The sequence below is a fragment of the Gilliamella sp. B14448G11 genome (assembly GCF_016101765.1).
Lineage (GTDB): Bacteria > Pseudomonadota > Gammaproteobacteria > Enterobacterales > Orbaceae > Gilliamella > Gilliamella apicola_N.
The window spans coordinates 170860-228530 of sequence record NZ_JACFPX010000003.1; the positions used below are offsets into that span (position 1 = coordinate 170860).

The following is a 57671-nucleotide window of genomic DNA, read 5'->3' on the forward strand; positions in this document are numbered from 1 at the left end:
TATTGTCAAACGTCTGATCCTGATATATATGCTATTGGCGAATGTGCATGTTGGCAAGGTAAAGTCTTTGGCTTAGTCGCTCCAGGGTATAAAATGGCGCAAATTGCTGTTGTGCATTTACTTGGCGGCAATATTCCATTTGATGGTGCTGATATGAGTGCTAAGCTGAAACTGATGGGCGTTGATGTAGGTAGTATTGGCGATGCCAAAGCCAAAACGGTCGGTAGCCGTAGTTATATATATTTAGATGAAAATATACCTGTTTACAAAAAATTAGTTGTTTCTAATGATAATAAAAAATTATTGGGTGCGGTATTAGTAGGAGATACTAAAGATTACAGCAATTTATTACAGTTAATGCTCAATAATATGGATCTACCAGAACACCCTGATACATTGATTTTGCCTGAACATGCCGGTTCTAAGCCAACAATGGGTGTGGAGGCATTGCCAGATTCTGCACAAATCTGCTCCTGTTTTGATGTTACTAAAGAAAAAATCATCAATGCCATTCATGCTGGTTGCCATACTGTAGCTGCCATTAAAGCTCAAACCAAAGCCGGTACAGGCTGTGGGGGGTGTATACCGCTAGTTACACAAATTTTAAATACAGAACTAGCAAAACAAGGTATAGAAGTCAGTCACGCCCTTTGCCAGCATTTTAAATATTCTCGCCAAGAATTATATCATTTGATTCGGATTGAAGGATTGAAAACATTTAAGCAGGTGATAGATAAACATGGTATTGGTTATGGTTGTGAAATATGCAAACCAACAATTGCTTCGTTATTAGCTTCATGTTGGAATGATTATATTTTGCGACAAGATCTAATCCCTCTGCAAGATAGTAATGATATCTTCCTTGGTAATATTCAAAAAAATGGAACTTATTCGGTTATTCCACGTAGTGCAGGTGGTGAAATTACCCCTGAAGGATTGATCGCCATAGGGAAAATAGCTCAAAAATATCACCTTTACTCTAAAATTACTGGTTCACAGCGTATTGGCCTTTTTGGTGCACAAAAAGATGATTTACCAGCTATTTGGAAAGAGTTAATTGATGCAGGGTTTGAAAGTGGCCATGCTTATGCTAAAGCATTACGAATGGCTAAAACTTGTGTAGGTAGCACATGGTGTCGTTTTGGGGTTGGTGATAGTGTTGGTTTTGGCGTTGAGTTAGAAAACCGTTATAAAGGTATTCGTGCACCTCATAAATTTAAATTAGGCGTATCAGGTTGCACTCGCGAATGTGCTGAGGCACAAGGTAAAGATATTGGGGTAATTGCTACCGAAAAAGGATGGAATTTATATGTCTGTGGTAATGGTGGAATGAAGCCTCGTCATGCTGATTTATTGGCAGCTGATTTAGATAAAGATACCTTAATTCAATATCTCGATCGTTTTATTATGTTCTATATTCGTACCGCAGATAAATTACAACGTACGTCTGTTTGGCTTGAAAATATGGAAGGGGGTATTGATTACTTACGCAGTGTGATTATTGATAACAAACTTGGTATTAATGATGAACTAGAAACAGAAATGACTCGCTTACGAAGTTTATTTGTATGTGAATGGAAGCAGACAATTGAACATCCTGAAAATCAACATCGATTTGCTCACTTCATCAATAGTAATAAACGCGATGAAAATGTCCAGTTTATTTCTGAGCGTAATCAACATCGCCCAGCGAGTTTACATGAACGCTATGCAATATCAGAGGAGCAATAATATGAGTGATTGGATAACTGTTTGTAAAATAGAAGATATTCTGCCAGAGACAGGTGTTTGTGCGTTAGTTGGGAAAGTGCATGTAGCGATCTTTCGTCCTTACCACTCCAACGAACTTTACGCGATAAGTAACATTGATCCTTTTGCTGATGCTAGTGTGTTGTCTCGTGGCATTATTGGTCAGCATAATGATGAATTATGGGTCGCTAGCCCACTTAAAAAACAGCGTTTTCGTTTAAAAGATGGTTATTGTTACGATGATGAGAATAATTCTGTCCCTCATTATGAAGTAAAAGTGAATGATGATGGCTCTGTACAAGTAAAAGCGGATTAAAAATTTGAAAGGATAACTTTGTTATGTATACCGATACTATCAATAAATGTGCCACTAATGCGGCACGCATTGTTCAATTTGCAAAATCTAATACATTAGGATTTTGGTTAAGTTCAGCTATGGCTGGTGCATATGTTGGGCTTGGTATTATTCTTATTTTTACACTTGGTAATTTAATTGATCCGGCTTTAAGACCATTATTAATGGGGGCAACGTTTGGGATTGCTTTAACATTAGTTGTGATTGCCGGTTCCGAGTTATTTACGGGACATACCATGTTTTTAACCTTTGGTGTGAAATGTAAAAGTATTACTCATAAACAAATGTGGTTTGTATTACCACAAACTTGGTTAGGAAATTTGCTAGGTTCAATTTTTGTTGCAATAATTTACTTTTATGCTGCAACTCCGTTACTATCAACTGATACTAGTTTAGTGCATAGCGCTGCGTTAGCTAAAACATCAGCGTCCGCTAGTGCGTTATTTTTTCGTGGTATATTATGTAACTGGTTAGTATGTTTAGCTATTTGGATGGCTAATCGTGTTGAAGGTTCAGCGAAATTTATTGCTATCTGGTGGTGTTTACTGGCTTTTATTGCCTGTGGTTATGAACATTCGGTTGCCAATATGACACTTTTTTCTTTGTCTTGGTTTGGTAACCATAGTGATAATTATACATTAGCTGGCATAGGTCATAATTTATTATGGGTTTCATTAGGTAATATTGTTTCTGGGGCTATTTTTATGGGGTTAGGATATTGGTATGCAACGCCTAAATCAGAACGCCCTTAGCGCCAATTACATAGTTAAAGTGCAGGAATGAAAGTGTTATGGATTATTTTCCTCTATTTTGTAAACTACAAAATCGCCGTTGTTTATTAGTTGGGGGGGGTGAAATTGCTGAACGTAAGGCTCGTTTGTTGCTTGAAGCTGGGGCTAGTATCACTGTTAATGCCGTCACTTTTAGCCAACAATTTTTGGTTTGGCAAGATCAAAAACAATTAACGTTAGTCCAAGATGAATTTAAAGCGGAATTACTAGATGATAAATGGCTTGTTATTGCTGCGACTGATAGTGATAAAACTAACCAACTAGTAAGTATTGAAGCTGAAAAGCGACGTATTTTTTGTAATGTAGTTGATTCTCCAAAAGATGCTAGTTTTATTATGCCTTCAATTATCGACCGTTCACCAATTATGGTAGCGGTTTCCTCCGCGGGGCATGCTCCCGTTTTAGCACGATTATTACGTGAAAAATTAGAGGCTATTTTACCGCAACATTTAGGTAAATTAGCGAGATATGCCGGTTATTTACGTAATAAAGTTAAACTAAGTTATAAAACATTGACAGAACGTCGTCGATTTTGGGAAAAGCTCTTTAATCATGATAGATTAGCACAAGCTATTGCAAATAATGATTCAGAACGCGTTGAATTATTGACTAATGAGTTATTTGATATGTCACTTGATGATCGCGGAGAAGTTGTTTTAGTTGGTGCTGGACCAGGCGATGCGGGTTTACTCACATTAAAAGGACTACAACAAATTCAACAAGCTGATATTATTGTTTATGATCGATTAGTATCAGATGAAATTATGAATCTTGTTCGTCGCGATGCTCAGCGTATTTTTGTTGGTAAACGAGTAGGATATCATTGTGTTTCACAAGAACAAATTAATCAAATCTTGTTAGAACAGGCTCAAAAAGGATTACGTGTAGTACGCTTAAAAGGAGGCGATCCTTTTATTTTTGGTCGTGGTGGAGAGGAACTAGAAACATTATTTAACGCTAATATCCCTTTCTCAGTAGTGCCCGGTATAACAGCTGCTTCTGGTTGTTCTGCATACAGTGGTATACCATTAACACATCGTGATTATGCTCATAGTGTACGTTTGGTTACAGGACATTTAAAAAATGGTAATCATTTGGATTGGCAAAGCTTAGCAGCAGAAAAACAAACGTTAGTTTTTTATATGGGGCTTTCTCAAGCGGAAAATATCAGTAATCAATTGATTAAACATGGTATGAATGCTCAAACACCCATTGCTATTATCGAGGAGGGAACAAGTACTAAGCAAAGAGTCATTACCGGTTTGTTGGACAATTTAGCAAATCTGGCTTTGCAAGCGCATAGTCCGAGCTTAGTTCTTATTGGCCCAGTGGTTGCACTGCGTGAAAAATTAAATTGGTTTTCTAATCATTAATATTAACAGGCAAGTAAATGTCAATTTTTAGTCAGATACTTGTCTGTTATTTATAGCATATCTTGTTTTTATAAACTTTAAAGAATTCATTTTCAATAGTTGTTATTCTTTATAAAATAGATAAAAACTATTTGTCTTTCATTGCTAGATCTATTCTTTACTTTGTAAATACCACACGGTCATTTCCATTCGAGATTTGAAGTTAAGTTTTTTAAATATGCTTTTGATATGAACTTTTACCGTGCTTTCAACAATATCTAAATCTTTAGCTATTAATTTATTGGATAGCCCTTGCACTAATAGATCAAATATTTCATGTTCTCTAGGAGTGAGAAGATTGACATCATGGATCGGTTTTGTTGTCGGTTCATCACCGTGACGCATATAATTGAGAATAATATGCGAAATTGCATCATCCATTATTACCTTACCAATTGAGATATCTTGCAATGCTTTGATAAAGTCTTCTGGTTCCATATCTTTTAACAGATAACCATCAGCCCCCATTTTAAGCGCCGTAATAATATCTTCTTTTGCATTCGATACGGTAAACATAATAATACGACTAGAGATATTTTTTTCACGTAAAGCTCGAAGAATATCTAACCCATTGACATCGTGTATATTAATATCAAGTAAAATAATATCTGGATCGAGCTCTTCAGCTAGTTTAATTCCTTCTATTCCTGAACCTGTTTCACCCACTATTTCAAAATGATTGACAGTATGAATTAATTGCTTTACGCCATTTCTTAACATAGGATGATCGTCAATAAGTAATATTGAACTTTTAATTTGTTCCATTGGTTACTCTTCTATTATTTTTAGTGGAGTAGATTCCATCGCTTTAAATGTTACCACAATTTGTGTTCCTTTATTGGGTTTACTATCAATGACTAGATTACCATTTAATATCTCAATTCTATCTCGCATGATAATAAGTCCATAATGGTGATCTTGTTTAATTTTACTTTGAAAACCTATTCCATTGTCTTTTATATTCAATGTAATAATTTGATTATTATCCATTTCTAATTTTATTATTACACTGGAGGCTTTTGCATGTTTATATACGTTATTTAGTGCCTCACGAATAAATTGCAATAAATGAAAGGCATATTTACTATTGATAATATTTAAAGGTAATTGATATTTAAGCTGAATATTGAATTTTAATTTGATATTAAACTCTTCTACTAATTCAACTAAGCTTGCATAAAATCCTGTTTGATTTAGGCGTAAACGAAAAGAAGTGATTAACTCTCTTAGTTGCGAGTAAGTAACATTGACTTCTTTGCGCATAGTAGTGAGTAAATCAACGCTGGTTGGTGAATTCAAATCAGACTGCATCTGTAAGCAACTGAGGTAAATTTTTAAACAAGATAGTGATTGGGCTATCGAATCATGTAATTCACGCGCCATTGCCGAACGCTCTTTCATTAATAAATATTGTTTTTGGTGTTCAATTTGCCTATCAAGCATAATTGCTGTGGTCATTTGTTCAATTAATCCAGTAATTAGATTCTCTTGTTCAATGCTGAGTGTGACATCAGCGGGTTGAATAGCAAATAAAATTCCATATTTTTCGCCATTTTCTTGAAGATACCAAAGGCGTTGCTCCCCATTTTTTTGATCAATTTTTGAGGGAGTTAAACAGGCATTACATTTGGGATTAAGACAATAGGGTAATTTTTGTTGGTTATCATAACCAATCTGTTGATAATGTTCTGGATTATCTGATTCATAAAAACGAATTTGAAATTGCGAGAGTGGCACCAATTCTTCTAATTCTCGTAATATTTTAAGAAAACGCTCACATAATGGTTCTGAAGTATGTAGTTGCTTAGTTGCATAATATTGAAAAGAAATAATTTGATTGGTCTTTTGTAATTCAGATGTTTTTTCGGCAACGCGATGTTCAAGTAATAAATATTGTGATTCTATTTGTTCTGACATTTTATTAAAAGCTAACCCAAGTAAATCAAATTCATTCTTTTTTTTCCGAATGTTAAAACGTTTATTGAAGTTATGCTTTGAGATCGCTTCTGCCATATCAATCAGTTTTTGCCATGGAACTAAAATATAGCGACGTAAATAGGAGATTTGGATAATCAAAGAAAGTATGATAATGACAATAAATAGTAGTTGTAACTGAAAAATATAATGGATCTGTTTTTCTGTTTTCTGATCAATTTTGTGTACTAAGTTACTAGTGAGATCAACATAATTATCTATATCATTTTTTACTTCATCACTTTTTTTTGCTTGTTGTATTTTTGGTGCTATATTGCTTATCCACTCATTTTGCAATTGATTAAATTCATTGGTTAAGCCGTAATGTTCAAATAATTGCAAACATTGTTTGGAAGATGATAACTCTTTAAAAATATTAAGATGATTATAATCATTTTGGGATAGTGGAATAATTGTCAAAAGTTGATAACTTTTCATTCTGAGTAACCCTAACTGATTAATCATATAAGCACTGCCTTTGGTATCATTGGCGATTCTAATTGATAATGATAATGCTACTAATGCAATACCTCCTAAAATGAACATAAGTAGTGTTAAACGGCTAGTAATAGAGGCATTGTAGCGAACTTTTCTTCCCGACATATTGAAACTCTATAGGATTATAAATATTTTAAATAAATAATAATTTATAACTATTGTAGCGTGAAAGCAGTATATCTCTGATCTTTTTTGTAACTTTTTGCGATCTTTTAGTAAACAGCGCTTGCAACAAGCATAAATTTTGCGTAAAATTCACGCCCTATAAGATTAATCATACAGACATATATGTTCAATCAAGTAATCGTCTGTTTTTTATTGCGGAGTTAAGTATGTACGCAGTTTTCCAAAGTGGTGGCAAGCAACACCGAGTTAGCGAAGGACAAGTCGTTCGCTTGGAAAAAATTGAAGTCGAAACAGGTGCAGAAGTTGTTTTCGATAAAGTTTTAATGGTAGCAAATGGTGAAGACATCAAAGTTGGTGCTCCGTTTGTTGAAGGTGCAACAATTAAAGCAGAAATTGTTGAGCACGGTCGTGGTGACAAAGTGAAGATTGTTAAATTCCGTCGTCGTAAACACTATCGTAAACAACAAGGTCACCGTCAGTGGTTTACTGATGTGAAGATCACTGCAATCGCTTAATAGGAGTATCGAACAATGGCACATAAGAAGGCGGGTGGTTCATCACGTAATGGTCGTGATTCCCAGAGTAAACGTTTAGGTGTTAAACGTTATGGTTCTCAAGAAGTTCTTGCAGGTAATATTCTAGTTCGTCAACGTGGAACTCAATTCCACCCAGGCACTAACGTAGGTTGTGGTCGTGATCATACTCTATTTGCCTTAATTGATGGACAAGTAAAATTTGAAGTTAAAGGACCTAAAAACCGTCGTTATGTTAGTGTAATTGCTAACAGTTAATTAAAAACGGTTTGGACGTTATAGAAGCCTCACAGTTATTGTGGGGCTTTTTTCATTTCTTGAAATTCACATAAATTAATTGCAATATGATAAAGCAGCAAAATGTAAAATTAGGTTTTGCATTAGCCATGTTAACTGCGGTGATGTGGGGCGTAGTGCCGATTGCAATGAAATATGCGTTAGTGGTTATTGACCCGCTAACTTTAGCATGGTCGCGACTTTCTATTTCCGCAATTGGTATTACCATTTGGCTTGCATATAAAAAACAATTTCCAAATTTAGCAATTTTTAAAAAACGTCGTCGTTTTATTTTGTTGATGGTTGCAGGATTTGGATTATTAGGCAATTTTGCATTATTTGCTACTGCAGTTCAGTATCTTAGTGCCACAACAGCTCAAGTTGTTGGGCAAATGGGTATTGTAATATTTATGATTTCAAGTGCTTTTATTTTTAAAGAAAGGTTAAGGTCAACGCAAATCATTGGTATAACAATATTGTTGATTGGATTAGGACTATTTTTTAATAAAAATATTGTTGATCTTTTTGCTAATATGTCTACATATGGCATTGGTGTATGGCTTGCTTTACTTGCTTCGGTTTCATGGGCATGTTATGCGCTGGCTCAAAAAGTTTTATTGCAAAAATTACGTGCGGAACAGCTACTTTGGTTAATTTACCTTATTTGTGCTGTATTTTTATGGCCTTTTGCATCACCTAGCATGATAGCTAATGCGGATGGTACCCAATTGTTTGCCATCATATTTTGTGGTTTAAATACCATTATTGCTTATGGTGCATTAGTGATGGCTATGGAATGCTGGCAAGCAGCACAAGTTAGTGCTATAACAACTTTAACGCCTTTATTTGCACTAATATTTTCCGATTTGTTTGCGTTAATTTGGCCAGAAAAATTTGCTATGCAATATTTAAATATTTTAGGTTATATTGGTGCAGTATCTGTTGTTGCAGGCGCTATGTTTGCGACTATTGGACACCATATTTGGCATCCAAGAAAAGGTTGGCTAATTAACCGGAAAAAAGGGGAAGAGTAATGAAATTTGTTGATGAAGCTTCAATCCGAGTAGAAGCCGGCGATGGTGGGAATGGTTGTGTAGGTTTTCGTCGAGAAAAATATATACCTAAAGGCGGACCTGATGGTGGAGACGGTGGCGATGGTGGTGATGTATTTTTTATTGCTGATGAAAATTTAAACACATTAGTTGATTTTCAATTTGAAAAAAATTATCGCGCAGAACGTGGACAAAATGGTCAAGGTTCAGATTGTACAGGTAAACGTGGTAAAGATATTACCGTTAAAGTACCCGTTGGAACACGTATTACCGACAAATACACAGGCGAAATTATCGGTGATTTAACACATCACCAGCAAAAAGTATTAGTTGCCAAGGGCGGATTCCATGGTTTGGGTAATGCTCGTTTTAAATCATCGGTAAACCGTGCCCCAAGACAAAAAACCGATGGTACTCCAGGTGAAAAGCGTGATGTGCTTTTAGAATTATTGTTACTTGCAGATGTGGGTATGTTAGGTCTACCGAATGCAGGTAAATCAACCTTTATTCGTTCTGTTTCTGCTGCTAAACCAAAAGTTGCTGATTATCCATTTACAACTTTAGTTCCAAGTTTGGGTGTAGTAAGAATGGATAATGAACAAAGCTTTGTTGTTGCTGACATTCCTGGTTTAATTGAAGGTGCTTCGGATGGAGCAGGTCTTGGTATCCGTTTTTTAAAACATCTTGAACGTTGTCGTGTATTAGTTCATTTAGTTGATATAGCGCCTATTGATGGAACTGATCCTATTGAAAATGCAAAAGTAATTATTCAAGAATTACATCAGTATAGTGAAAAATTAGCTAATAAACCACGTTGGTTAGTATTTAATAAAATGGATGTGTTGGGTGCCGAAGAGAGCGCTAAGCGTGCAGCAGAAATTGCCAAAGCACTTGATTGGCAAGACAAATATTATTTAATTTCAGCTGTTAATCATGAGGGTGTAAAAGCTTTGTGTTGGGATTTGATGGAATACATGAATGCTCATCCGCGTGAAGCTGAACAAGAAGAATCATCACCTGAAAAAGTAGAATTTATGTGGGATGATTATCACCAACAAGCAATGGATGAAGCTTTTGACGATGATGATTTTGATGATTGGGACGAAAGTGATGAAGAGGGTGTTGAGTTCATCTATCAAAAATAAATAAGTCTCTATTCTATATTCTACTGAACTTAACTACTTTATTAAATTATCTATTACAAGTAGAGGCTACCGCCTCTACTTGTTTCTTGTGTTTTTTTATTTGGTTAGATATTGATCTAATTCGTAAAACAATTCATGAAAAATTTATTTTAAAAAAGTCAAAAAAAACGCTTGCTTTTAATAATGAGAATCATTATCATCAATTCGTACTTTGTTAGAACGTCGAAAGACTTCTAAGAAGTATGACATTGCTCACATTGCTTCCAATGTTTGCCAGCTTGGTTTACCTAGGCTGGCTTTTTTATTTTCATGCTATTTAGAGTATTGAGACGTAAAAATTTAACCTCAATCATATTGACAATAAGTGTTTATATTCAAGTAGTAACTTATTTTTAATCATTTTTATGTTACTCATATATTATATGAAAGTGATTAATGGTAGTAATAAATGATAGTAAAAACTCATAGTAAAAACTTCCATTTGGTATCGATGCTAAATCTCTATACAATTTTCGTTACTCATTGGTAATATACTTATACTGCTACAAATTATTACAAATCCTGTATTAGTTATAGAAATTTGGCGAGACTATCACATTTACATTTATATGTTTCAATTAGTTATCATTAATTATTAGCTGATTGATCATTGATATCAAATAAAATGAGTAATGCTGCATTGCCCCCAAATTCTTTCGGTGCTTGATGAAAGCAAATAATTTGTGGATGCTGAGCAAGCCACATTGGTGTTTGTTTTTTTAATATGTTTTTTCCATGTCCATACATAATGCATGCACATGGTGTTTTTTCTCGCAAACACGCAGCAATAAGCGCGGCTATCTCTTTTTTTGCTTCTCGTTGTGTCAATCCATGTAAATCTAAAAAAAATTCAGGTTCATAAAAACCGCGTCGTAATTTTTTGACTTCGTTAGGATCTGCATTTTCTCTACTATAACGAATAGGATCTTCTTGTAATAGTGGTTGATAATCATCTGAAAAATAAAACTCAGTATTAACTTTTTCATGTTGCTGTTTTTGGGTTTCTATTACTTTTTGTGAGCGTTTTTGTGGTTTGTGGAGCACAGTATCTTGCTTTATCTTTTTGGTATCTCCAAGGCTATTTTTAAATAAATTGATATCATCGTGGGTTAATTTGAATTTATTTAGCATTATTTTTTCACTCAGGGTAAATTTTATCTTTAAATTCGCATAGATCTTCGATTACGCATGAACCACATCTGGGTTTTCTGGCAATACAAGTATAACGACCGTGTAAAATTAACCAGTGGTGGCAATTAATTTTATATTTTTCTGGAACAACCTTTAGTAATTTTTCTTCAACAGCCTCAACTGTTTTACCTGGAGCAAAACCCGTTCTATTACTGACACGAAAGATATGGGTATCAACCGCAATTGTTGGCCAACCAAAAGCGGTATTTAGTACCACATTTGCTGTTTTTCGACCAACACCAGGCAATGCAATAAGTGAATCAAAATTTTCTGGTACTTGTCCTTGATACTTATCCACTAATATTTTACATGTTTTTATGATGTTTTCGGCTTTGCTATTATAGAGACCGATTGTGCGAATATAATCTTTTAATTTATCAACGCCAAGGGCTAAAATTTGTTCAGCAGTATTGGCAACAGCAAACAATGGTTTCGTTGCTTTATTGACGCTAATATCAGTAGCTTGAGCTGAAAGTACAACCGCAATGAGTAATTCAAAAGGCGTTTTGTATACAAGCTCAGTTGTAGGATCTTTAATATGTTCTTTTAGTCTTTCTAAAATCTGAATTCGAGTTAATTGTTTCACAAAATGATTATATGAAAAAGTGATTTGCCATTTATTATATACCCTAATTTAGGGTTTATCTGTAGGTTAAATTTAGTTTTTAAATAGCTTATACCTATGAAGATAGGTCGCTATTAAAATATAAATTAAATATTCTTAATGTTAGCATCAGGTTATCTTTAGTTTTTTTGTTCATAGATATCTATAAATCGCCTGCTTTTTAGCATAAGTTTTTTATGGTAAGCTAGCCAACTATTTTAAATTTCATTTTACAGGGTATATTATAAAAATGTCGTTACCAATGATTGTCACCTTTGCTGTGTACATTTTAGGAATGATTGCAATTGGTTTTTTTGCGTTTCGCGCAACACAAAACTTTGGTGATTATATATTAGGTGGACGTCGTATCGGTAGCGTTGTGACAGCACTTTCTGCTGGAGCTTCTGACATGAGTGGTTGGTTGTTAATGGGGCTTCCTGGCGCTGTTTTTTTGTTTGGTATTTCGCAAAGCTGGATTGCAATTGGTTTAATAATTGGTGCATATCTAAATTGGTTACTGATTGCTGGAAGACTGCGTGTTTTTACTGAAATTAACCATAACTCATTAACATTACCCGATTACTTTGCTCGCCGATTTGATGATAAAAGCTCATTACTCCGTATTATTTCAGCCATTATTATTCTTATTTTCTTTACTATTTATTGCGCTTCAGGTGTAGTTGCAGGAGCTAAGTTATTTGAAAGTACATTTGGTATGAGTTATGAATGGGCAATGTTAGCTGGGGCTGGAGCAACGATAGCTTATACATTTATTGGTGGATTTCTAGCAGTAAGTTGGACTGACACTATTCAAGCTAGTTTGATGATGTTTGCACTTATTTTAACCCCAATTATGGTTATGGTGAATGCTGGTGGATTTACTGATGCAATGAATTATATTGAATCACTTAATCCTGATTATGTTAATTTATTTGCTCATATGGATTTTGTTGCCATTATTTCACTATTGGGATGGGGGCTTGGATATTTTGGTCAACCTCATATTTTAGCGAGATTTATGGCTGCAGACTCGCATGATGTAATGAAAAATGCTCGTCGAATTAGTATGACATGGATGATTTTATGCTTAGGAGGCGCAATTACTGTTGGCTTTTTTGGTATTGCTTTTTTTGCTCATAATCCTAGTTTAGCCTATCTAATCAATGATGGTAAACATGAACGTATTTTTATTGAATTGTCAAAATTACTCTTCAATCCTTGGATTGCAGGTGTTTTATTGGCTGCTATTTTAGCTGCGGTTATGAGTACTCTAAGTTGCCAATTGTTGGTTTGTTCAAGTGCATTAACAGAAGATTTTTATCGCGCATTTTTTAGACCAAAAGCAAAACAAAAAGAACTTGTTTGGGTTGGGCGTATAATGGTACTAATTGTATCAATTGTAGCAATATTATTAGCGATTAATCCAAATAACAGTGTACTTGATTTGGTTAGCCACGCATGGGCTGGTTTTGGTGCGGCGTTTGGTCCTATTATTGTATTTTCTGTTTTTTGGGCACGTATGACACGTAACGGAGCATTAGCCGGTATGATAATTGGTGCAGTAACTGTATTACTTTGGATTAATTTTAATTGGTTTAATCTTTATTCGCTTATTCCTGGATTTTTATTTGCTTCTATTGGCATTATTATTTTTAGCCTTTTTGATAAAAAACCTAATGAAATAGTGGAAGATCATTTCAAACAAGCGTATAAACGTTATCATAACAAGACACAATAGATTATTATTTAAAATAAAATATAAATCGTAAAAAATTTAATAGGTAGAATATTATGACAAAAAATGTGATCAAACAACTGCAAGAGCGAGGACTTATTGCTCAGCTTACTGATGAAAAAGCACTAATAGAACTAATTGAACAAAATTCTATTGCGCTTTATTGTGGTTTTGATCCAACAGCCGATAGCCTACATTTAGGGCATTTGGTACCGTTACTTTGTTTAAAACGCTTTCAATTAGCAGGTCATAAACCTGTTGCTTTAGTTGGTGGCGCGACAGGATTAATTGGTGATCCTAGTTTTAAAGCCGTTGAACGCAAACTTAATACTCAAGAAACAGTTGTTGAATGGAGTGAAAAAATAAAACAGCAAGTTTCACCATTCTTAGATTTTGATTGTGGTGAACAATCGGCTATTGTTGCCAATAACTACGATTGGTTTGGTAGCATGAACGTCCTAACATTTTTACGTGATATTGGTAAATACTTCTCGGTTAATGCCATGATTAACAAAGAATCTGTCAAGCAACGTATTGATCGCGATGAAGTAGGGATCTCGTTTACAGAATTTTCTTATAGTCTATTACAGTCCTATGATTTTGCGTGCTTAAATAAATCTCATAATGTTGTTTTACAAATTGGTGGATCTGACCAGTGGGGTAATATTACAGGTGGTATAGATTTAACGCGTCGTTTACATCAAAAACAAGTTTATGGTTTGACCGTACCTTTGATCACAAAATCAGATGGAACTAAATTTGGTAAAACCGAAAGTGGTGCAGTATGGCTTGATCCTAAAAAGACGAGTCCGTATAAATTTTATCAATTCTGGATTAATACTGCTGATGCTGATGTTTATCGGTTCTTGAAATTCTTTACATTTATGCCATTAAATGAAATTGATGCATTAGAGGAAGAAGATAAAAATAGTGGTGTTGCACCTCGTGCTCAATATGTTCTTGCCGAGGAGGTTACTCGTCTAGTACATGGTGAAGAAGGACTAAATGCAGCTAAACGAATTACTGAAAGCTTATTTTCAGGACGATTAAGTGATTTATCCCAAGCCGATCTAGAACAGCTTGCGCAAGATGGCATGCCAACGCTTGATGTTGAAAGTGATGTTGATTTACAACAAGCAATTGTCAATGCTCAATTTGCACCATCACGAGGGCAAGCTAGAACTATGATTGAATCGAATGCTATTTCAATTAATGGTGAACGTAATACAACAACTGATTATCGTTTTTCAGATAATGATAAACTTTTTAATCGTTATACTTTGCTTCGTCGTGGTAAAAAATATTATTGCTTATTAATTTGGAGATAATTCCATGAAAAGTATTTTATCGATTCAGTCACATGTGGTATTTGGTCATGCGGGAAATAGTGCTGCTGTGTTTCCTATGCGTCGAATAGGGGTAAATGTTTGGCCTCTAAATACAGTACAATTTTCTAACCATACTCAATATCATCAATGGACTGGAACGGTAATGCCTGCATCTCATCTGATTGAGATTGTTGATGGAATTAATGCCATTGATGAATTAAAACGTTGCGATGCAGTACTAAGTGGTTATATGGGATCACCAGAACAAGGTGATGCCATTATTGAGATTGTTAAAAAAGTAAAAGCTGTTAATCCAAATGCTATTTATCTTTGTGACCCAGTGATGGGGCATCCTGAAAAAGGCTGCTTTGTTGCACCAGGTGTATCTGCATTTTTATGTAATACTGCATTACCTATGGCAGATATAATGGCACCCAATATACTTGAGCTTGAAGAACTTAACGGTAAACAACACATTAATAATGTTGATGAGGCTATATTAGCTTGCAGAGCCATATGTGAAAAAGGACCAAAAGCTATTTTGGTTAAACATCTAAGCCGAGCAGGATATCATAATGATCGTTTTGAAATGTTACTTGTGACTCAAAATGAAGCATGGCACATTAGTAGACCGTTAGTTGATTTTGGTGTAAAACAACCGGTTGGTGTTGGTGATATGACCAGTGGATTATTTTTAGCTAATATTTTACTTGGAAAATCATTGGTAGAAGCTTTAGAACATACTACTGCTGCGGTGTATGCTGTTATGCTCGAAACTTTAAAACAAAATGAATATGAATTACAATTGGTTGCAGCACAAGATGAAATAGCAAAACCAACTCAGTGGTTTAGTGCGAAAAAAATTGATTAATTATCAAAATATGTAAAAATGAGATATCTTTCTGGATTATTATATACATGAGGGGATAATGGATAACATTTCATTGGGAGGAAAGCTTGCCTATTTAAGAGAGCAAATGGGATTCACTCAAGATGATATTGCCAATAAGATTCATGTCCGTAAAACGATAATTGATGACATTGAAAAAGAACAATTGATTCGGACTTCTTTTGTTTTTGTTAAAGGATATATCCGTTCTTATGCTGAACTAGTAGGTTTATCCGCTGATGAATACCAACCTTATCTTGATGAATTATCCCACCACTACCAATCCTATGAAATGAAAAATTATTCACAAAAATATAAAAAAAGACATGGAAAAAAAATATTTCTTATGATTGTTCTAGTTTTTTTATGTACATTAGGTGTTACCCTATATTATGTTAATAAAGAAAATAAAAGTAATCTTGTGGAAGTTAGTCACTATATTTCTCCATCACTATCTAAACATGTTAATAGTTAGCAAATTTTCTTATTCTCATACAGACTTTTGCTTTAAATCTTGTTAAGATTGCTGGCTAGTTATTTTGTAATATAATTAGGCATGTTATGAGTCATCAAGATTCACCTATTATTAGACGAGAATCTACCCAAATTTATGTCGGCAATGTTCCTATTGGTGGTGGGGCTCCAATTGCTGTTCAATCGATGACAAATACTCGTACAACAGATGTTGAAAAAACCGTAGCCCAAATTCAAGCTCTTGAACGTGTTGGCGTCGATATTGTTCGTGTCTCTATTCCCACAATGGATGCAGCAGAAGCTTTTAAACTTATTAAACAGCAAGCAAAAGTTCCGCTTATTGCTGACATTCATTTTGATTATCGCATTGCTCTGAAAGTTGCTGAGTATGGAGTAGACTGTTTAAGGATAAATCCTGGTAATATAGGTAACGAATCAAGAATACGTGCGGTTGTTGATTGTGCTAAAGATAAAAATATTCCAATTCGCATTGGGGTTAATTCAGGCTCACTGGAAAAAGATATACAAGAAAAATATGGGGAACCAACTCCGCAAGCAATTGTAGAGTCAGCTATGCGTCATGTTGATATACTTGACCGGCTTAATTTTGATCAGTTTAAAGTTAGTGTAAAAGCTTCTGATGTTTTTACAGCAGTTGATGCTTACCGATTGTTGGCTAAGCAAATTAAGCAACCATTGCATTTAGGTATTACTGAAGCTGGTGGAGTTCGTAGTGGCGCTATTAAATCGGCTATAGGGTTGGGATTGTTATTATCAGAAGGTATTGGCGATACCTTACGTGTATCATTAGCTGCCGACCCTACAGAAGAAGTGAAAGTTGGATTTGATATTTTAAAATCACTTCGTATACGGGCTCGAGGCATTAATTTTATTGCATGCCCTACATGTTCTCGTCAAGAATTTGATGTGATAAATACGGTAAATATATTAGAACAAAGATTAGAAGATATTATTACACCTATGGATGTCTCAATTATTGGTTGTGTGGTCAATGGCCCTGGTGAAGCATTAGCTTCAACTATGGGGGTTGCCGGCGGTCATAATAAAAGTGGCTTTTATGAAGATGGTGTGCGAATAGGCCGTATTGATAATGAGCAAATGATTGACGAATTAGAAGCTAAAATCCGTGCTAAAGCATTATTATTGAAAAATAAAATTTCAACAACTGAATTATAATTTTAAAAGAAAGTGAATAAAAAAATGACAGATAAAAAAATTCAATCAATACGTGGAATGAACGATTTACTTCCAACTGAAAGTGCAAGTTGGCAACAGATTGAAAAAATCGTTAAAGGCGTATTAAATAGCTATGGTTATAACGAAATTAGAACACCTATTGTTGAAGATACTGCACTTTTTAAAAGAGCGGTAGGTGAAGTCACAGATATCGTTGAAAAAGAGATGTATACATTCAATGATCGTAATAATGAGAGCATTACTCTGCGTCCTGAAATTACAGCAGGTTGTGTTCGTGCCGGTATTGAACATGGTCTTTTTTATAACCAAGAGCAAAGACTTTGGTATTTAGGACCGGCTTTTCGTTACGAAAAACCGCAAAAAGGGCGTTATCGTCAATTTCATCAATTTGGTGTTGAAGTCTTTGGGCTTGAAGGACCAAATATTGATGCAGAACTTATTTTATTAACAGCTCGTTTTTGGAAAGCGCTGGGTATTGAACAGCATACTTCTCTTGAACTTAATTCAATTGGTTCTCTTGAGGCTCGAGCAAATTATCGTAATGCTTTAGTAAGCTTCCTTGAACAACACAAAGATAAATTGGATGAAGACTGTCTACGTAGAATGTATACTAATCCATTAAGAGTTCTTGACTCAAAAAATCCTGTTATACAAGATTTATTAGATAAAGCACCAAAATTATTTGATTATTTGGATGAAGAATCTAAAGAGCACTTTGATGGTTTGTGTCGCTTATTAGATAATGCTGGTATCAAATACAATATTAACCAACGGTTAGTTCGTGGATTAGATTACTATAATCGCACTGTTTTTGAATGGGTAACAAGCAGTTTAGGAGCACAAGGTACCGTTTGTGGTGGTGGTCGTTATGATAGTCTTGTTAGCCAACTAGGAGGACAACCTACACCAGCTGTTGGTTTTGCTATGGGTGTTGAGCGTTTAGTTTTATTAGTTCAAGCAGTCAACCCGTCATTGAACTGTGATAATTCAATTGATATTTATATGATTTCGTCAGGTGATGAAAAGACAATCTCAGCAGCACAATGCATAGCAGAACAATTACGAGATGGATTACCTGAAAAACGCATTGTCACCAATTATGGTTCCAGTAATTTTAAGAAACAATTTGCCAAGGCTGATAAATTAGGTGCTAAAATAGCGGTTATTATTGGTGAAAATGAAATAGCAAACCAAACAGTAACCATTAAAAATTTACAAAACGGTGAACAAGTTGAAGTAGCGCAAACAAATATTATTCAAACTTGTTTGGCTATACTATAAAGGATAATAGGAGAAAAAAGTGAGTCATCAATTAACGCCTGAGGAACAATTTTCGGAGATTAAAGAATTTTTTGCAAAAACATGGAAAATAATGGTTGCAGTTATCATAATTGGTTTACTAGCTTTTTATGGATGGCGTTACTGGCAATCTTATAAAGTAGATAAGTCAATTGAATCATCAGAGCGATATGAACAATTAATAGCGAAATTGGATAATAGTAACCCCGATTCTGTCAATGAATTAGTCGCCTTTGCTAAAAAGGACGACACTATTTATAGTGTATTTGCTAGTTTTAATGCAGCTAAATTTTATGTCGAAGTATTAAAAGATTATGCAGGCGCACAAGTTTTACTAACGGATTCTCTAAAGAAAACGGATGCAGAACCCATTAAAGCAATCGCATACATTCGAATAGCTCGTTTACAATATCAACAAGAGCAATATCAAGATAGTTTAACTTCATTAGGTAAGGTATCTGAAAAAAGTTGGATGACCATTGTAAATGATATTCGTGGTGATATATTTGTGAAAATGGCTCGTTATAGTGATGCTGTTGATGCATATAACCTTGCGTTGACTTCATCCTCAACTAATGAGTTAAAAACAAATATAAAAATGAAATTAAATGAAGCACAATACTTAAAAGCTAAACAGGAAGAACAAGCATTAAAAGATAAGGCAGAACAAGAGTCACAAGCGAACAAAGCAGCAACAGAAGAAAGTAAAAATTAATTTATCCTGCTATAAGGGTCATATAATATGAAGTTAACAAAATATTTTTTTACCAGTGTTTTAATTTGCTCACTTGCAGGATGTTCCTTATTTGGTGGTGAAGAAGAGATTGTACAGATTTCACCTTCACCAACAGTGAAAAGCCAATTTCCTATTCAGCAAATATGGCGAAATAGTACATCGGGAAATACGCAAATTTACTCATTATTAGGTCCAGCTAGTTATGATAATACTGTTTATGTTGCTAGTCGCAGTGGACAGGTTAAAGCGATTGATTTATTAAGTGGTAATACTATATGGGATGTAAATTTATCCCAAAGCACATTTTTTAGTAGCAAAACAGCTTTGTTTTCTGGTGGAGTAAGCGTTGATGACAAATATGTTTACATTGGAAGTGAACGGGCGGTTGTTTATGCCTTAGATCGTAGTAATGGTAAAGTTGTTTGGGAAAAAAAAGTAAACGGCGAAGTACTTGCTCGACCTGTATCTTCTCAGGATAAATTGATTATTCATTCTGCTAATGGCATTTTACAAGGACTAAACCGTAATACCGGTGAAGAACTGTGGGATGTAACTCTTGATACTCCATCTTTGTCGTTAAGAGGCAATTCAACACCAACGGTCGTTCATGGTGCGGCAATTGTGGGGGATGATAGTGGGCGAGTAAATGCTTACTATATCAAAGATGGCCAACTCATTTGGCAGCAACGTATTTCTCAACCGACAGGTTCAACTGAAATAGCAAAATTGAACGATGTTGATTCTACACCTGTTGTTGAAGGAAATTTGGTTTATTCTGTTGGTTATAATGGATATGTTGCAGCATTGGATCTAAGTAATGGTCAAGTTGTTTGGCGTAAGCAATTAGGTTCAACTCATAGTTTTGCTGTTGATTCCCAACAGATATTCGTTGTTGATCAGGATGATAATGTTCAAGCTATCACTAAAAAAGGTGGTGCACTGGACTGGACCCAACCAAGCCTTTTACATCGTCAATTAACCGATCCAGTTGTTTACCAAGATTATATTATTGTAGGTGACTTTGAAGGTTATTTGTATTTTCTAAATAAAGATAGTGGCGAAATCGTTGCTAAAACACAAGTAAGTAGTAGTGGTTTAATATCGCGACCATTAATAGTAGACAATAAAATAATTGTTCAAGCTAAAAATGGTGATATTTATGCGTTTATAAAAAATTAAGGTAAATAGAGAATATACATGGTACCAGTTATAGCACTAGTTGGTCGTCCAAACGTTGGAAAGTCGACTTTATTCAATCGGTTAACTCGAACTAGAGACGCATTAGTTGCTGATTTTCCCGGATTAACTCGTGATCGTAAATATGGGCGAGCCGAAATTCAAGGACATGAATATATCGTCATTGATACTGGCGGTATTGATGGAACTGAAGATGGGGTTGAAAGCTTTATGGCAGAACAATCCCTACAAGCAATTGAAGAAGCAGATATTGTTCTTTTCTTAGTAGATGCTAGAGCAGGTGCTATGCCTGCTGATCATGCTATCGCTAAACACTTGCGTTCCCGCCAGAAAGCTACATTTTTAGTGGCTAATAAAATTGATGGTATTGATGCTGATATTGCTATTTCTGACTTTTATGGGCTAGGATTAGGTAAGATTCATTCAATTGCTGCTAGTCATGGTCGAGGAGTAAGTTCATTAATTGAGACTGTTTTAGAGCCTATTTTTCAATTCAAAGATGAACATCAAAATAATTTTGTTAACGATGAATCATCTAACGATTTGCCCGAGTCATATGATGATCTTGTCCTTGATGATGATGATACTCAATCACTGATAAATCAACCTATCAAGGTTGCTATTGTTGGTCGCCCAAATGTTGGTAAGTCAACACTAACTAATCGTATATTAGGTGAAGAGCGTGTTGTTGTATATGACATGCCAGGAACAACGCGAGATAGCATTTATATACCAATGACACGTGATGAGCGTGAATACGTCTTAATTGATACCGCAGGTGTTCGTAAAAGAGGTAAAGTAACCGAAACCGTTGAAAAATTTTCTGTCATTAAAACATTACAAGCAATTGAAGATGCTAATGTTGTGATTTTAGTTATTGATGCCAGAGAAGGAGTATCAGATCAAGACTTATCATTACTTGGCTTTATTATAAATAGTGGTCGCTCACTTGTAATAGCTGTTAATAAATGGGATGGCTTATCACAAGACATCAAAGAACAAGTCAAGACGACTCTTGATGATCGGCTTGATTTTATTGATTTTGCTCGAGTACATTTTATTTCTGCTTTACATGGTAGTGGAGTTGGTAATTTATTTGATTCCATTCAAGAAGCTTATGATTGTGCAACGCGTCGTGTAAATACGGCACTACTAACAAAAATAATGCAAATGGCACAAGATGATCATCAACCTCCTTTGGTGTGTGGTCGTCGAGTAAAATTAAAATATGCACATGCTGGTGGCTATAATCCACCAATTGTTGTTATTCATGGTAATCAAGTTGAAGATTTACCTGACTCTTATAAGCGTTATTTAATGAACTATTTTAGACGTTCATTAAAAATTATGGGTTCGCCAATTCGAATACAATTCAAAGAAGGAGCTAACCCATTTGAAGGTCGAAAAAATAGCTTAACAGCATCACAGCAACGTAAACGTCGCCGGTTGATGAAACATGTTCGAGGTCGAAAATAAATTATGCCAAAAAAAATAGCAGTTAATCATGGGCAAGAAGGCATTTGCCCGAACTGTAATGAAAAAATGAGTCGTGTTTCTCCTCAACATTTTAGTTGTTCTAAATGCCAACAACATTACATTGAACAATATATATGTCCAATTTGCCAACAAAATGCGCAAATGATTAAAGGCTGTGGCTCGATCAATTATATTTGTCAAACAGATGGTTTAATATCAAGTAGTAAAGTGATATTTCATTATTTACCAGAATAGAAAAAACTATTTATATTAAAGTTATAAGAGGTTATTTAATGCGAATTATATTATTAGGTGCACCTGGGGCAGGAAAGGGAACCCAAGCACAATTTATTATGCAAAAGTATGGTATCCCACAAATCTCAACTGGGGATATGCTACGTGCCGCAGTAAAAGCAGGTAGTCCATTAGGTTTACAAGCAAAATCACTTATGGATGCAGGAAAACTTGTTACTGATGAGCTGGTAATAGCACTAGTTAAAGAACGTATTGCACAAAGTGATTGCTCTAATGGTTTTTTATTAGATGGTTTTCCGCGTACAGTGCCACAAGCTGATGCAATGAAAGCTGCTGGTATTAATGTTGATTATGTACTTGAGTTTGATGTGCCTGATGAAGTGATTATTGATCGTATGAGTGGACGACGAATCCATGCTGCTTCTGGTCGTGTTTATCATATACGTCACAATCCACCAAAAGTTGAAAATATTGATGATGTTACTGGTGAATCGCTAACTATTCGTAAAGATGATAGCGAAGAAATTGTTCGTAAACGTCTTGTTGAATATCATGATTTAACTAAACCTTTGATTAGTTATTATCAACATGAAGCTAAAGAAGGTCGTACACAGTATTTCCGTATTGATGGAACCCAGCCAGTTGCTGATGTTACAAAAGAATTAGCTAAAATCTTAGGCTAATTGATTTTAGTAAAAGAGTCAGATAGTTTTTAGCTATCTGACTTTTTTCTATTGCATAATAGGTCAATTCGAAGCAGCTGTAAGGGCTTGCTCTAGATCAGCAATAATATCATCAATATGTTCGATACCAATAGATAAGCGAATCATTTCTTGACTGACTCCTGCTTTTTGCAGCTCTTCATTATTAAGTTGTCTATGTGTTGTGGTGGCTGGATGGCAAGCTAGTGAACGAGTATCGCCGATATTGACTAACCGAATTATCAGTTTTAATGCGTCAATAAATTTAGCTCCTGCTTGCTTACCTCCTTTTATACCAAACGATAAAATACCAGCTGGCAAACCATTATCCATCTGTTTTATGGCTAATTGGTGTTCTGGATGATTTGATAAACCAGCATAATTTACCCAGCTAACTTGAGGATGAGCTTCTAAATATTGGGCGACTTTTAGGGTATTTTGGCAGTGACGTTCAACTCTTAAAGATAATGTTTCGAGTCCTTGTAATAGTAAAAAAGTATTAAATGGAGATAATGCTGCCCCCATATTACGTAATGGTATAACACGACAACGCGCTATATAAGCAGCAGTACCAAATGTTTCAGTATATGAAACGCCATGGTAAGATGGGTCAGGTTGATTTAACATTGGATATTTATCCGCATGATCTTTCCAAGGAAATTTACCTGAATCAACAATCATTCCACCTAAACTATTGCCGTGTCCACCAATATATTTAGTGAGGGAATGAATGACAATATCCGCTCCAAATTCAAACGGTCGGCAAAGTGCAGGGCTCGCAACAGTATTATCGACAATCAAAACGATACCATGACGATGAGCAATATCCGCTAATGCCGCAATATCAACAATGTTGCCAGCGGGATTACCTATACTTTCACAATAGATGGCTTTAGTTTTGTTATCTATCTGTTTTTCAATAGCAACAAGATCATCGTGAGGGGCAAACTTAGTTGTAATACCAAAGTTAGGTAATGTATGAGCAAATAAATTATACGTTCCACCATAAAGCTTAGAAACTGAAACAATATTTTCACCAGTAAAAGTAATTGCTTGAATTGCATAAGTAATGGCAGCCATACCTGATGCTACAGCTAAGGCGCCAACTCCGCCTTCAAGGGCCGCAACTCTTGCTTCAAGTACTGCATTAGTTGGATTTGTAATTCTTGTATAAATATTGCCAGGCACTTTCAAATCAAAAAGATCTGCGCCATGTTGTGTGTCATCAAAAGAATAAGAAGTGGTTTGATAAATAGGTACAGCAACAGCGTGGGTTGTTAACTCGGGTGTATAGCCAGTATGGATGGCAATGGTTTCTGGTTTCATATTAGAGCCTCATTATTGCAGTGTGAGACTCTATTTTGCGAAAAAATTTTAAAAAAAGCAATGAATTATAAAACCATTCTTACAATATCAATTTCGCCTAATTCTTTATAAAGATTTTCAATTTGGTCAATATGTGTTGCATTAATAGTAATCGATACAGAATGATAATTACCTTTACTACTTGGTTTGATAGATGGAGTATAATCACCAGGCGCATGGCGTTGAATTACGGATACAACTTTATCAACCAACTCTGGTTTTGCTTCTCCCATCACTTTATAGGTGAATGAACAAGGGAACTCTAATAGTTCATTTAATTTTGTTTGTTGCATAATTTTATACTTCTCATTTTATTAGTTCATTTTATTGGTATGACTACCAAGAATAACGAATATATATAGGCTGTTTATACTTCTTCAAGTAATATGAAATATAAACATCGCTTTTTAAAGCTTATAATTTGATCTATGATAGGGAAATTCTAACATAGCTTGATAAATCTATCTTGCATTTTGTTCATAAATATAAGGTTAATACAGCATGTCATCTTTGTCCAATAACAAAGAATCTTTTGGTACATTATTAGGTTATGCGCCAGGAGGCGTTGCAATTTATTCATCTGATTATGAAACATTAGATTCCAACCTTTACCCTAATGATGCCTCATTTCGCAGTTATTCTGGTCATGAATATATGGGATATAAATGGCAATGTGTCGAATTTGCTAGGCGATTTTTATTTTTAAATCACGGTATTGTATTTACCGATGTGGGTATGGCGCATGAGATATTCTCGTTACGATTTTTAAGACATGTTATTAATGAAGCGATTTTACCTTTACAAGCATTTGCCAATGGCAGTAAACGTGCACCAGAAGCAGGTGCATTATTAGTTTGGGATGATGGAGGATTTTTTGATCGTACCGGTCATGTCGCTATTATTACCGAAGTATTTGAAGATAAAATTCGGATCGCTGAGCAAAACGTAAGACATACACGTTTGCCTATTGGTCAGCAATGGACTCGTGAGCTTGCTATGACAAGGATAGATGGCGGTTATCAGTTACATGATACGTTTGATGATACAACGATTCTTGGTTGGATGATTCAAACAGATAATACCGAACATAGTTTGTCACAACCTAATGTACCTAATCCGTTGTTAGCGATCCACAGTGCTCATATTGAAAATGAAAGCCAATTTGATAAAAAGTGGCTAAATGAATTAGATACGCTCGAAAATGCCTATGTATCAGCCACAGGGCATGCAATCAGCCATGACGATCAATATCGTTATTTCACCATTTCAGAAAGCGCGGAACAAGAGTTAATTCGTGCAACCAATGAATTACATTTAATGTATTTACATGCTACTGATAAAGTATTAAAAGATGATAGATTATTAATTAATTTTAATATTCCGGAAATATTATGGCCAAGGCTTAGACTCTCATGGCAACAGCGTCGCTATCAAATGATCACAGGACGATTAGATTTTTGCATGGATGAACGAGGTTTTAAAGTTTACGAATATAACGCTGATTCAGCTTCTTGCCATACTGAAGCCGGACACATTCTTGATAAATGGGCAATTCAAGCAGGATTAAATGTGGGTGTCAATCCAAGTAGTGGTTTACTCAATTCTTTGGCTAATTGTTGGACACATAGCGATGCACAAGCTTTTGTTCATATCATGCAAGATAACGATAGTGAAGAAAATTATCATGCATTGTTTATGCAAACAGCCCTTACTCAAGCAGGATTTAGTAGCAAGATTCTACGTGGACTTAATGGGCTAAAATGGGATAAGCGAGGTCGATTAGTTGATGATGAAGATCGACAAGTCACATGTGTTTGGAAAACATGGGCATGGGAAACCGTTCTAGAGCAATTACGAGAAGAAAGTGAAGCTCAGATTGCCGGCTTACCAATTCGCACTTGGCATCCTGAAAATGCGGTAAGATTAATTGATGTGCTTTTACGACCTGAAGTTTCAGTTTTTGAACCTTTATGGACGGTTATTCCAAGTAATAAAGCTATTTTACCTGTTTTGTGGTCTTTATTCCCTAATCACCGTTATTTATTAGAATCAACGTTTGAACTTAATGACAGTTTAATTAAAAAAGGTTATGCCATTAAACCTATTGCAGGTCGTCGGGGAAGTGATATTCAATTAATTAGCAGTCAAGAACAGATTCTTGATAAAACAGTAGGACAGTTTGCTAAGCAAGAAAACATTTATCAAGAACTCTGGTGTTTGCCAAAGGTTGATGATCGTTATCTACAATTATGTACTTTTACTGTAGGTGGACATTATGGCGGAGCATGTTTACGTTCTGATCCCTCTTTGGTTATAAAAGGTGAAAGTGATATGCAACCATTACGTGTTTTAACTGATGAGGAGTTTTTAAAACAATTGCAATAAAGAGTTTTTGTAAAAAAGTTTCAGGTTATGCATACGTTTCAGTATAAGATTGAAAGGGAATCACTCTATTAAGTGGTGTTATTATGATTTTTGTTGTATTAATACTTATTAATGTATTATTTTTTGTAATAAATATATAAAGCTTTAATTAACATTCAAATATAAAAGACATAATATCGGTGAGTTTAACAATTACAATAATAAATTTTTTTGTTAAAATTAATACAATTATATAAAAATAATAACAATATAAATACAATTAATAAGAAGGAATATATGGTAAATACTTTACTGCGAAGTGGTGATATAAAAGATTTCAAAATGCTAGGGCACGACGGTAAAGCCGCTTATTTAGTTGCTGCCCAAATTCGTGAAATGTTTAGAGTAAAGTTAGGTAAACAATATGCTGATTATTTAGCTATTCCACAACGCAATGATCAAGGTAATATTATTGATTGGTATATTCCTTTTGATTCAACTCAATCTGATGGACAGTATGATATTGTTCCTTGGACCTCTGCCAGTGAATCAGAGCAAGAAGAAGCATTGATTTTACTCAAAGAATTCGAAAACAAAGTTATCAATTTGGGTAAACAACTTGCAAGCAATCCAAATTTAGCGGGTGATCAATTACTTTTTAGCCGTCTGATTTATGATCCAAAAAATAATATTGATAGCACTGAACCAAATTTGATGGCAATACGTTTTCCTAGTAATCAATTTGTTTATATTGTTAACGGTGAACCAGTGATTACCTTTTGGGGATTTGTTTATCCACAAACGCCGCAAAATAATTCACCATTTAATTGTTTGAAATCTATACAACAACCAATCCCTTTAGCATCAACAGTAACTGAATCTGAGATAATTAAAAAACCATGGTGGAAACGTTGGTGGGCGTGGTTGCTTGGTTTGTTGCTTTTATTATTGCTATTATTTGCAATATTTTTGTTACGAGGCTGTCGACAAAATTCGGACGTTTCGATTAATCATGAAATAGCAAAGGAAAATAATATTAATCAACTTTTACCAGCAGATGAAAAACAAGATGTAAAAGAAGTAAAAACGAAAGATCAAGTAATTGATAGACAAATTAATGTTATTAATGGCATCAAAAACAGTTCAAAAAATTTAGTTGATGCTAATGGTGTGCCTATTAACACTGAAGTTCAAGGAGATACTCTTAATACTGTTGATCCAAACGCAATACCTAATAATGTTGAAAATAATGGTGATATTAATCAAATTCCAGACGCTTTAAATAGTAATGATGACAAAGTAGGTGATCCTAATTTAGTTGAAGCCGATAAAAAAGATAATTTGGATGGCACAAAAGATGAAAACAATAAAGGTCAAATACCTGAAGAATCAAATAAAGATAATAATTCTGACACTAATGTGAATCCAGATAAGGTAGATAACTTAACGTTATCTCCAGATCAAATAAAGCAAGGCTCTACTAAATTTTTGGATGGGCAATGGTCTGTTAGTGGAGGAATTCAAGATAAGGCTACCGGTAAACCATTACAATTGAGCTATGAACTTAAGGATGGAAATGGCCAAGTTACTATTACTCGTAGTGATGGTGTTAAATGCGTTGGTCAAGTTGATAGTGGTATTCAAAATGCTAATTTAAGTATTGGTGGTAATAACCAAGCTATCTGTAGTGATAATAGCAAATATCAATTACCTAAGATTCAGTGTAAATCAGGCAACAATAATCAAGCTGATTGCCAGGGAATTTATGATAACGGAACTTCGTTCCCAATTACGATGAAAAAACAATAAGGTTGTATATGCTTCCAGAAACACGCAACTATGGTCAAGAAGTTACACTGATAATGAATAGTGGAATTCAATTTCTTGATTTTGCACTAAAAATAGATTGGAAAGATAATCAATGGCGCAGTAAAATTAATGGTAGTTTTATTGATCCTTCTGAAAGTGGGGCGCTAGTTAGATTAATTGAAGATAGTAATAATGGTAAATTTTTTGTACCAGATAATCTCTCTTTTGCTGTAACCCCTACACAAGAGATTAGTGTTGACCAATCATTAAAATTGTATGATGGTATTTGGTTGCCTGTTCCTGTTTTGAGATCAATACCGCCTGAAAGATTTGATAAAGGACCTCATAACTGGAGTCGTGTAAGGATTGTTAGCATTCCAGAAGGAGAAGATCCTGATGGCAATACACACCGTATAACTTTTGCATTTGATACTAAAATCTTTGCAAACATGCAAGACGTTGTTTACTTAGCACCAACTGAAAATGATGTAAAAACAGGTTCCGTATTCAGTTTGGCACATCGTTCAGATCAGGTTTCTTGGTATCTAGAACTAAAATGGATAACAAGTTGGTTAATTGACTTGTTCCAAGAATTGGCTCCTCAGCCTGAACGGCTAAAAATACACAAAGATGATATTGAATTACAAATAAGTAATAAAGCTTATTATGGTCATTATCTGAACATTCTTAATTTGCTTGCAGATTCAATACAGCTACCAACAATCAAAATAGTATCAAACGATAAAAATGATGTTGTCAAATCAATTCCTGTCGATATGATTCTTGATGTTGGAAACAGTCGAACTTGCGGGATCTTAATCGAGGATCATATTCAAGATAAAGATAGTTTAAATCATCGTTATGAACTTGAAATTCGAGATCTTACCCAACCAGAACATATTTACAATGAACCTTTTGAAAGTCGAGTTGAATTTGCTCAAACTTTCTTTGGTAAGGAACATTTTTCTTTACAAAGTGGAAGGCGAGATACTTTTCGCTGGCCAAGTATCGTACGGGTAGGTAAAGAGGCTAGCCGTCTTGCAAGCCGACGTGAAGGTAATGAGGGAGCAACAGGACTTTCAAGTCCAAAACGTTATTTATGGGATAAAGATAAATATGAACAAGGTTGGCGCTTTAATTCTCATTATGTAAAAAGTGATCATGAACCGTTTGCGACAGCGGAACCCTTTTCAAGTTTAATTAATGAATATGGTGAAGCACTACACATTTTAAGTAATGATATTGAAGAAGAATATGACCGCAAAATGCCAGTGTTCCATCCAAAATACTCGCGTAGTTCATTAATGACATTCATGCTATGTGAAGTTTTAATGCATGCTTTAATGCAAATAAATAGTGTTGCTCAACGTAATAAACTTGAACATGCTAAAACTCCCCGTAATTTGCGTTCTATCATTTTAACTATTCCACCAGCAATGCCTAAACCTGAACAGGCAATTTTTAAAAGTTGTGTTTATCAAGCTATAGGACTTGTTTGGAAAAGTCTTGGTTGGGATAATTCAGATAGTAATATTGATTTTAGTAACAGTGATCAATTAAATAGTATTTGGCCAAATATTCCTGAAGTTTATATTCAATGGGATGAAGCAACCTGCGGTCAAATTGTTTATCTGTTTAACGAAACACAAAATAATTATAATGGACGCAGTGAAGAATTTATTGCATCAATAGTTCGTCCTGATAAAGTTAATAAGAAAAAACTAACAATCGCAACAGTTGATATTGGCGGTGGTACAACTGACCTAGTTATTAATGACTACGAGCTTGATTATGGTAGCAGTAAGCAAACAAATGGTAGTAATACTTATATTGTTCCTATTCAACGTTTTCGTGATGGATTTAAAGTTGCAGGGGATGATATTTTACTTGATATCATTCAAGATGTTGTATTGACCTCATTAACCAATGGTTTAAAGAAAGCAGGTTTAACTGATCCAAATCCAATTTTATCAACGATTATTGGTTCACAGCAACTTTCTATTCAAGACGCTGTATTACGCCAACAGATCAACTTACAGTTATTTACGCCAATTGGATTACAAGTGTTAAAGCAATATGAGCTTTACGATCCACTTCATGCAGATCAACATGTGTATAACACAACTTTCAGTGAGTTACTACAGCATACATCTATGACTGATCATGTTTTGAATTTTATTAATGAACCGATTAGACGAGCTTTAAATAATCCAATATTTTCAGTGCTTGATCTCAGTATAGAGATTAATTTGAAACGTATTCATTACTTATTCATTCGTGGTGATTATTATAATATCTGTAAGACATTTGATGCATTATCTGAAATTATCAGTTGTTATCAATGTGACGTATTGTTGCTAACGGGTCGTCCATCACGCCTACCTGGCGTTCAAAGTTATTTTCGTTCACGCTTATCAATACCTTCAGGAAGAGTTTTACCATTACATGGCTATTATACGGGAGGGTGGTATCCGTTTCATAAACAAGAACGAATTGATGATCCAAAAACCACAGCAGCTGTTGGGGCAATGCTCTGTTTTTTAAGTAAGAATTTAAGACTATCTAATTTTTATTTTAGATCATCAAATATCGATTTATATTCAACGGTTAAATACATTGGTCTGCTTGATAATTTAAATATGATAAAAGATGAAAATATTTATTATCGAGATATTGATTTAGATGATCCTGATTATGATTTTCCTGATATCTCATTTGAGATCCGAGGGACAACCAGACTCGGATTTAAACAATTAGAAATTGATCGTTGGCCTGCATCACCAATTTATATCTTAACGATTGAAAATAGCGATGTTGCCAAAAGGCTCAGTGCGGAAGGTGTAGTTTTAGAAGTAACATTAGGAATAAAAAACCAACAAAAAACGGTTGAGAATTTCTATATTAAAGATGTTAAAGCTTCAGATGGACGTGCCTGCAACAAAACTAAAGATATAAAGCTAAATTTAAATACAATGGTAAATTCAGGTTTAATTAGCACACAATATTGGCTTGATAGTGGAATAATAAAGCGATGAAAAATTTAAACGAACAACTACCTAAATCCTGGGAACAGGTTTATCAAGCATCTGCAAAGGCCATTGAATGGGTGGATCAAACGCGTAACTCATCTAAACGTCTGAATAATGAAGCTGATAGTTTAATTCTCGATCTTCGTCGTCTTCGTAATAGTGCAAAAAAGTTAGGTGATGTATCAAATAAATCTGTTGCAGTTGGTTTTTTTGGTTTATCGCAGGCAGGAAAATCTTATCTAATTTCAGCATTGGCAGCAGGTCAAAATGGTAAACTTGAAACTGTTGTTGATAATGAAATTTTAGATTTTATCGATCATGTTAATCCTGTCGGTAGTGGTAAAGAGGCAACGGGTCTAGTGACTCGTTTTAGCCGAATAGCTAAAGGAGGTATTGCAAATTATCCTTTAGAACTAAAACTCTTTCAAGAAATTGAAATTGTTAAAATTTTAATTAATGCTTATTTTAAAGATTTTGATCAACAAAGAATTAGTAATAAAATCGAATTTTTCTCATTAAATCAGCTGATTCAAAATATTGAAAGTAAAAAACAAGATGAATATACAGGTGGTATTACTGAAGATGATATTGTTGATCTATATGATTATCTAACTGAAAATTTTGGTAATTCGCTTGAAGGATTAAAAGGTGGTTATTGGGAAAAAGCGATGTATTTGCTACCGTATCTTAAAACTTCTGAACGTAGTGCTCTTTTTTCAGTTTTATGGGGCGGTATCAGTGAAATTACGGCTGTTTATATACAATTAGCGACAACATTAGCTAGCTTAAATTATGTTAGTACAGTATATGCACCAATTTCAGTATTAGTTAAAGATAATAATGGTACTAAGTCGCAAATTGACAGTATTATGAATGTCGACATCCTTGAACGATTAAATACTGACCGAGACTCATCAGTAACTATTACTCCTCAAAATGGTGTACCAACCTCGATTTCTCTGGCTCAACTTGCTTTTTTAACCGCTGAATTAACTTTTCCATTAGTAAATCAAACGCGTGTGCCTACGTTTGAAAAAGTTGATTTGCTTGATTTCCCAGGATATCGGGGACGATTAAATTTAACTTCTATTTCAGATGTTAAAGAAGGTAATCCTATTGCTCAACTTTTATTACGGGGTAAAGTTGCTTATCTTTTCGAAAAATACACTGATAATCAAGAAATGAATGTTCTTGTAGTTTGTACTCCATCAGATAAACAATCTGATGTTAACGATGTTGGTCCCGTTCTTGAACGTTGGATAGATAAGACCCAAGGAGAGTCAGCAGAAAAAAGAGCGACTAAAAAAGCAGGACTATTATGGGCTATTACTATGTTCGATAAACGTATTAGCAACTCACTAACTTTATCAGAAGATAATCTTAAAAATAGTTGGGGTAAAGGTGGATTACTACAACAAACCATTTTAGAACGTTTTGGTAACTATGATTGGTTAACAAATTGGTTTAATGAACATAAATTCAACAATGTTTTTTTAGTACGAAAACCAGGTTTTGATGTACCATTTTTAAATACTGATGCAGAGACAAAACTTGAATTATCTTACAACGATACTTATCAGGAAAAAATGCAAATTTTAAAAAATACATTTGTTGAAGATCCTGATATCAAAGAGTATGTTAACGATCCAGATCAGGCATGGGATGCCATGTTAAAATTGAATGATGGTGGTATCGGAAGAATTAGCCAATATTTAGAGCAAGTTGCTATCACTGAAATGAAACAACAACGCATTGTTGAACAACTCAATGAAAAAATTGATTATATTATTAATATGCGTTTTGATACTTGGTATCAGGCAGATAATGATGAAGAACTTGGTAAGAAAAAACAGATTATCGCTGATGTCGTTAAAGAACTACAGGGAAAAGCCTTATTATTGGGGGAACTACTTAAAGTATTAGAACTACCTGAACAAACCATTCGTGCGCTTTATCATACTAGTGAAACAGGTACTGATACATCTAAAAACGAAGCTCATGATGATATGGGTAATGATATATCAACCGATTTTGGATTGAATACCGACTTTGAATTATTTTCCGATGATAATTTCTCATCTAATATAAAACCAGTAACCATTTTACCAACTGAATGTAAATTGGCTAAAACAATATTTACAACATGGCTAGAGTATTTAAGAAATATTGTTTTAGATAAACATATTTTACAATTTTTTGGTTTGGAGCAAAAATCACTATCTTTTATTGTCGAAGAGCTTATTACTGCAGCAAATCGTCTAAAAATTGAAGCAAGTTTAACTGAACGAATATTGCAAAATGAAAATACAGGTAGTAAACGCGATGATTTAGAGTCTAGACAAGTGAGTACTATACATACTTTATTAGCAGACTTCATTGCATGGCTCGGTTTTGTTCCAGGGCAATCTATTGAAATACCAATGAGCCGAGTTAATCAAGGTAAACCAATATTTTCTTCACCATTGAGCCAATTTTCAAGTCAATTATCACATCCACTACCAGTACTTGATGATAAGACTAAAAATTATTCTCAATTTGCTATATTTGATTGGTTTATTGCATTTGCTATGCTTGCTCAAGAAAATGTTGGGCATCATGCTGGGCGTGAAATAAGTCAAGAACAAAACTCTCGACTTGGTGAGATTTTAATGTTCTTTAAACAATCACAAATAAAATAGTTATTTTAAATAAATTAAGTGACAATCATTTTATCGTCATTAAATAAATAAGGTAGCATGAAGCTATCTTGGATTATGAAAAGTTTATCAATCTATATTGATAAACTCTTAGTTGTGAAATAGAGGATATCATGGCACTAAGAATTGAATTAGAAGGGTATAAACCAGGTATTGCTAGATTTTTGGCACAAAAATGGAATGGCAGTGCTGATATTGATATATTGATTCAACGTAACCAAGATAATTATTATTTATCCGATCTTAATCAATGGGGACCAGAAAAAAATTGGCATTCATTGAATAATATGTCAGTAGATAATGAGCAATTAATTGGATATGTTGATGAATGGCTAGTTGACTCTTTATTATCTCAAGAAAACAGTGTTAGATTTCTTATTCAAATTCGTGATAAACAAAATGAAAGTTATACAGATCGTGGAGTAGTTAATATTGGTGAAGCAGTATTTCCATCCTCTGCTTTGAATACTCAAATAGAACAACCGCAGGTTATTGAACAAAATACGATTGAGATAAATGAGGACAATTCGAATTCGGTTGCATCAGATTCTACTGAATCTTTAGATTCTCAATCTGAATTGCCAACTGTTGAAGAAGAAAATCAAGCAATGACAGAGTCTGAGGTTGAGATAGAAGTCATACCAGAACCAGCAACTACACAAGAAGTCATCTCTACCCCAGAACCGACTAAATCAAAAAGTAAATTGAGGATATTTATCCTAATTTTTATAATAATACTGATTTTTAGTGGGCTTGGTGCATTAGCATGGTATTTCTTATTTTCTCAAGATAAAAGTTCTTCAGATACTTCAATACAAGGCAATAGTCAGTGTAATGTCGCTAATGTAACAAGTGATGATTTAACCTTTATTCAACAATGTTTACAGTCAAAACCGAATACTGATGTGTTAATTGAGTTAATCAATCAAGCAAAACAAGTGAATAAATGTAATATTGCTCAGCGGTTATATGCGAATCAATCCTTATTAAATGCTAAAATTGCCTTACTTTATGCCAAAGAATATGATGAAAAATTTTATCATAACAACTCGTGCTTTAAAACAGATAAGGAAACGGCGATTTATTGGTATGAAACTACATTAAATAATGATCCTAATAACTCCTTGGCTAAAGAGCGTCTAGCTGAATTGCAAAAATAATAAGGTGCAAGTATGAAAAGAAAAGTAATTTCAACATTAATTATCGGATTTAGTTTTACTTGTTTACCTTTGGTTAGTTCGGCTATAGAACCATTAAAGCAAGAGGGTAAAACAACACTTTACCAGCGAGTTCTTAGTACTCCAACTTGTGAGTTAAAAAAAGATATTAAGGATTCTACTGGTCAATCAGTGCCTGCCTTTTCTCGTTATTATGTTTATGAGCGTAAAACGGATAATAATCAACAATGGCTTAGTGTTGGTCCAGATTCTTATGGAAAAACCATAGGTTGGATTAATAATGCATGTGCTATCGCTTGGAATATGCAAATGACATTAGTCTTTACTAACCCTGTTGATCGTGATTCTCTCTTATTTTTTAAAGATAAAGCCTCACTTACGACTTTTGTTGATGCAAATCAACCTGAAACTTTGTTAAAACCGATTAGAGAGGCACTTAAAAACAATAAATCAGTCCCTGAAATTATTGCTCAAGAGCCAAAAGAGTATGTTGATTTTAAATCAAATTTTTATTTATTACCTATTTTACAAGGTGAAGAAGTAATGAATGGTAAAGGATTTTATGAGCGTATTTTAGAAGTTGCTTCAGTGAGTAAGCAAGATGATTTGGTAAAAAATAATAACGCTCAATCTAATGTACAAAGTTCTGATAATGACATCAATCAGGTAGCGCCATTCAAAGCTGCGATAGTATTTGTTATAGATTCGACTATTTCAATGGATCCTTATATTTCAAGAACTAAAGAAGCGGTTGAACAAGTATATCGACATATAGAAAAGGAAAATTTACAACAACAAGTAAAATTTGGTCTAGTTTCATTCCGTTCAAGTTTACAAGCATCGGATAAATTAGAGTTTTTAACAAAGATTTTTGTTGATCCTAACAAGGTACAAAATAGAGAAGATTTTATGCAGTTAAGTTCATCGCTTAAACAGGCGACTGTTTCTACTGCTTATTTTGCTGAAGATTCTTATGCTGGTATTGCAAAAGCATTAAATGATATTAATTGGAATAGCTTTGGCGCACGTTATATGATTTTGATCACTGATGCTAGTGCTATTCCTGGCGATGATAAACTTTCCAGTACTGGAATGGATGCTGCGCAGTTAAGACTTGAAGCTCAACATAAGGGTGTTGCTATTTATGCATTACATTTAAAAACACCAAGTGGTGAAAAAGATCACCAAGTTGCGGCTACTCAGTATTCAGATCTAACTTATAATGATTATATCCATAAATCACTTTATTATCCTGTTAATGCCGGTGATGTAAATGAATTTGGTAATAAAGTAGACTTGTTAGCTAAAGCTCTGTCAGAACAAGTTAAACTAGCGTATAAAGGTGAAGCATCAGTAGGTAATGCAATTAACGCTAAAGATGATAGCTCCAATATGTTAAAAGATGCATTGTTATTAAGTAAGGCGATGCAACTTGCTTATTTAGGTGGTACGAATGGTACGAAAGCACCTTCAGTTTTCAAAGGATGGATTGCTGATAAAGATTTTGTTAACCCAACGATACCAACAGCCGAACCTCGTATCTTGTTGACCAAATCTCAATTAAGTGATTTAAGTGATATTGTCAGTAAAATAGCTAATGCGGCTAATGATGGGTTAATTTCTGCTGATGATATGTTTTCCCAGTTACGTTCTGTTGCTGCAGCTATGGGACAAGATCCAAATAAATTAAAATCAGATTCAGTGACTAAAATTGCCGATTTAGGTTTATTAGGTGAATATTTAGATAATATTCCATACAAAAGTGATGTCACAGCTCTTGATCAAGATACTTGGAAAAGTATGAGCGGGTTAGAGCAAGAAAAATTTATTCGAAATTTAAATAGCAAAATTCGTTACTACCAAAAATGTAATGCCGATGTTGATCGTTGGATATCATTAGCTGAAGGAAGTGATCCACGAGATAATGTTTATCCTATTCCATTAGAAATGTTACCGTAAAGCAAATGTTAGTAATAAAACAACTTGAAATTTCTCGATTAACGGGTAACTCTTCTTTTAGAGTCTGTTTACCTGAATTGAGATTAAGAGCAGGGGATGTTGTTGTGATTCAAGGAGACAGTGGATCGGGAAAAAGCACTTTGCTTGAAATGATTGGTATGATACTCAAACCAGATAATATAGATGACTTTAAACTTTTTTTAGACAATAACGATCTTGATATTGCTAAATTGATTAATAACAATGATATAAATCAATTAGCCAATATACGTGCTCAATATTTAGGATTTATGCTGCAAACTGGTGGTTTACTGCCATTTTTGAAGATATATGATAATCTTTTATTGCCACTTAAATTATTACAAAAAAATGTTGATAATTCACGGTTAGAATATTTGATAAATAAACTAGGCATTTCTCATTTGTTAAATAAATATCCTAAACAATTATCGATTGGTGAGCGTCAACGAGCTTCTTTTATTCGTTCAATTATCCATAAACCAGCATTATTGCTTGCAGATGAACCAACCTCTGCTCTCGATCCTTATAATGCAAATTTACTTTTTGATTTAATTATTGAACAGGCAAAACAAGATAATATTGCAGCTATAATAGTTACTCATGATTGGCAACGTGTTTCTACTAAAGGTTTATTCACTTTATCCGCTAAGTTAGTATCCTCACATTCATCAGAATTTTTACCTTTACATGATAGGCAATAAAAAATGGCTAAAGTAATATCTAAATGGTTGCTCATTATTCGTTTGTCATTTGCTGATTTATGGTATGACAAAAAAGTTTCATTTTGCATCATTGCATCGGTTATATCTGTTATTACACCGTTATTATTATTATTTAGTTTAAAGTATGGGGTTGTTTCACAGCTTCGTGAGCAACTACTTAATGATCCTCAAAATTTGGAAGTGAAAATTGTAGGGAATTTACATCTTGATGATGCAGTGTTTGATTGGATAAGTAAGCAACCAGAAACCGCTTTTGTCATCCCATTAACTCGTTCACTTAATACTCAGGCCGATTTAATGAAAGATTCAAGCCATTTTGTGAGTAACGCTGAGATTATACCAACAGCTAGTGGAGATCCACTTACAAACGATTTTCCTAAAATTGATAATGAAAATAAAGTTTTACTAAGTGCTTTATCTGCTGAAAAAATGCAAGTTACTGTTGGTAGCCGGATAAAACTAATTATTACAAGACAACTTGATGGTAAATTCGAAAAAGGTTTAACTGAATTAGAAGTTATTGGCATTATTCCAGAAAATCGTTATAGCCGAACAGCTGCTTTTGTTTCATTAAATTTATTGATTGCTATGGAAAATTTTTATGATGGTTATCAAAGTGACCTTTTTGCAACTCAAACAGGTAAACTTAATCCCCCAAACCATACTTCATTTGCACGAGCACGTATTTATGCGAATTCGCTAGATAATGTGGCGCCGCTATCTTTTAAGTTACGAGAAAAGCAGATTGAAACGCGTACTCAATCTAATGCAATTGAGAATATAAAAGCAATTGATCGGGTATTTAGTTTTATATTTAGTGTAATTGCTTTTACTGCAGGTTTTGGTTGTATTTTATCATTTATTGGTTCATTTTTATCTAACATTGAACGTAAGCGTAAAGATATTGCTTTTATGCGTTTGCTTGGTTTTCAATCAAAAAATATTATGCTTTATTTGATTAACCAAGCTGTAATGTTGAGTTGCTTGGCATTTTTTGTATCTCTTATTCTATTTTTATTAGGAAATCATGCGTTTAACAATGTTTTAGGGAAAAATTTAGTTTCACAACCTATTGTAAGTCGATTACAATTTTATCATCTGGTTGTTGCATTTATGTTGAACATGTTTATTACATGTATCGTAGTGTTTATAGGAGGTCAACGTGCCATTAAAATCCAGCCAGCTGAAAGTTTACGAGAAGTTTAATACTAAAAAAAATATATTTTGTGTATTAATATTTATAGGCATGAGTTTATTTCCTTTCATCAGCTATGCTGAGCCATGGGATACTAGTTTTTATAATCCTAAACCCTCGAACGATGATGTTATTTTACCAATGCCATGTGATGGTAGCTTGGTGATGAAGAAAGTCTATACACCTACAAATAAACCATTAGATGATATCAAAGTTATTCTGGGTAGCAACCAAAAAGAGCTTGGTTTTGCTGAATATGCAACTCCAAATTATATTTCGGGTAGTTTTTCAGATAACGGTAAAGAACGATATTATCTGATAGGTAAGTATGAAGTAACAGCATTGCAATATCAATCTGTGATGAATGATACTTGCCCTTCAGCAAAAATTTTACTTATATTTCCAGTGACAAATATTAGTTGGTTTGATGCTATTGCATTTACTGATAAATATAACCGATGGTTAATTGAAAATCAGACAAAAACTAAATTAAACAAGATTCCACAAGGGTATTTTCGCTTACCTAATAATACTGAATGGGAATATGCGGCACGAGGTGGTACAAAAGTAACTGAATCTGAATTTCGTGAAAACCACTTTCCAATGACAGCTAACTTAGAAAATTACGCTTGGTTTTCTGGAGCAAAATCTGCTAATGGTAAACTACAACTTATTGGTCGATTACAGCCTAATCCGCTGGATATTTATGATATTTTGGGTAATGCAAATGAAATGATGTTTGACTCTTTTCGTATGAATAAGTTAGATCGTTATCATGGGCAAGAAGGAGGAATGATTGTTCGTGGTGGCAGTTATTTAACTCCTGAGTCGTCAATAACTACAGCATTTCGTACTGAAAAACCTTATTATGATGATAAAGGTGCTTACAAGAGTCAGGATGTTGGATTTCGTTTGGTTTATACAACTTCAGTCATGAATTCAAGTGAGGCTGTTAAAGTTTTAGATAAACAATGGAGTGAACTTGGAAATGAAACAACAAGTTCCGCAAATGGTAACATTGTTAATGAACTTGAGAAAATTACTAAACAAGTTGATGATGAAAAAACAAAAAAAGAATTGAATCAACTCAATACGTTGTTACGTAGTGCAAATCAAGCTAGAGATGAACAACGAAATCGTTCTATACAGTCAGCATTACAATTAGGTGCATTTTTGTGCGCCAATGTTTCAGATTTAAACAGTAAATTTGAATACAATAATAACTTGTATAATACAATGACTAATGAAATTTGCGATCCAGATGAAACAGAAACATTGCCTGATGATAATATGTGTTCAAAAGTTAGGCTCAATAATTTAAAACAGGTACTCAATGAATCAAAAAATGCAAGAGACTTTATTTTAAAATATTATGCCGATACTATCGTTACTACTGCATCAAATTATGAAAAAAATATCATTAATGAGCAAGCTCAACCCACACAATTTATTTTGCAAAACAGTGGTAAAGCCAACATGAGTGATTACTTAAAACTTTATTTACAGCATATTAATCAATACATTGTGTCAGGAAAGGTTGATAGAACAACTTGGTTACAGTCTTGTGATGAGATAAAAGGAAAAAAATAATGAACAAAGTAATAGGAACATTAGCTTTATGCATATCGATAATTTTAACTGGTTGCCAATCCTCATCAGGTGGTGTAAGTACTAGAAATGCCGATCCTGCTTTAACTAAAGATACTACAGCTCAATTTTTCAGTAAATCCGCTTGGCAAGCTTGTGCTATAGGTGTTGGTATTATGGGAGTTGGCTGTTTGTTGTTAGGTGAAAAAGCGCGCACATGCCTTGCTTCAGCAGCTGTTGGTTGTGGTGTAATGATGGGAGGAAACTATTACTTGGATACTAAACGCGAAGAGTATGCTGATGCTGAGATGCGTATTGATGCTTACATTCAAGATCTTCAACAAAACACACTAGAAGTTCAATTAATCACACAAAATGCAAAGAATGTTTTGGATAAAAATTTAGCCACACTTCATACATTAAATGAACAAATAAAAAATGATAATGTGAATAAAAAGCAAGTTCAGAAAGATTTGACTCAAATTGATGCAAATATTGCTTATCTGAATGATAAATTAAAAAGAATTAAAAAAGTTGAAAATGATTGGGTTAATCTTTCTGTACAAGAACAACAATCAGGTGTAAATGTAACAAGATTAGATAAAGAAATTAGTCAATTACATAAACAAATTGCTGCACTTGAAAAACAAATTAATCTAGTTACTCAACAACGTTCAGCTGTGAAGGTCAGTTAATTATGAAAAGAATATCTATTATTTCACTTTTGTCTTTAGTTTCTCTCGTAGGTTGTTCAACAACTCCTGAACAATGTGATCCAAGAAATACTAATTTGGGTATTATGGATAAAATAAGCTGTAACTATTCTGGCAATTACCAGACACGTATTGATCAGAAGAAGAAAATTCTTGAAGATGAGCAAAAAGCTAACCAGCAGTTTAAAGAAATTTATGCCAATATAGAAAAACAAAAAAATGATACAACTTTAAGTCTTAAGCAAAAACAAGCTCAGCAAAACAAACTTAAACAAGACTTAATGAAATTGACTAATGAAGTTAAAGAAAAAGCTAAAGATCGTGATGATTTACAAAAACAAGTTAATGACATTCAACAACAATTTAAACAAGTTAATCAATCAAATAAGTCAGAAATTGAAAAACAAGTTGAACTCGACAAATTGTATATAAAACTTCAAAAATTACAAAAAGCGTTAAATATATAAATATACTTGTGCTTAATAAAATATTGATAAAAAAGTTAAATGTAAGGAATTAATAACAAATGCAGAGAATAATAAGGATTAAGATTGATCATAATGATTTTCAAAAAATGTCTTTATTGGATCAGTATAATTCTTTGTTAACGTTATTAAAACCACATTTAACTGAACGAACCTTTTCAATTTTAGCTACGCCCAAATTAATTGATGACAATCAGTATTTGGGGTGGTATACAGATCTTCAGGGTCAACCTGTTTTTCTAAATAGTGTTGCTGATGAAGTATTAAAAAAGCAAATATCAGAAAAATTACAAACACGAATTTGCGACATTGAATTAACCATTAAATCTTTGCAGTTGAATGAGGATCAACAAGCGTTGGTTTCATCTTGGTTACCAAGAATTAAAAGTTTAGGTAACCAAATCTATATTGTTAATGGTGAACCAGTGATTATAAATACATTTGAAGATCCTATCTTACCACCACCTGTTGTTGCGCTTTCAACTATACCGATGAAAAAATTTTGGCGTTGGTGGCATTTTCTGATATTAGCTCTTTTATTTGTAGCATTAGGATCCTTGTTATACTTTTTGTATCCTTTCAATAAAGCCAATATAGTAGACGAAATACCTAAATTAACTATTATACCGCCAGTATTGGTTAAGAAACCCGAACCAGAACCGGCTCCTGTTGCTAGAAATTGTATTCCTAAAGAAGATGTGATAAAAAATAATAATGCATCGAAAATGGTGATGATATTTGATAATTCGGCTTCAATGACATTAACGTTAATGGAGTCAAAATCAGCTATTAATCAGTATTTAGCAAGTGATTTCAGTATGATGACAGAAAAAGAAGCTGATGCTTATGAAGCGCGAATGACAAGGTTACCTAATCGTTTATCAAGTAGTAAAAAAGTCGCATTGTCGACTATTGATAAAATACAACAAGATATTAATATTGCTCTCGTTACATTAACCAGTTGCCCTGTTGCACAAACGACTTCATTTTATGATCATGCCAGCCGCGAAAAACTAAAAAATAAGATTAATAAACTCAATCCATTAGAATATAATAGTGCTACGCCATTATACAGTGGTGTACAGCAAGCGAGTAAAATGCTTGATGGTGTAAATCGCGATGATTATATTTTAATAATTAGTGATGGTGAAGATAATTGTACTAAAAGAAATATTTGTACATTAGCTAGTAAAATTGCAGCTAAACAGCCTCGTTTAAAAATTAATATTGTTGATATTGCTGGGCAACATAAAATTGACTGTGTAGCGAAAAGCACAGGTGGTAAAGTTTATATCGCACAAAATCCGACAGAAATTGTTAATCAAATGAATAATGCTGTTTCTGACTTGAATATTACTAAACCTATCTGTGAATGATATTAAGTTAAAAAATATTTCTTATAGAAATTAATTAAAAAATAATGATATAAATAGGCTTCACACTAGATTTGTATGAAGTCTGAAAATAATTAGAAATAAGGACGTGGGTTAACAATGCAACGTATAACTCGAGTTAAAGTCGATGACAACAATCCATCAAAACTCATTTTATTAGATCAATATAATTTAATATTATCGTTACTAAAACCTTATTTGACCGAACGGACTTTTTCGATTTTTGCGGTACCGAAGTTAATAGATAATAATCAATATTTAGCTTGGTACACAAACCTTGAAGGTCAACCTATTCCAGTTGATAGTATTGCAGATGAGTCATTAAAACAAAAGATAACGGAAACGTTAAAAATTCGAATAAATGATGTTGAAACATCTATCAAAACAATTGTATTGGATGAAGAACAGCAAAAAATAATTTCATTATGGTTACCTCGGATCAAAAGTTTAAGTAATGAAATTTTTGTTATTAATGATGACCCCGTAATAATTTATAGCCTTGATGAGCCTGTTTTACCTAAATCAGCCATTACAGAGCCAGTCATTTCTCCAAAAACTTTCTGGAGATGGTGGCATGTATTATTGTTATCTTTATTATTATTAGCCGCATTAGGTGCTTTGCTGTTCTGTTTTTATCCATTTAACAAGGATAAAATAGCAGAAACGATACCTCAAATTACCATTATTCCTCCTATATTGGTAAAAAAACCAGAGCCAGAACCAATTGCTGAATCTTCTAAAGAAGAACCTAAATTTGTTGAGAATTTAGAGCCAAAAGAGTTACCAATTGAAGATAAAAAGCAAGATATCAAGATAGAAAATGCACCTAAACCAGTGCCAAAAGTCAAAAATCCTCCGAATTGTATTACTAAAGAAGAGATAAAGAATAATCCTAACCCATCAAGAATGATTATTGTGTTTGATAACTCTTTATCCATGATTGCAACGCTAGCTGAACCACCATCCGAAGTAGAGCAGTTCTTTCAATATTTAGGTTACGGTTATCCAAGTTATATGTCAGAACAAGAAAAAATTAAATATTATAAGAAGATGACTCGTTTACCAAGTCGTTTGTCGACAAGTAAAAAAGTAGCTTTATCAAGTATTGATAAAATACAACCTAATATCGACATTTCGCTTGTAACTTTAAATCATTGTCCAGCAGCACATGCTACACAATTTTATGATTATTCCAGCCGTAATATTTTAAAAAATAATATAAATAGACTTAATCCATCGGCTGTTGGTGGTGGAGGAACGCCACTTTATAGTGGTTTAGAGAAAGCAAGTAGCATGCTTGATGGTGTTAAACGTGAAGATTATATTTTAATTATTAGTGATGGTGAAGATAACTGTTCTAAGAATAATATCTGTACATTAGCAAATTATATTGCTACAAAAAAACCAAAGCTAAAAATTAATATTGTAGATATTGCAGGCGAACATAAAATTGATTGTGTTGCTAATATGACTGGAGGAAAAGTTTATATAGCTCAAAGTTCAAAAGATATGATTAAGCAGATGAATAAAGCCGTTTCAGATCTGAAAGTAGATAGGCCTGTGTGTCAATAAATTCTTTTATTTAATCGATTCAATAGATTGAATAAGGTGGTAAAAGAATGATATTAATTGTTAAAAAAAACCAGACCGTTGTCTGGTTTTTTAATTTATTTCTATTGAAAAAACAATTTTAAAAATCTAAATTAGCTGCTTTTAACGCATTTTCTTCGATAAATAATCGACGAGGTTCAACTTCATCACCCATTAATGTGGTGAACAGTTGATCAGCCTCTATAGCATCTTTGATCGTCACTTGTAACATCCGGCGACTAGTTGGATCCATCGTTGTTTCCCATAGTTGTTCCGGATTCATTTCTCCTAGACCTTTATAGCGCTGAATAGTGAGTCCTCGACGAGATTCGCGAATTAGCCAATCAACAGCTTCTTCAAAAGAATTAACAGGCTGTTTACGCTCACCTCGTTGAATAAATGCACTCTCTTCAAGTAGATCTTTTAATTGTGCTCCTAAGTGGCAGATATTGCGATATTCATTACTATGAATAAAGACTTGGTCTAATGCATAATTAGTATCAACGCCATGTGTTCTTACTTTTATGATTGGTACATATAATTGTGTTTTTTCATTAAAAGGAGCTGAATAACCATAGCTACTGCCGTGTTGTTCTTTACTTGATAATTTTTCTACAATGGTTTTTGCCCAATTTTCCGCTTGCTGTTGGTCTTTTAGTATATTTTCATCTAATACTTCATGATAAACCATTTCAGAAAGCAGCGCTTTAGGGTATCGTCGTTCCATTTTAGTAATTAACTTCTCGACTTTTTGATATTCAGCAATGAGCTTTTCCAATGCTTCCCCAGCTAATGCTGGTGCATGATCATTTACATGTAATGATGCATCTTCAAGAGCTAAAGCAATTTGAAATTGAGTCATCGCCTCATCATCTTTAATATATTGTTCTTGTTTGCCTTTTTTTACTTTATATAAAGGTGGTTGAGCAATGTAAACATAACCACGTTCAATAATTTCTGGCATTTGACGATAAAAGAACGTTAATAGCAATGTACGAATGTGTGAACCATCGACGTCAGCATCGGTCATAATAATGATACTATGATAACGCATTTTATCAGGATTATATTCGTCACGACCAATTCCACAACCCAGAGCAGTAATTAGTGTCGCTACTTCTTGGGAAGACAGCATTTTATCAAAACGCGCTTTTTCAACATTTAGAATTTTACCTTTAAGCGGTAAAATAGCTTGATTTTTACGGTTACGACCTTGTTTAGCCGAGCCACCAGCAGAATCCCCTTCCACTAAGTAGAGTTCTGAAAGAGCGGGATCTTTTTCTTGGCAATCAGCCAGCTTACCAGGTAATCCCCCTAAATCTAAGGCGCCTTTACGACGTGTCATTTCACGTGCTTTACGTGCAGCTTCACGGGCTCTTGCTGCATCAATGATTTTACCAACAACAATTTTGGCATCTGATGGGTTTTCAAGTAAGTATTCAGCTAATTTTTCACCCATAGTAGATTCCACCGCTGATTTAACTTCTGATGAAACCAACTTATCTTTAGTTTGTGATGAAAATTTAGGGTCTGGAACTTTTACAGATACTACTGCAATTAAACCTTCACGAGCATCATCGCCTGTCGCGCTGATTTTCGCTTTTTTACTGTACCCTTCCGCTTCCATATAATTGTTAAGTGTTCTAGTCATGGCACCACGAAAACCAGCTAAGTGGGTGCCGCCATCTCTCTGTGGAATATTATTAGTAAAACAATAGATGTTTTCCTGATATCCATCGTTCCACTGTAATGCTATTTCAACGCCAATACCGTCTTTTTCGGTACTAAAATAGAAAATTTTAGGATGAATAGGGTTTTTATTTTTGTTTAAGTATTCAACAAACGCTTTAATCCCACCTTCATAATGATAATGTTCGCTTTTACCTGTGCGCTCATCAAGTAGTCTTATCGATATGCCGGAATTTAAAAATGAGAGTTCTCGTAAGCGTTTAGCTAAAATTTCGTAGATAAATTCAATATTGGTAAAGGTTTCTGGACTTGGCCAAAAACGAACATAAGTACCTGATTCCGTTGTTTCACCAATGACTTTAAGTGGTTCTTGCGGAACACCAAGGTTATAAATTTGGCGATGAATCTTCCCATCGCGATAAATAATTAATTCTAATTTGTCTGATAAGGCATTAACAACCGAAACACCTACACCATGTAAACCACCAGAAACTTTATAAGAATTATCATCAAATTTACCACCAGCATGCAACACGGTCATAATAACTTCAGCTGCTGAAATTCCTTCTTCTTCATGAATACCAGTTGGAATACCTCGACCATCATCTCGCACAGAAACAGAGTTATCAGGATGAATAGTTACTTCAATATGGTGACAATAACCAGCTAATGCTTCGTCTATGGCATTATCGACTACTTCAAAAACCATATGGTGAAGTCCTGTTCCATCATCTGTATCACCAATATACATTCCTGGACGTTTTCGGACAGCATCAAGCCCTTTGAGTACTTTAATACTAGAAGAATCGTAAGAATTAGACATGAATTTCTCGACTTGTTTGATTGTTTATTTCGTTCTGTATATCTAAGAAATTATACCAGATTTTATGTGAAAAATCTTATCATTTTCATTGATCATATGGGTAATCTGATCTTGACTAACTGCAGTAATAAATACTTGTGAATTAGCTAATTTTAGACGCTTTGCTAATAATTCTCGTTTGGTATTATCTAATTCTGAAGCGAAATCATCAATCAAATAAACACAAGGTTGTGAGTTTTGTTTTGAATAGTACTCACCTTGAGAAAGACGTAAAGCACACATTAATAATTTTAGCTGACCTCGAGATAACAGATCTTCAACAGGAATATTATCGACACGTAATCGAATATCTGCTTTATGAGGACCAACCGAAGTGTAATTAATGAATTTGTCTCTTTCATATTGTTTACGTAATATTTCGGAATATTCAATACCATGTTCCCAACCTTGATAATATTGACAATTAATTTGATATTCAGGTAGAAAATCTTGGCAAGTATGAATAATCTCAGGGAAAATATTTTGAGAATAATCTGCTCTAATCTGGCTTATTTTTTCAGCGATAGGGGAAAGTTCTTTATCCCAAGGTAGTAATTGATTATAGTTAACATATTGTTTTAGTAAAGCATTACGTTGTTTTAATAAACGTTTTAAATTGTTCCAAAGATGAACAAATTCGGGATAATGATGAAAGCAGCCCCAATCAATAAACGAACGTCGATATTTTGGACCTCCAGTCAGTAAATCAAAACCTTCAGGTGTGATTAATTGGATCGGTAAAAGTTTTGCTAAATCAGTTAATCGGAAACCATCATCACCATCAATTTTTATTTTATTATCATTATTACGATTTTTTGCAAGACCAATTGTTCGGGTTTGCTGATTGATTGATTTAATTTGGCTGAATAAAACTAATTCTGGTTGTTCATGTTGTATAATTCGATTGGATTGAATGTGTCTAAATGCACGACCATGTCCAAGCATATAAATGGCTTCAAGTAGACTGGTTTTGCCACTACCGTTATCACCTATAATGTAGTTGAAATGATGAGATAATGATAACTCAGCATAATCAATATTACGGAAATGATGAATTTTGATTTGTGAAATTGTCATATTAATGAATAAAGCTTCTGGTCGTTACCAGAAGCTAGATGAGATTTGATTATAAACGCATTGGCATAACAACATAAATGGCTGATTGATCATTAATATCTTCAATCTGGACACTTGATGTTGCATCAGTTAATAAAAGCTGTACGCTATCGCATTTTAATGTGTTTAATATATCTAATAAATAGGTTACATTAAAGCCAATTTCAAGTTCTGCTGATTTATATTTTACATCAATTAATTCTTCAGCTTCTTCTTGTTCTGGATTATTTGCTGTGATTTTTATTTGATTGTTATGTACATACAATCTTATTCCGCGGAATTTTTCATTAGATAAAATTGCTACCCGAGATAAAGCATTTCTTAATTCATCACATGATACTTCTAATGGTTTATCCGGATTACGAGGTAGTACTCGTTTATAGTCTGGAAATCTTCCATCAATCAATTTTGATGTAAAAGTGAAATCACCAAGATTAACACGTAAATTATTATTTCCAATTTGTATATTAATCGGTTCCTCATTATCACCAACAAGTTTTGCAAGTTCAATTACCCCTTTTCTTGGAAGAATTACCGAACAAGCAGCAGAAATATTTTGTCCAATAGGTTGAGCACAAAATGCTAAGCGGTGACCATCAGTTGCAACTGATTTTAATAAACCATCCTCAATTTCAAATAACATACCATTTAAATAATATCTTACATCTTGATTAGCCATTGAGAATTGAACTGCATCAATAAGTCGTTTTATGGTTTTTTGTGGGACGGAAAGATCAATGTCACTTTGCCAATTTTCAAGATTAGGAAAATCACTAGCAGGTAATGTCGTTAAAGAAAATTTACTTCGACCAGATTGAATGATTAATCGATTATCGTCAACCGTTATTGAAATTTGAGCATTACTAGGCAAATTACGACAAATATCGAGAAATTTTTTCGCGGGAACCGTTGTTGCACCAGGCTCATTTGCCTCGATCAAAGGTAAATGAGAAATCATTTCAATTTCGAGATCTGTACTTGTCATTGATAAAACATTATCACTTACTTGTAATAATAAATTACCTAAAATTGGTAGCGTCGGACGACTACTGAGTGGTGCGCTAACAAGTTGCAATGGTTTGATAAGTTTTTCGCGATCAATAATAAATTTCATAATGTTGATTCTTTTTTTAGGTTGATAATGTTCGAATTAAATTAGAATAATCTTCTTTAATATCATTGTTTTCTTCTTTTAATTCTGCGATTTTACGGCATGCATGTAATACTGTTGTATGATCTCTCCCTCCAAATCCATCACCAATTTCAGGAAGACTTTTGTTTGTTAACTCTTTCGCTAATGCCATTGCAACTTGACGAGGTCTTGCAACGGATCTTGAACGACGTTTTGATAACAAATCAGATACTTTGATCTTATAATATTCAGCAACTGTTTTTTGTATATTTTCAATAGTTACAAGTTTTTCTTGCAAAGCAAGTAAATCTTTTAGAGCATCTTTTACAAAATCAATAGTAATAGATTTACCAGTAAAATTAGCATTAGCAATAACGCGATTAAGCGCGCCTTCTAATTCACGTACATTGGAACGTAGACGTTTAGCAATAAAAAAAGCAACCTCTTCTAATAGCTTAATATTATTTTCTTCAGCTTTCTTCATTAAAATTGCCACACGTGTTTCAAGTTCTGGTGGCTCTATTGCTATTGTTAATCCCCAGCCGAAACGTGATTTTAAGCGATCTTCTACGCCATTTATCTCTTTTGGATAGCGATCAGAAGTTAATATAATTTGTTGATTACCCTCTAGTAACGAATTAAAAGTATGAAAGAACTCTTCTTGTGAACGTTCTTTATTAGCAAAAAATTGTATATCATCAATAAGTAATGCATCAACAGAACGATAATAGTTTTTAAACTCTTCAATCGCATTATTTTGCAAGGCTTTTACCATATCTTGAACAAAACGTTCTGAATGCATATAAACAACTTTTGCATTGTCTTTTTCTTCAATTATTTGATTACCAACAGCATGCAATAAATGGGTTTTACCTAATCCAGTTGAACCATATAAAAATAATGGGTTATAAGCTTTTCCTGGATTCTGAGCAACTTGTTTGGCAGCGGCAACAGCAAGTTGATTAGACTTACCTTCAACAAAGCTATTAAATGTGTGTTTATGATTAATACCAGAATGATAAGTGTGGTTACTATTACTTTCTTTAGTCATTTTCCAAGCAGGAACAAGTTCTGCTTTTGGTTGTTCATTTTTGACTTTTTTATCCATCGAAAGAGTTGAGCCAACTTCAAGATGTAATTTCAAAGAATCGTTATTAAAATGCTTATTTAGTAATTGAGATATTGTTGTTAAATATTTATTCCTGACCCAATCTAAAACAAATCTATTAGGGGCATAAATATAGAGTTTGTTATCAATCATTTCCGCTTGCAATGGTCGAATCCATAAATTAAATTCAGTTGTCGGAAGCTCTTCTTGTAATTGAGAAAGACAATCTTGCCAAATAGCGGTAGGCACAGCAACTCCTTTAATTTTAATTACTAACAATGCTTTTGTAATTATAATCTTTTTTATGGGTAATTTATAGATAGAAGCGACTATATAATTTTAATGAATAAATATTATATAGATAAAAAAACCCGGGTTAACCGGGTTTTTTAGTAGAAGTAACTATTAATGTGTTGTATCAATAACTCTAACTTCTTGAATGTTACGAGCTTTAACTTCAATTTCAACACGACGATCTGGTGCTAAACATGCTTTTAAGTTAGCGCCACGAAGTGCATTACATTTAGTACCTGTAACTGGTTGTGTTTTGCCTACACCACGAGCACTAATTAAATCAGCTGGAACACCTTTTTCTACTAGGTATTTCATTACTGAATTTGCACGTTGTTCAGAAAGTTTTTGATTATAGGTATCTGAACCAATGCGGTCAGTATGACCAATTACAACGATAGCACTTTGAGTTGGGTTAATTTTAACAAGAGATGTTAATAAGTTGTCTAATGCTTGACGACCTTCAGCTTTTAAGTCAGATTTCGCATAAGAAAATAAGACATCTTCATTTAATACATAACGGTTTTCTTGTGTTTTAACTTCAACTTCTGGTGGCGTTACAGTTGGTGAACCTAAACGGTAAGTAATACCTAAAGTTAACAAGCCTGCATCTGGTGATGCATTAGTTTTAGTGTGAATATGTTGAACATATTGATATTCTAAACGAGTAGAGAAGTCTTCATCAAAGCGATAGTCAAGACCTAATGCATAAACAGGAGATAAATCAGTTTTTGTACCACCATGTCCATAATAATCTTTAACTGAACCGCTATTTTTCCATTTAGCAATAGTTACCATTCCACCTGCACGACCATAAATATCAAGGTCATCAGAGATGAATGATATTGGATAGCTTAATTTACCGGTTAAAGAAACACCTTGTGCCGACACTTTGCTGTGACCTAGATCACGGTGTGTTCCTTGACTATTGTAACTTTGTTTATATTTAGCAGAACCTAACCAATCATAGCCTAATTCAAATGCTAAATAAGGATTTGCTTGGAAACCAAGAAAAGCACCGCCGCCAATATTACTACGATCAGAAGTACTAACACCAACGTTAGAGTTTTCACGGATTTTATTTGCATCTAATCTGTAGAGTTCAGACCAACCTAATTTAGCACCTGTATAAAAAGTATTATCTTCATATGCTGCATTAGCTGCAGTAGCTGTTAAGCTTGCAACTGCGATTGCTAGAGCTAGAGTTGTTTTTTTCATTTTTTGCCTCAACTTTAATGTTGTTATAGACGATGTTTAGTTTCCTTTTGTTTAAATTTCACTTTAAATAAAAGAATAATTACTTATTGTTGTATTAATTATGGTATACATAATCTCATTTGATTATAGCATATCTTATATGCAAATCTACATTTAATAATATTGTGTTCAAAAAAATTTGAACAATGTTATCAAAATATTTTGTTAACCACTGTAGAGAAATCATTAATTGTATTTGATAACACTCTTGACATAATAAAAAAGTCAGCTTCAAGTCGTTTATCAGATTCATCTGAACTTATATCTTCGTTTTCATCTAGTATAGTAGAATCAAATTTAATTCGTTTAAATGTTAGGTCAGAATTAGCGATAAAGTTAACGCCTCTTTCATCGACAATTTTCATTTTAGTAATCCATTTACCAGAATCAAAATGAACGCGCATTTCATCGCTTGTGATTTCTTGATTTTTACAGCTAATAATTCCGTTGCCTTCAAGTGGATCTTTAAGTTCAGCTTGGTCACCTAACATAAAGGGTGAGAAATTGAGCTTTTCTTTAACCCATGTTGTCATAATCTGTTCAAGCGGTTTATCAATTGATAATGGAGTTAATGCTAATGTTCCAAGTTCTTTACGTAAAATTGCTAGAATATCTTCGGCTTGTTTAAAACTACTACAATCAACAACAATACGTTTGTTTTCAGTATCAATCCAAAGCCAATAATGGTTATATTTACTAAAAGCCCTTGGCATTAAGTCAATCATAACTTCATCTTTTAAGTTAGCTTTCTCGTTTTTTGTTAGTTTCCTACTCAAAGCTTGTTCTTGTTTATCAATTTTTTCTAATAAAGTTTGTTTAATGACGGGCGCTGGTAATATTTTGGTTTCTTTTTTTATACGTAATAATAAATGTCCTTGCATATCGACAATAAAATCATTTTGATTATTATCATTATAAGGTGAAACCCAACCCATTTTTGTTGTGTCTAAGTTGCCACATGGCGTAAACAGGTGAGATTTAATTGCTTTTTCAATAGTATCTTTGTTAAGTAAAGTGTCATTATTCAATTGGTAAATAATGGCATTTTTAAACCAGAGCATGTATTTATCGTCCCTAAAGTGTGTTTATAGTTGTTATTTTAGCATGTTTAGTTTTTATTGACTGCCTATAAACTGTAAAACAGCTATAGTTTTATTATTGATCTGAACTTTGCCTATTTCTAAAGTTAGAATTTATAAGATATACCCATATAAATAGATGTTACTGTACTATTATCAACCATTGGACTGTCTGCAGCATCGCCAGTTAATTTATCAATATGTATACTACCAAATGTGGCAATATTATCAGTTAATAAATATTGTGCTCCTATTTCAGCGTAGGGCGTGAATGAACTGTCAGCATTAAAGTAATGTAAATTTGAACGGGAAGATTCTTTATGAGAAATACCATAATAATAATCGTTATGTCTGCTGTTTGCCCAGTTTATGCCTATGGTTGGAACAATTATTAAGCTACCTTGCATATAAGGAATACTATAATCAGTATTGGCTAATAAACTATTACTTTCATTTAATACATCAACCCCTATACTACTAGAAAAACTTCCAAAATTGGTATCAATAGAGTATTCAATTTCTGCTAATAAGGTTGAGTGACGGCTATCAAGAATTCTTAATTGATGATTATCGGAATCATGTGGTTTAAATTCGTTAGATAAGTAACGTGCTCCAATAGATAAACTTTGATTATTTGTATTATAAGCATAAATACCAGCAGATAAATCATCTATAAAAAATAGACCATTATCATAATCAATATGGGGAACTGGATAAAATTTTGAACTATAGTTTTTGTACGGAGAATTTCCCCAACCAATACCTAATCCGATAGATGTTGAGTTAGCGGATACTATAGGTATAGTTGATAAAGTAATTATTGATAAAATAGAAATTGCATAAAGTGTTTTTTTCATCTTTTTTATATCCATTTAAGTAATAATGCTATATCTAATAGAATATTATTCATCTGGATTCATGGTCACACAATCAATACATTAATTGTACATTGTAACAAATGAATTTCCTTAATAATAATGTCATATTTTATCATGTTTGAATATCGATTAGTGAGATAACTTATGAGTAAACCAAGTCTAGAAATGATTAATAGTCGTCCTGATGATGCAACATTATTAGCAGATGAAGCAAAATATTGTTCTTTCGGTGACACAGTACATTATGTTGAACCGCCAAAAATTTTTGATGGCTGTGAAGGTAGCTATATGTATGACAAAGAAGGCAAAGCTTTCCTTGACTTACAAATGTGGTATTCTGCATGTAATTTTGGTTATGCCAATGAACGTTTAAATAATGTCCTAAAAAAACAAATTGATACCTTGCCACAATGTGCAAGCCAATACTTACATCCAACCAAAATTGAATTAGCTAAAACGATTGCTCAAGGTATGGAAAAACGTTTTGGTTATGAAGGTCGAGTTCATTTTAATGTAGGTGGTTCTCAATGTATTGAAGACTCATTAAAATTGGTGCGTAATGCTTCGGGCGGTAAATCATTAATGTTTGCCTTCCAAGGTGGATATCATGGTCGCACATTGGGTGCATCTTCAATCACATCAAGCTATCGTTATCGTCGTCGTTATGGCCATTTTGGTGATCGTGCAATGTTTGTACCGTTTCCATATCCTTTCCGTCGTCCAAAGGGAATGACCGCAGAAGAATATGGTGAACATTTAGTTGCTGAATTTGCGCGCTTATTCGAAACCGAATACCACGGTGTTTGGGATCCAAAAGTTGGTCAAGCTGAATATGCGGCATTTTATGCTGAACCTTTACAAGCAACGGGTGGTTATATTGTTCCTCCACGTAATTACTTTAAAGGTCTTAAAAAAGTTTTAGACCAATATGGTATTTTATTAGTGGTTGATGAAATCCAAATGGGCTTCTATCGTACTGGTAAATTATGGTCAATAGAACATTTTGATGTTAAACCTGACGTAGTAGTATTTGCGAAAGCATTAACTAATGGTCTTAATCCATTAGGTGGATTATGGGCACGTGAAGAATTAATTAATCCTCAAGTATTCCCTGTGGGCTCAACTCACTCTACTTTTGCTTCAAATCCTCTTGGTACAGCTGTTGGTCTTGAAGTGTTAAAAATGACCTCTGAAACAGATTATGAAAAGATGGTTATGGATAGTGGTACTTATTTCCTTGAGGGTCTGAAAACCTTAGAGAAAAAACATAAAGAAATTGGTGAAGTTGATGGTTTAGGTTTAGCGCTTCGAGCAGAAATTTGTACTGAAGATGGCTTTACAGCAAATAAAGCATTAGTTGATAAGATGGTTGATATCGGTATGTCAGGTGATCTTGACTGGAAAGGGACCAAGATGGGGCTAGTGCTTGATATTGGTGGTTACTACAAAAATGTTATTACTTTTGCTCCATCATTACACATTTCTCGTCAAGAAATCGATCAAGGTATTGAATTACTCGATCAATTAATCACACGTGCAAAGAAAGAACTTTAATAGTTTAACTTTATTCATTCCTTCCTGCCAACTTTTGTTGGCAGGTTGCGTTTTATAGCCAATCATTTATTAGATTTATGAATTATATCAATCAGTTAGAAAAAAATGAATTAATAGACAGTTTTTTAACTTATCCGCCACAGAATTTTTCAGCTTGGTTAAGCGATGATGGTGTACCTATTTTTTCTGCCAAGTTTGATTTACTTACTACCGCAAGTGATGATTTTAAATATAAGATTCAAAAATTTCCTTTATATAAAAAATGGCAACACTGGTTACAGCCAAAAACATGTTTTGTTGGAACAACTGTTTCGGAATATACATTATTAACAGATAAGATTGATGCAAATCAATTAGCTAAACATCTTAAAATAACTTATGCTAAACAATATCCTTTTATGATTGTTAAAGATCTTCCCTTAGAATCTCCGTTATTAAGTGAACACGATAATCACTATTCAAAGCAGCTTATTGCAGCGTTGAAAGAACAAGGATATATTGAAGTTGAAGGACAAGCATTAGCTTGGGTACCTATTGATTTTATTGATATTAATGAAATTTTTTCTCGTTTTTCGTATAGTCGTCGTAAAAATTTTAGAAGAAAATTAAAATCACGGGAAAAATTAGATATTAATGTTTTGCGTAGTGGGGATGAATGCTTTTTTAATCAAGCAGTTCAAGACGAATATTATCAACTTTATCTTAATGTTTATCAGCAAAGCGAAGTACATTTTGATTTATTAACTAAATCATTTTTTGTTCAATTGTTACAAAGCAAAGCAGCTAAAGCCCATATCTTCACTTATCATCATAATGGCGAATTTATTGGTTATAATATCTGTTTTGAAGTAAATAATAAGCTGGTTGATAAATATATCGGCATGGTTTATCCACAAGCACGCAAACTAAATCTTTACTTTGTAAGCTGGTTTTTCAATCTTGAATATGCATTGCAACAAGGATTTAATTATTATATTGCAGGCTGGACAGATCCTGAAGTAAAAGCATCATTGGGTGCTAAATTCACATTTACTAAACATCTAGTGTATATTCGTAATCCAATATTACGTGTAATATTACGCAAATTGATAAGTCACTTTGAAAGTGACAAGGGGAGAGTATCATGACCTGTCCGATTATACTCAATTTCGATAGAAGTGTAGGTGAGATAAATAATGCTAGAACAATCGATGTGATAGAATGGCAGGATGCCATTCGCTTTGGCTGTACCGAAAAAAAATTCTTTCACTTTGAAAAAGTGTTACAACAATCTCTACCAGATAAATATGGAACAGTATTAATGGGAAGTGGTGATTTTCACCATGTTTCATTATTATTGATTGAACGTTTAGCTAAACAATATTCGGCTAGTAATCCTATTCAAGTTGTCGTTTTCGATAATCATCCTGATAATATGCGTTATTTATTCGGTATACATTGTGGTTCATGGATTAGTTATGTGGCAAATTTACCTTTTGTTAGCCATGTACATGTATTAGGTATTACATCTCAAGATATTGGTCTTTTCCATTTTTGGGAAAACAG

At 33.7% G+C, this 57671-nt stretch carries 48 protein-coding genes (2 of these 48 only partly in view); 35 read left to right on the plus strand and 13 right to left on the minus strand.

The window, feature by feature from the left end:
• The 4 genes in view from nirB to cysG are tightly spaced (at most 38 nt apart) and all read left to right on the plus strand, a layout consistent with a single transcriptional unit that may run on beyond the window.
• Positions 1–1731: the 3' portion of a nitrite reductase large subunit NirB gene (gene nirB, locus H3S88_RS03445; protein WP_198227583.1), read on the plus strand. The gene continues 795 nt to the left of window position 1, outside the view; the window shows 1731 of its 2526 coding nt (coding positions 796–2526); its start codon lies off the left edge, out of view; its stop codon occupies positions 1729–1731.
• A 1-nt stretch (position 1732) separates the two neighbouring features.
• Positions 1733–2065, plus strand: a complete 333-nt coding sequence (gene nirD, locus H3S88_RS03450) for a nitrite reductase small subunit NirD (RefSeq protein WP_198227582.1) — start codon at positions 1733–1735, stop codon at positions 2063–2065.
• Between the two features lie 23 nt (positions 2066–2088).
• Positions 2089–2856, plus strand: a complete 768-nt coding sequence (gene nirC / locus H3S88_RS03455; protein ID WP_198227581.1) for a nitrite transporter NirC — start codon at positions 2089–2091, stop codon at positions 2854–2856.
• 38 nt (positions 2857–2894) lie between these two features.
• Positions 2895–4268: a siroheme synthase CysG gene (gene cysG / locus H3S88_RS03460; RefSeq protein WP_198227580.1), complete on the plus strand. Its 1374-nt coding sequence runs from the start codon at positions 2895–2897 to the stop codon at positions 4266–4268.
• A gap of 150 nt (positions 4269–4418) precedes the next feature.
• Here cysG and narL read toward each other — a convergent pair whose 3' ends face one another.
• Positions 4419–5072: a two-component system response regulator NarL gene (narL, locus tag H3S88_RS03465; RefSeq protein WP_144092009.1), complete on the minus strand. Its 654-nt coding sequence runs from the start codon at positions 5070–5072 to the stop codon at positions 4419–4421.
• Between the two features lie 3 nt (positions 5073–5075).
• The gene (gene narX, locus H3S88_RS03470; protein WP_198227579.1) at positions 5076–6884 is read right to left on the minus strand and encodes a nitrate/nitrite two-component system sensor histidine kinase NarX; all 1809 of its coding nucleotides are present in this window, start codon (positions 6882–6884) and stop codon (positions 5076–5078) included.
• 227 nt (positions 6885–7111) lie between these two features.
• Here narX and rplU point away from each other — a divergent pair, with 227 nt between their 5' ends.
• The 4 genes from rplU to cgtA all read left to right on the plus strand — a co-directional run bounded on the left by rplU (position 7112) and on the right by cgtA (position 9911).
• Entirely contained in the window at positions 7112–7420 is a 309-nt protein-coding gene (rplU, locus tag H3S88_RS03475; protein ID WP_025314436.1) for a 50S ribosomal protein L21, read from the plus strand.
• A 15-nt stretch (positions 7421–7435) separates the two neighbouring features.
• A complete protein-coding gene (gene rpmA, locus H3S88_RS03480) occupies positions 7436–7696 on the plus strand; it encodes a 50S ribosomal protein L27 (RefSeq protein WP_025314437.1) in 261 nt (86 codons plus the stop codon).
• 86 nt (positions 7697–7782) lie between these two features.
• Positions 7783–8748, plus strand: coding sequence for a DMT family transporter (locus H3S88_RS03485; protein ID WP_198227578.1), 966 nt, complete (start codon positions 7783–7785; stop codon positions 8746–8748).
• On the plus strand, positions 8748–9911 hold the full coding sequence (gene cgtA / locus H3S88_RS03490; RefSeq protein WP_086325933.1) for an Obg family GTPase CgtA: 1164 nt from the start codon (positions 8748–8750) through the stop codon (positions 9909–9911). Before H3S88_RS03485 ends, cgtA begins: the two co-directional genes overlap by 1 nt.
• A 627-nt stretch (positions 9912–10538) precedes the next feature.
• On the opposite strand, the gene smrB is transcribed toward cgtA, so the two are convergent.
• Entirely contained in the window at positions 10539–11081 is a 543-nt protein-coding gene (smrB, locus tag H3S88_RS03495) for an endonuclease SmrB (RefSeq protein ID WP_086325934.1), read from the minus strand.
• Between the two features lie 7 nt (positions 11082–11088).
• The gene (nth, locus tag H3S88_RS03500) at positions 11089–11727 is read right to left on the minus strand and encodes an endonuclease III (protein ID WP_065738293.1); all 639 of its coding nucleotides are present in this window, start codon (positions 11725–11727) and stop codon (positions 11089–11091) included.
• Between the two features lie 262 nt (positions 11728–11989).
• On the opposite strand from nth, the gene putP reads away from it, so the two are divergent.
• The 11 genes from putP (at position 11990) to adk (ending at position 23035) form a co-directional block, all read left to right on the plus strand.
• A complete protein-coding gene (gene putP, locus H3S88_RS03505; protein WP_086325935.1) occupies positions 11990–13483 on the plus strand; it encodes a sodium/proline symporter PutP in 1494 nt (497 codons plus the stop codon).
• A 53-nt stretch (positions 13484–13536) separates the two neighbouring features.
• Positions 13537–14808 carry a tyrosine--tRNA ligase gene (tyrS, locus tag H3S88_RS03510; RefSeq protein WP_216354583.1) on the plus strand — a complete coding sequence of 424 codons (1272 nt, stop codon included), beginning with the start codon at positions 13537–13539 and terminating at the stop codon, positions 14806–14808.
• Between the two features lie 4 nt (positions 14809–14812).
• Positions 14813–15679, plus strand: a complete 867-nt coding sequence (gene pdxY / locus H3S88_RS03515) for a pyridoxal kinase PdxY (RefSeq protein WP_144092007.1) — start codon at positions 14813–14815, stop codon at positions 15677–15679.
• Between the two features lie 58 nt (positions 15680–15737).
• On the plus strand, positions 15738–16172 hold the full coding sequence (locus H3S88_RS03520) for a RodZ family helix-turn-helix domain-containing protein (protein WP_086325937.1): 435 nt from the start codon (positions 15738–15740) through the stop codon (positions 16170–16172).
• 86 nt (positions 16173–16258) lie between these two features.
• Positions 16259–17368 carry a flavodoxin-dependent (E)-4-hydroxy-3-methylbut-2-enyl-diphosphate synthase gene (ispG, locus tag H3S88_RS03525; RefSeq protein ID WP_086325938.1) on the plus strand — a complete coding sequence of 370 codons (1110 nt, stop codon included), beginning with the start codon at positions 16259–16261 and terminating at the stop codon, positions 17366–17368.
• Positions 17369–17392: 24 nt separating this feature from the next.
• The gene (gene hisS, locus H3S88_RS03530; RefSeq protein ID WP_198227576.1) at positions 17393–18670 is read left to right on the plus strand and encodes a histidine--tRNA ligase; all 1278 of its coding nucleotides are present in this window, start codon (positions 17393–17395) and stop codon (positions 18668–18670) included.
• A gap of 19 nt (positions 18671–18689) precedes the next feature.
• Complete coding sequence (locus H3S88_RS03535; RefSeq protein WP_198227575.1) at positions 18690–19403, plus strand: tetratricopeptide repeat protein; 714 nt, start codon at positions 18690–18692, stop codon at positions 19401–19403.
• 27 nt (positions 19404–19430) lie between these two features.
• Positions 19431–20603: an outer membrane protein assembly factor BamB gene (gene bamB, locus H3S88_RS03540; protein ID WP_198227574.1), complete on the plus strand. Its 1173-nt coding sequence runs from the start codon at positions 19431–19433 to the stop codon at positions 20601–20603.
• An 18-nt stretch (positions 20604–20621) separates the two neighbouring features.
• A complete protein-coding gene (gene der, locus H3S88_RS03545; protein ID WP_198227573.1) occupies positions 20622–22097 on the plus strand; it encodes a ribosome biogenesis GTPase Der in 1476 nt (491 codons plus the stop codon).
• 3 nt (positions 22098–22100) lie between these two features.
• The gene (locus H3S88_RS03550; protein WP_198227572.1) at positions 22101–22352 is read left to right on the plus strand and encodes a zinc-ribbon domain-containing protein; all 252 of its coding nucleotides are present in this window, start codon (positions 22101–22103) and stop codon (positions 22350–22352) included.
• 38 nt (positions 22353–22390) lie between these two features.
• Positions 22391–23035: an adenylate kinase gene (adk, locus tag H3S88_RS03555; protein WP_039128367.1), complete on the plus strand. Its 645-nt coding sequence runs from the start codon at positions 22391–22393 to the stop codon at positions 23033–23035.
• A 63-nt stretch (positions 23036–23098) separates the two neighbouring features.
• Here the strand turns inward: adk and H3S88_RS03560 are convergent, their stop codons facing one another.
• Entirely contained in the window at positions 23099–24379 is a 1281-nt protein-coding gene (locus tag H3S88_RS03560) for a bifunctional O-acetylhomoserine aminocarboxypropyltransferase/cysteine synthase (protein WP_025314453.1), read from the minus strand.
• A gap of 65 nt (positions 24380–24444) precedes the next feature.
• Complete coding sequence (gene ybeD, locus H3S88_RS03565) at positions 24445–24711, minus strand: DUF493 family protein YbeD (RefSeq protein WP_025314454.1); 267 nt, start codon at positions 24709–24711, stop codon at positions 24445–24447.
• A gap of 208 nt (positions 24712–24919) precedes the next feature.
• On the opposite strand from ybeD, the gene gss reads away from it, so the two are divergent.
• The 13 genes from gss (at position 24920) to H3S88_RS03630 (ending at position 45142) form a co-directional block, all read left to right on the plus strand.
• On the plus strand, positions 24920–26803 hold the full coding sequence (gene gss, locus H3S88_RS03570) for a bifunctional glutathionylspermidine amidase/synthase (protein ID WP_198227571.1): 1884 nt from the start codon (positions 24920–24922) through the stop codon (positions 26801–26803).
• 276 nt (positions 26804–27079) lie between these two features.
• Positions 27080–28591, plus strand: a complete 1512-nt coding sequence (locus tag H3S88_RS03575; RefSeq protein ID WP_198227570.1) for an SrfA family protein — start codon at positions 27080–27082, stop codon at positions 28589–28591.
• 8 nt (positions 28592–28599) lie between these two features.
• Positions 28600–31626 (plus strand): virulence factor SrfB, encoded by a 3027-nt coding sequence (locus H3S88_RS03580; protein WP_198227568.1) that lies wholly within the window; start codon positions 28600–28602, stop codon positions 31624–31626.
• Positions 31623–34298 (plus strand): putative virulence factor, encoded by a 2676-nt coding sequence (locus H3S88_RS03585; RefSeq protein WP_198227566.1) that lies wholly within the window; start codon positions 31623–31625, stop codon positions 34296–34298. Before H3S88_RS03580 ends, H3S88_RS03585 begins: the two co-directional genes overlap by 4 nt.
• 131 nt (positions 34299–34429) lie before the next feature.
• Positions 34430–35476: a hypothetical protein gene (locus H3S88_RS03590; protein WP_198227564.1), complete on the plus strand. Its 1047-nt coding sequence runs from the start codon at positions 34430–34432 to the stop codon at positions 35474–35476.
• Positions 35477–35488: 12 nt separating this feature from the next.
• The gene (locus tag H3S88_RS03595) at positions 35489–37453 is read left to right on the plus strand and encodes a vWA domain-containing protein (protein ID WP_198227562.1); all 1965 of its coding nucleotides are present in this window, start codon (positions 35489–35491) and stop codon (positions 37451–37453) included.
• A 5-nt stretch (positions 37454–37458) separates the two neighbouring features.
• Positions 37459–38175 carry an ABC transporter ATP-binding protein gene (locus H3S88_RS03600; protein WP_198227560.1) on the plus strand — a complete coding sequence of 239 codons (717 nt, stop codon included), beginning with the start codon at positions 37459–37461 and terminating at the stop codon, positions 38173–38175.
• A gap of 3 nt (positions 38176–38178) precedes the next feature.
• Positions 38179–39402, plus strand: a complete 1224-nt coding sequence (locus tag H3S88_RS03605) for an ABC transporter permease (RefSeq protein ID WP_198227559.1) — start codon at positions 38179–38181, stop codon at positions 39400–39402.
• On the plus strand, positions 39359–40981 hold the full coding sequence (locus H3S88_RS03610) for an SUMF1/EgtB/PvdO family nonheme iron enzyme (RefSeq protein ID WP_198227558.1): 1623 nt from the start codon (positions 39359–39361) through the stop codon (positions 40979–40981). The genes H3S88_RS03605 and H3S88_RS03610 overlap by 44 nt, the downstream gene beginning before the upstream one ends.
• Positions 40981–41673: a hypothetical protein gene (locus tag H3S88_RS03615; protein ID WP_198227557.1), complete on the plus strand. Its 693-nt coding sequence runs from the start codon at positions 40981–40983 to the stop codon at positions 41671–41673. The genes H3S88_RS03610 and H3S88_RS03615 overlap by 1 nt, the downstream gene beginning before the upstream one ends.
• 2 nt (positions 41674–41675) lie before the next feature.
• Complete coding sequence (locus tag H3S88_RS03620) at positions 41676–42158, plus strand: hypothetical protein (protein ID WP_198227556.1); 483 nt, start codon at positions 41676–41678, stop codon at positions 42156–42158.
• Positions 42159–42265: 107 nt separating this feature from the next.
• A complete protein-coding gene (locus tag H3S88_RS03625) occupies positions 42266–43552 on the plus strand; it encodes a VWA domain-containing protein (protein ID WP_198227555.1) in 1287 nt (428 codons plus the stop codon).
• Positions 43553–43669: 117 nt separating this feature from the next.
• Positions 43670–45142 carry a VWA domain-containing protein gene (locus tag H3S88_RS03630; RefSeq protein WP_198227554.1) on the plus strand — a complete coding sequence of 491 codons (1473 nt, stop codon included), beginning with the start codon at positions 43670–43672 and terminating at the stop codon, positions 45140–45142.
• A gap of 118 nt (positions 45143–45260) precedes the next feature.
• On the opposite strand, the gene gyrB is transcribed toward H3S88_RS03630, so the two are convergent.
• The 7 genes from gyrB to H3S88_RS03665 all read right to left on the minus strand — a co-directional run bounded on the left by gyrB (position 45261) and on the right by H3S88_RS03665 (position 54551).
• Positions 45261–47672: a DNA topoisomerase (ATP-hydrolyzing) subunit B gene (gene gyrB / locus H3S88_RS03635; protein WP_198227552.1), complete on the minus strand. Its 2412-nt coding sequence runs from the start codon at positions 47670–47672 to the stop codon at positions 45261–45263.
• A 42-nt stretch (positions 47673–47714) separates the two neighbouring features.
• A complete protein-coding gene (gene recF, locus H3S88_RS03640) occupies positions 47715–48788 on the minus strand; it encodes a DNA replication/repair protein RecF (RefSeq protein ID WP_198227550.1) in 1074 nt (357 codons plus the stop codon).
• A gap of 49 nt (positions 48789–48837) precedes the next feature.
• Entirely contained in the window at positions 48838–49941 is a 1104-nt protein-coding gene (gene dnaN, locus H3S88_RS03645) for a DNA polymerase III subunit beta (RefSeq protein WP_039125981.1), read from the minus strand.
• A 16-nt stretch (positions 49942–49957) separates the two neighbouring features.
• Positions 49958–51316 carry a chromosomal replication initiator protein DnaA gene (gene dnaA, locus H3S88_RS03650; protein WP_198227548.1) on the minus strand — a complete coding sequence of 453 codons (1359 nt, stop codon included), beginning with the start codon at positions 51314–51316 and terminating at the stop codon, positions 49958–49960.
• Between the two features lie 156 nt (positions 51317–51472).
• The gene (ompA, locus tag H3S88_RS03655; RefSeq protein ID WP_198227546.1) at positions 51473–52576 is read right to left on the minus strand and encodes a porin OmpA; all 1104 of its coding nucleotides are present in this window, start codon (positions 52574–52576) and stop codon (positions 51473–51475) included.
• A gap of 191 nt (positions 52577–52767) precedes the next feature.
• Positions 52768–53676 (minus strand): recombination-associated protein RdgC, encoded by a 909-nt coding sequence (locus tag H3S88_RS03660; protein ID WP_198227544.1) that lies wholly within the window; start codon positions 53674–53676, stop codon positions 52768–52770.
• 125 nt (positions 53677–53801) lie between these two features.
• Positions 53802–54551, minus strand: coding sequence for a MipA/OmpV family protein (locus H3S88_RS03665; RefSeq protein ID WP_198227542.1), 750 nt, complete (start codon positions 54549–54551; stop codon positions 53802–53804).
• Positions 54552–54716: 165 nt separating this feature from the next.
• Between H3S88_RS03665 and H3S88_RS03670 the strand changes: the two genes are divergently transcribed.
• The 3 genes from H3S88_RS03670 to H3S88_RS03680 form a co-directional block, all read left to right on the plus strand.
• Positions 54717–56126 (plus strand): aspartate aminotransferase family protein, encoded by a 1410-nt coding sequence (locus H3S88_RS03670; RefSeq protein ID WP_232352494.1) that lies wholly within the window; start codon positions 54717–54719, stop codon positions 56124–56126.
• A 77-nt stretch (positions 56127–56203) separates the two neighbouring features.
• On the plus strand, positions 56204–57253 hold the full coding sequence (locus H3S88_RS03675) for a GNAT family N-acetyltransferase (RefSeq protein ID WP_198227540.1): 1050 nt from the start codon (positions 56204–56206) through the stop codon (positions 57251–57253).
• Positions 57250–57671 carry the 5' portion of an arginase family protein gene (locus tag H3S88_RS03680; RefSeq protein WP_198227538.1) on the plus strand. 451 nt of this gene lie beyond the right edge of the window, so only the first 422 of its 873 coding nucleotides appear in the window; its start codon is at positions 57250–57252; its stop codon lies off the right edge, out of view. The genes H3S88_RS03675 and H3S88_RS03680 overlap by 4 nt, the downstream gene beginning before the upstream one ends.

Coding starts and splice junctions, on each gene's coding strand:
- nirD (WP_198227582.1), top strand. CDS start 1,733: ATGAGTGATTGGATAACTGTTTGTAAAATAGAAGATATTCTGCCAGAG.
- nirC (WP_198227581.1), top strand. CDS start 2,089: ATGTATACCGATACTATCAATAAATGTGCCACTAATGCGGCACGCATT.
- cysG (WP_198227580.1), top strand. CDS start 2,895: ATGGATTATTTTCCTCTATTTTGTAAACTACAAAATCGCCGTTGTTTA.
- narL (WP_144092009.1), bottom strand. CDS start 5,072: ATGGAACAAATTAAAAGTTCAATATTACTTATTGACGATCATCCTATG.
- narX (WP_198227579.1), bottom strand. CDS start 6,884: ATGTCGGGAAGAAAAGTTCGCTACAATGCCTCTATTACTAGCCGTTTA.
- rplU (WP_025314436.1), top strand. CDS start 7,112: ATGTACGCAGTTTTCCAAAGTGGTGGCAAGCAACACCGAGTTAGCGAA.
- rpmA (WP_025314437.1), top strand. CDS start 7,436: ATGGCACATAAGAAGGCGGGTGGTTCATCACGTAATGGTCGTGATTCC.
- H3S88_RS03485 (WP_198227578.1), top strand. CDS start 7,783: ATGATAAAGCAGCAAAATGTAAAATTAGGTTTTGCATTAGCCATGTTA.
- cgtA (WP_086325933.1), top strand. CDS start 8,748: ATGAAATTTGTTGATGAAGCTTCAATCCGAGTAGAAGCCGGCGATGGT.
- smrB (WP_086325934.1), bottom strand. CDS start 11,081: ATGCTAAATAAATTCAAATTAACCCACGATGATATCAATTTATTTAAA.
- tyrS (WP_216354583.1), top strand. CDS start 13,537: ATGACAAAAAATGTGATCAAACAACTGCAAGAGCGAGGACTTATTGCT.
- pdxY (WP_144092007.1), top strand. CDS start 14,813: ATGAAAAGTATTTTATCGATTCAGTCACATGTGGTATTTGGTCATGCG.
- H3S88_RS03520 (WP_086325937.1), top strand. CDS start 15,738: ATGGATAACATTTCATTGGGAGGAAAGCTTGCCTATTTAAGAGAGCAA.
- ispG (WP_086325938.1), top strand. CDS start 16,259: ATGAGTCATCAAGATTCACCTATTATTAGACGAGAATCTACCCAAATT.
- hisS (WP_198227576.1), top strand. CDS start 17,393: ATGACAGATAAAAAAATTCAATCAATACGTGGAATGAACGATTTACTT.
- bamB (WP_198227574.1), top strand. CDS start 19,431: ATGAAGTTAACAAAATATTTTTTTACCAGTGTTTTAATTTGCTCACTT.
- der (WP_198227573.1), top strand. CDS start 20,622: ATGGTACCAGTTATAGCACTAGTTGGTCGTCCAAACGTTGGAAAGTCG.
- H3S88_RS03550 (WP_198227572.1), top strand. CDS start 22,101: ATGCCAAAAAAAATAGCAGTTAATCATGGGCAAGAAGGCATTTGCCCG.
- adk (WP_039128367.1), top strand. CDS start 22,391: ATGCGAATTATATTATTAGGTGCACCTGGGGCAGGAAAGGGAACCCAA.
- H3S88_RS03560 (WP_025314453.1), bottom strand. CDS start 24,379: ATGAAACCAGAAACCATTGCCATCCATACTGGCTATACACCCGAGTTA.
- ybeD (WP_025314454.1), bottom strand. CDS start 24,711: ATGCAACAAACAAAATTAAATGAACTATTAGAGTTCCCTTGTTCATTC.
- gss (WP_198227571.1), top strand. CDS start 24,920: ATGTCATCTTTGTCCAATAACAAAGAATCTTTTGGTACATTATTAGGT.
- H3S88_RS03575 (WP_198227570.1), top strand. CDS start 27,080: ATGGTAAATACTTTACTGCGAAGTGGTGATATAAAAGATTTCAAAATG.
- H3S88_RS03580 (WP_198227568.1), top strand. CDS start 28,600: ATGCTTCCAGAAACACGCAACTATGGTCAAGAAGTTACACTGATAATG.
- H3S88_RS03585 (WP_198227566.1), top strand. CDS start 31,623: ATGAAAAATTTAAACGAACAACTACCTAAATCCTGGGAACAGGTTTAT.
- H3S88_RS03590 (WP_198227564.1), top strand. CDS start 34,430: ATGGCACTAAGAATTGAATTAGAAGGGTATAAACCAGGTATTGCTAGA.
- H3S88_RS03595 (WP_198227562.1), top strand. CDS start 35,489: ATGAAAAGAAAAGTAATTTCAACATTAATTATCGGATTTAGTTTTACT.
- H3S88_RS03600 (WP_198227560.1), top strand. CDS start 37,459: ATGTTAGTAATAAAACAACTTGAAATTTCTCGATTAACGGGTAACTCT.
- H3S88_RS03605 (WP_198227559.1), top strand. CDS start 38,179: ATGGCTAAAGTAATATCTAAATGGTTGCTCATTATTCGTTTGTCATTT.
- H3S88_RS03615 (WP_198227557.1), top strand. CDS start 40,981: ATGAACAAAGTAATAGGAACATTAGCTTTATGCATATCGATAATTTTA.
- H3S88_RS03620 (WP_198227556.1), top strand. CDS start 41,676: ATGAAAAGAATATCTATTATTTCACTTTTGTCTTTAGTTTCTCTCGTA.
- H3S88_RS03625 (WP_198227555.1), top strand. CDS start 42,266: ATGTCTTTATTGGATCAGTATAATTCTTTGTTAACGTTATTAAAACCA.
- H3S88_RS03630 (WP_198227554.1), top strand. CDS start 43,670: ATGCAACGTATAACTCGAGTTAAAGTCGATGACAACAATCCATCAAAA.
- gyrB (WP_198227552.1), bottom strand. CDS start 47,672: ATGTCTAATTCTTACGATTCTTCTAGTATTAAAGTACTCAAAGGGCTT.
- recF (WP_198227550.1), bottom strand. CDS start 48,788: ATGACAATTTCACAAATCAAAATTCATCATTTCCGTAATATTGATTAT.
- dnaN (WP_039125981.1), bottom strand. CDS start 49,941: ATGAAATTTATTATTGATCGCGAAAAACTTATCAAACCATTGCAACTT.
- ompA (WP_198227546.1), bottom strand. CDS start 52,576: ATGAAAAAAACAACTCTAGCTCTAGCAATCGCAGTTGCAAGCTTAACA.
- H3S88_RS03660 (WP_198227544.1), bottom strand. CDS start 53,676: ATGCTCTGGTTTAAAAATGCCATTATTTACCAATTGAATAATGACACT.
- H3S88_RS03665 (WP_198227542.1), bottom strand. CDS start 54,551: ATGAAAAAAACACTTTATGCAATTTCTATTTTATCAATAATTACTTTA.
- H3S88_RS03670 (WP_232352494.1), top strand. CDS start 54,717: ATGAGTAAACCAAGTCTAGAAATGATTAATAGTCGTCCTGATGATGCA.
- H3S88_RS03675 (WP_198227540.1), top strand. CDS start 56,204: ATGAATTATATCAATCAGTTAGAAAAAAATGAATTAATAGACAGTTTT.